This window comes from Caballeronia grimmiae, from assembly GCF_000698555.1.
Lineage (GTDB): Bacteria > Pseudomonadota > Gammaproteobacteria > Burkholderiales > Burkholderiaceae > Caballeronia > Caballeronia grimmiae.
In genome coordinates this window covers 57,260-114,224 of record NZ_JFHE01000013.1, presented here as the reverse complement: position 1 = coordinate 114,224, position 56,965 = coordinate 57,260, and the positions used below count along the sequence as shown (strand labels likewise).

52 protein-coding genes, 2 tRNA genes and 2 pseudogenes (2 of these 56 cut by a window edge) are annotated in these 56,965 nt (G+C 64.5%); 41 read left to right on the top strand and 15 right to left on the bottom strand.

All coding sequences use genetic code 11. From position 1 onward, the window contains the following. The 5 genes from BG57_RS15835 to BG57_RS15815 form a co-directional block, all read left to right on the top strand. A protein-coding gene (locus tag BG57_RS15835) for a BaiN/RdsA family NAD(P)/FAD-dependent oxidoreductase (RefSeq protein WP_035966114.1) crosses the window boundary here: on the top strand, nt 1-1,162 show its 3' portion. 65 nt of this gene lie to the left of the window's left edge; only the last 1,162 of its 1,227 coding nucleotides appear in the window; the start codon falls outside the window, past its left edge; it ends in the stop codon at nt 1,160-1,162. Between the two features lie 258 nt (nt 1,163-1,420). Next, a complete protein-coding gene (locus tag BG57_RS15830) occupies nt 1,421-1,867 on the top strand; it encodes a GatB/YqeY domain-containing protein (RefSeq protein WP_035966040.1) in 447 nt (148 codons plus the stop codon). A 21-nt stretch (nt 1,868-1,888) separates the two neighbouring features. Beyond that, nucleotides 1,889-3,769 carry a DNA primase gene (dnaG, locus tag BG57_RS15825; protein WP_035966038.1) on the top strand — a complete coding sequence of 627 codons (1,881 nt, stop codon included), beginning with the start codon at nt 1,889-1,891 and terminating at the stop codon, nt 3,767-3,769. A gap of 427 nt (nt 3,770-4,196) precedes the next feature. Further along, nucleotides 4,197-6,251 carry an RNA polymerase sigma factor RpoD gene (rpoD, locus tag BG57_RS15820; protein WP_075583150.1) on the top strand — a complete coding sequence of 685 codons (2,055 nt, stop codon included), beginning with the start codon at nt 4,197-4,199 and terminating at the stop codon, nt 6,249-6,251. A gap of 153 nt (nt 6,252-6,404) precedes the next feature. Further along, a tRNA-Ile gene (locus tag BG57_RS15815) sits at nt 6,405-6,481 on the top strand. A 231-nt stretch (nt 6,482-6,712) separates the two neighbouring features. On the opposite strand, the gene BG57_RS15810 is transcribed toward BG57_RS15815, so the two are convergent. The 5 genes from BG57_RS15810 to BG57_RS33795 all read right to left on the bottom strand — a co-directional run bounded on the left by BG57_RS15810 (nt 6,713) and on the right by BG57_RS33795 (nt 9,617). Beyond that, on the bottom strand, nt 6,713-7,849 hold the full coding sequence (locus tag BG57_RS15810; protein WP_052005840.1) for a site-specific integrase: 1,137 nt from the start codon (nt 7,847-7,849) through the stop codon (nt 6,713-6,715). Nucleotides 7,850-7,866: 17 nt separating this feature from the next. Then, nucleotides 7,867-8,085, bottom strand: a complete 219-nt coding sequence (locus BG57_RS15805; protein ID WP_035966034.1) for an excisionase — start codon at nt 8,083-8,085, stop codon at nt 7,867-7,869. A gap of 199 nt (nt 8,086-8,284) precedes the next feature. Continuing rightward, on the bottom strand, nt 8,285-8,518 hold the full coding sequence (locus tag BG57_RS15795) for a hypothetical protein (protein ID WP_035966031.1): 234 nt from the start codon (nt 8,516-8,518) through the stop codon (nt 8,285-8,287). A gap of 37 nt (nt 8,519-8,555) precedes the next feature. Then, nucleotides 8,556-8,852 carry a hypothetical protein gene (locus BG57_RS32600; protein ID WP_152562612.1) on the bottom strand — a complete coding sequence of 99 codons (297 nt, stop codon included), beginning with the start codon at nt 8,850-8,852 and terminating at the stop codon, nt 8,556-8,558. A gap of 309 nt (nt 8,853-9,161) precedes the next feature. Beyond that, entirely contained in the window at nt 9,162-9,617 is a 456-nt protein-coding gene (locus BG57_RS33795) for a hypothetical protein (protein ID WP_152562611.1), read from the bottom strand. Between BG57_RS33795 and BG57_RS15780 the strand changes: the two genes are divergently transcribed. Further along, nucleotides 9,606-10,067 (top strand): phage tail tip lysozyme, encoded by a 462-nt coding sequence (locus BG57_RS15780; protein ID WP_152562610.1) that lies wholly within the window; start codon nt 9,606-9,608, stop codon nt 10,065-10,067. The genes BG57_RS33795 and BG57_RS15780 overlap by 12 nt on opposite strands. Nucleotide 10,068: 1 nt before the next feature. Here the strand turns inward: BG57_RS15780 and BG57_RS15775 are convergent, their stop codons facing one another. Next, nucleotides 10,069-10,509, bottom strand: coding sequence for a hypothetical protein (locus tag BG57_RS15775; RefSeq protein ID WP_035966024.1), 441 nt, complete (start codon nt 10,507-10,509; stop codon nt 10,069-10,071). Nucleotides 10,510-11,062: 553 nt separating this feature from the next. Here BG57_RS15775 and BG57_RS15770 point away from each other — a divergent pair. Both BG57_RS15770 and BG57_RS15765 read left to right on the top strand, forming a co-directional pair. Further along, nucleotides 11,063-11,362 (top strand): hypothetical protein, encoded by a 300-nt coding sequence (locus BG57_RS15770; protein ID WP_152562609.1) that lies wholly within the window; start codon nt 11,063-11,065, stop codon nt 11,360-11,362. Continuing rightward, nucleotides 11,362-11,658, top strand: coding sequence for a phage baseplate plug family protein (locus BG57_RS15765; RefSeq protein ID WP_035966022.1), 297 nt, complete (start codon nt 11,362-11,364; stop codon nt 11,656-11,658). The genes BG57_RS15770 and BG57_RS15765 overlap by 1 nt, the downstream gene beginning before the upstream one ends. A gap of 14 nt (nt 11,659-11,672) precedes the next feature. On the opposite strand, the gene BG57_RS15760 is transcribed toward BG57_RS15765, so the two are convergent. Further along, nucleotides 11,673-12,044 (bottom strand): hypothetical protein, encoded by a 372-nt coding sequence (locus tag BG57_RS15760; protein ID WP_035966021.1) that lies wholly within the window; start codon nt 12,042-12,044, stop codon nt 11,673-11,675. Between the two features lie 141 nt (nt 12,045-12,185). Here BG57_RS15760 and BG57_RS15755 point away from each other — a divergent pair, with 141 nt between their 5' ends. The 4 genes from BG57_RS15755 to BG57_RS15735 all read left to right on the top strand — a co-directional run bounded on the left by BG57_RS15755 (nt 12,186) and on the right by BG57_RS15735 (nt 16,468). After that, the gene (locus BG57_RS15755; protein ID WP_035966019.1) at nt 12,186-12,758 is read left to right on the top strand and encodes a hypothetical protein; all 573 of its coding nucleotides are present in this window, start codon (nt 12,186-12,188) and stop codon (nt 12,756-12,758) included. A gap of 715 nt (nt 12,759-13,473) precedes the next feature. Beyond that, nucleotides 13,474-14,145 (top strand): hypothetical protein, encoded by a 672-nt coding sequence (locus BG57_RS15745; protein ID WP_152562608.1) that lies wholly within the window; start codon nt 13,474-13,476, stop codon nt 14,143-14,145. After that, on the top strand, nt 14,142-14,411 hold the full coding sequence (locus tag BG57_RS15740; RefSeq protein ID WP_035966016.1) for a hypothetical protein: 270 nt from the start codon (nt 14,142-14,144) through the stop codon (nt 14,409-14,411). Before BG57_RS15745 ends, BG57_RS15740 begins: the two co-directional genes overlap by 4 nt. A 257-nt stretch (nt 14,412-14,668) precedes the next feature. Then, nucleotides 14,669-16,468, top strand: coding sequence for a ShlB/FhaC/HecB family hemolysin secretion/activation protein (locus BG57_RS15735; RefSeq protein ID WP_035966015.1), 1,800 nt, complete (start codon nt 14,669-14,671; stop codon nt 16,466-16,468). 460 nt (nt 16,469-16,928) lie between these two features. Here the strand turns inward: BG57_RS15735 and BG57_RS15730 are convergent, their stop codons facing one another. Continuing rightward, nucleotides 16,929-18,485, bottom strand: a complete 1,557-nt coding sequence (locus BG57_RS15730; protein WP_229753850.1) for a 3'-5' exonuclease family protein — start codon at nt 18,483-18,485, stop codon at nt 16,929-16,931. A 181-nt stretch (nt 18,486-18,666) separates the two neighbouring features. Between BG57_RS15730 and BG57_RS15725 the strand changes: the two genes are divergently transcribed. Continuing rightward, nucleotides 18,667-19,539 carry a proteasome-type protease gene (locus BG57_RS15725; RefSeq protein ID WP_035966014.1) on the top strand — a complete coding sequence of 291 codons (873 nt, stop codon included), beginning with the start codon at nt 18,667-18,669 and terminating at the stop codon, nt 19,537-19,539. 6 nt (nt 19,540-19,545) lie between these two features. Here the strand turns inward: BG57_RS15725 and BG57_RS15720 are convergent. The 3 genes and pseudogenes from BG57_RS15720 to BG57_RS15710 form a co-directional block, all read right to left on the bottom strand. Beyond that, nucleotides 19,546-20,512, bottom strand: a pseudogene (locus tag BG57_RS15720) (glycerophosphodiester phosphodiesterase family protein). 207 nt (nt 20,513-20,719) lie between these two features. Further along, nucleotides 20,720-21,886 (bottom strand): porin, encoded by a 1,167-nt coding sequence (locus BG57_RS15715; protein ID WP_035966011.1) that lies wholly within the window; start codon nt 21,884-21,886, stop codon nt 20,720-20,722. Between the two features lie 291 nt (nt 21,887-22,177). After that, nucleotides 22,178-23,467, bottom strand: coding sequence for a YihY/virulence factor BrkB family protein (locus BG57_RS15710; protein ID WP_035966010.1), 1,290 nt, complete (start codon nt 23,465-23,467; stop codon nt 22,178-22,180). Nucleotides 23,468-23,769: 302 nt separating this feature from the next. Between BG57_RS15710 and fdnG the strand changes: the two genes are divergently transcribed. From fdnG to BG57_RS15660, 9 genes are all read left to right on the top strand, one after another. After that, complete coding sequence (gene fdnG / locus BG57_RS15700) at nt 23,770-26,838, top strand: formate dehydrogenase-N subunit alpha (RefSeq protein ID WP_081850918.1); 3,069 nt, start codon at nt 23,770-23,772, stop codon at nt 26,836-26,838. A gap of 9 nt (nt 26,839-26,847) precedes the next feature. Then, complete coding sequence (gene fdxH / locus BG57_RS15695) at nt 26,848-27,780, top strand: formate dehydrogenase subunit beta (protein ID WP_035966005.1); 933 nt, start codon at nt 26,848-26,850, stop codon at nt 27,778-27,780. Further along, entirely contained in the window at nt 27,767-28,417 is a 651-nt protein-coding gene (locus tag BG57_RS15690) for a formate dehydrogenase subunit gamma (protein WP_035966003.1), read from the top strand. Before fdxH ends, BG57_RS15690 begins: the two co-directional genes overlap by 14 nt. A 205-nt stretch (nt 28,418-28,622) precedes the next feature. Beyond that, nucleotides 28,623-29,633 carry a formate dehydrogenase accessory protein FdhE gene (gene fdhE / locus BG57_RS15685; RefSeq protein ID WP_035966001.1) on the top strand — a complete coding sequence of 337 codons (1,011 nt, stop codon included), beginning with the start codon at nt 28,623-28,625 and terminating at the stop codon, nt 29,631-29,633. Further along, nucleotides 29,630-31,069 carry an L-seryl-tRNA(Sec) selenium transferase gene (selA, locus tag BG57_RS15680; protein WP_035965999.1) on the top strand — a complete coding sequence of 480 codons (1,440 nt, stop codon included), beginning with the start codon at nt 29,630-29,632 and terminating at the stop codon, nt 31,067-31,069. The genes fdhE and selA overlap by 4 nt, the downstream gene beginning before the upstream one ends. Beyond that, nucleotides 31,066-32,994: a selenocysteine-specific translation elongation factor gene (gene selB, locus BG57_RS15675; RefSeq protein ID WP_035965998.1), complete on the top strand. Its 1,929-nt coding sequence runs from the start codon at nt 31,066-31,068 to the stop codon at nt 32,992-32,994. The genes selA and selB overlap by 4 nt, the downstream gene beginning before the upstream one ends. 39 nt (nt 32,995-33,033) lie before the next feature. Then, the gene (locus BG57_RS15670) at nt 33,034-35,037 is read left to right on the top strand and encodes a bifunctional DedA family/phosphatase PAP2 family protein (RefSeq protein WP_035965997.1); all 2,004 of its coding nucleotides are present in this window, start codon (nt 33,034-33,036) and stop codon (nt 35,035-35,037) included. Between the two features lie 28 nt (nt 35,038-35,065). Beyond that, a complete protein-coding gene (locus tag BG57_RS15665; RefSeq protein WP_035965996.1) occupies nt 35,066-35,689 on the top strand; it encodes a DedA family protein in 624 nt (207 codons plus the stop codon). A 72-nt stretch (nt 35,690-35,761) separates the two neighbouring features. Next, nucleotides 35,762-35,857: transfer RNA gene (locus BG57_RS15660), tRNA-Sec, on the top strand. Nucleotides 35,858-36,085: 228 nt separating this feature from the next. Here BG57_RS15660 and BG57_RS15655 read toward each other — a convergent pair. Next, nucleotides 36,086-36,941 (bottom strand): annotated as a pseudogene (locus tag BG57_RS15655) (polysaccharide deacetylase family protein). 479 nt (nt 36,942-37,420) lie between these two features. Here BG57_RS15655 and BG57_RS15650 point away from each other — a divergent pair. From BG57_RS15650 to BG57_RS15570, 17 genes are read left to right on the top strand one after another with little or no spacing between them, the layout of a single operon-like run. Next, nucleotides 37,421-38,140, top strand: a complete 720-nt coding sequence (locus BG57_RS15650) for a beta-ketoacyl synthase chain length factor (RefSeq protein WP_035965994.1) — start codon at nt 37,421-37,423, stop codon at nt 38,138-38,140. Further along, nucleotides 38,127-38,918 carry a lysophospholipid acyltransferase family protein gene (locus BG57_RS15645; RefSeq protein ID WP_035965993.1) on the top strand — a complete coding sequence of 264 codons (792 nt, stop codon included), beginning with the start codon at nt 38,127-38,129 and terminating at the stop codon, nt 38,916-38,918. The genes BG57_RS15650 and BG57_RS15645 overlap by 14 nt, the downstream gene beginning before the upstream one ends. Continuing rightward, nucleotides 38,899-39,198: a phosphopantetheine-binding protein gene (locus tag BG57_RS15640; RefSeq protein ID WP_035965992.1), complete on the top strand. Its 300-nt coding sequence runs from the start codon at nt 38,899-38,901 to the stop codon at nt 39,196-39,198. The genes BG57_RS15645 and BG57_RS15640 overlap by 20 nt, the downstream gene beginning before the upstream one ends. A gap of 2 nt (nt 39,199-39,200) precedes the next feature. Next, a complete protein-coding gene (locus tag BG57_RS15635; RefSeq protein ID WP_174447227.1) occupies nt 39,201-39,452 on the top strand; it encodes an acyl carrier protein in 252 nt (83 codons plus the stop codon). Next, nucleotides 39,452-40,084 carry a COG4648 family protein gene (locus BG57_RS15630; RefSeq protein WP_035965990.1) on the top strand — a complete coding sequence of 211 codons (633 nt, stop codon included), beginning with the start codon at nt 39,452-39,454 and terminating at the stop codon, nt 40,082-40,084. The genes BG57_RS15635 and BG57_RS15630 overlap by 1 nt, the downstream gene beginning before the upstream one ends. Next, nucleotides 40,081-41,778 (top strand): ApeI family dehydratase, encoded by a 1,698-nt coding sequence (locus BG57_RS15625; RefSeq protein WP_035965989.1) that lies wholly within the window; start codon nt 40,081-40,083, stop codon nt 41,776-41,778. The genes BG57_RS15630 and BG57_RS15625 overlap by 4 nt, the downstream gene beginning before the upstream one ends. Then, complete coding sequence (locus BG57_RS15620; protein WP_052005839.1) at nt 41,775-43,538, top strand: glycosyltransferase family 2 protein; 1,764 nt, start codon at nt 41,775-41,777, stop codon at nt 43,536-43,538. The genes BG57_RS15625 and BG57_RS15620 overlap by 4 nt, the downstream gene beginning before the upstream one ends. Beyond that, a complete protein-coding gene (locus tag BG57_RS15615; protein WP_035965988.1) occupies nt 43,531-43,971 on the top strand; it encodes an acyl-CoA thioesterase in 441 nt (146 codons plus the stop codon). Before BG57_RS15620 ends, BG57_RS15615 begins: the two co-directional genes overlap by 8 nt. Next, nucleotides 43,956-44,624 (top strand): LolA family protein, encoded by a 669-nt coding sequence (locus BG57_RS15610; RefSeq protein WP_035965984.1) that lies wholly within the window; start codon nt 43,956-43,958, stop codon nt 44,622-44,624. Before BG57_RS15615 ends, BG57_RS15610 begins: the two co-directional genes overlap by 16 nt. Further along, nucleotides 44,624-47,038: an MMPL family transporter gene (locus BG57_RS15605; protein ID WP_035965981.1), complete on the top strand. Its 2,415-nt coding sequence runs from the start codon at nt 44,624-44,626 to the stop codon at nt 47,036-47,038. The genes BG57_RS15610 and BG57_RS15605 overlap by 1 nt, the downstream gene beginning before the upstream one ends. Then, on the top strand, nt 47,035-48,219 hold the full coding sequence (locus tag BG57_RS15600) for a beta-ketoacyl-[acyl-carrier-protein] synthase family protein (protein ID WP_035965978.1): 1,185 nt from the start codon (nt 47,035-47,037) through the stop codon (nt 48,217-48,219). Before BG57_RS15605 ends, BG57_RS15600 begins: the two co-directional genes overlap by 4 nt. Nucleotides 48,220-48,223: 4 nt before the next feature. Next, nucleotides 48,224-48,715, top strand: a complete 492-nt coding sequence (locus tag BG57_RS15595; RefSeq protein ID WP_052005845.1) for a hotdog family protein — start codon at nt 48,224-48,226, stop codon at nt 48,713-48,715. Continuing rightward, nucleotides 48,712-49,437 (top strand): 3-ketoacyl-ACP reductase FabG2, encoded by a 726-nt coding sequence (locus tag BG57_RS15590; RefSeq protein ID WP_035965974.1) that lies wholly within the window; start codon nt 48,712-48,714, stop codon nt 49,435-49,437. The genes BG57_RS15595 and BG57_RS15590 overlap by 4 nt, the downstream gene beginning before the upstream one ends. Then, the gene (locus BG57_RS15585) at nt 49,437-50,663 is read left to right on the top strand and encodes a beta-ketoacyl-ACP synthase (protein ID WP_035965970.1); all 1,227 of its coding nucleotides are present in this window, start codon (nt 49,437-49,439) and stop codon (nt 50,661-50,663) included. The genes BG57_RS15590 and BG57_RS15585 overlap by 1 nt, the downstream gene beginning before the upstream one ends. After that, a complete protein-coding gene (locus tag BG57_RS15580; RefSeq protein ID WP_052005838.1) occupies nt 50,660-51,928 on the top strand; it encodes a beta-ketoacyl synthase N-terminal-like domain-containing protein in 1,269 nt (422 codons plus the stop codon). Before BG57_RS15585 ends, BG57_RS15580 begins: the two co-directional genes overlap by 4 nt. Before the next feature lie 19 nt (nt 51,929-51,947). Then, nucleotides 51,948-52,373 carry a hypothetical protein gene (locus tag BG57_RS15575; RefSeq protein ID WP_035965967.1) on the top strand — a complete coding sequence of 142 codons (426 nt, stop codon included), beginning with the start codon at nt 51,948-51,950 and terminating at the stop codon, nt 52,371-52,373. Nucleotides 52,374-52,398: 25 nt separating this feature from the next. Then, nucleotides 52,399-52,833 carry a YbjQ family protein gene (locus BG57_RS15570; protein WP_035966104.1) on the top strand — a complete coding sequence of 145 codons (435 nt, stop codon included), beginning with the start codon at nt 52,399-52,401 and terminating at the stop codon, nt 52,831-52,833. 59 nt (nt 52,834-52,892) lie between these two features. Here the strand turns inward: BG57_RS15570 and BG57_RS15565 are convergent, their stop codons facing one another. Continuing rightward, complete coding sequence (locus BG57_RS15565) at nt 52,893-53,633, bottom strand: class I SAM-dependent methyltransferase (RefSeq protein WP_035965964.1); 741 nt, start codon at nt 53,631-53,633, stop codon at nt 52,893-52,895. A gap of 125 nt (nt 53,634-53,758) precedes the next feature. Between BG57_RS15565 and BG57_RS15560 the strand changes: the two genes are divergently transcribed. Beyond that, complete coding sequence (locus tag BG57_RS15560) at nt 53,759-55,006, top strand: NAD(P)/FAD-dependent oxidoreductase (protein WP_035965960.1); 1,248 nt, start codon at nt 53,759-53,761, stop codon at nt 55,004-55,006. A gap of 84 nt (nt 55,007-55,090) precedes the next feature. On the opposite strand, the gene BG57_RS15555 is transcribed toward BG57_RS15560, so the two are convergent. Both BG57_RS15555 and BG57_RS15550 read right to left on the bottom strand, forming a co-directional pair. Next, nucleotides 55,091-55,885: an alpha/beta hydrolase gene (locus BG57_RS15555; RefSeq protein WP_035966102.1), complete on the bottom strand. Its 795-nt coding sequence runs from the start codon at nt 55,883-55,885 to the stop codon at nt 55,091-55,093. Nucleotides 55,886-55,955: 70 nt separating this feature from the next. Beyond that, nucleotides 55,956-56,288 (bottom strand): DUF4148 domain-containing protein, encoded by a 333-nt coding sequence (locus BG57_RS15550; RefSeq protein ID WP_035966101.1) that lies wholly within the window; start codon nt 56,286-56,288, stop codon nt 55,956-55,958. Nucleotides 56,289-56,721: 433 nt separating this feature from the next. Here BG57_RS15550 and BG57_RS15545 point away from each other — a divergent pair, with 433 nt between their 5' ends. Then, nucleotides 56,722-56,965 carry the 5' portion of a response regulator transcription factor gene (locus tag BG57_RS15545; RefSeq protein ID WP_229753851.1) on the top strand. It continues 143 nt past the right edge of the window, so only the first 244 of its 387 coding nucleotides appear in the window; it begins with the start codon at nt 56,722-56,724; its stop codon lies beyond the right edge, outside the window.

Here is a 56,965-nt window from a genome sequence, read left to right as displayed (position 1 = left end):
GGCTCAGGCGGGCCGGCGCGTCGTGCTCATCGACCACGCCGAGCGCCTCGCGGAAAAAATCCGCATCTCGGGCGGCGGCCGCTGCAACTTCACCAACATCAACGCGCAGCCGGCAAACTTCTTGTCGGCGAATCCGCGTTTCTGCCGCTCCGCGCTCGCCCGCTACACGCCGCGCGACTTTCTTGCGCTGCTCAAGCAATACCGCGTGAAGTGGCACGAGAAGCACAAGGGCCAGCTCTTCTGCGACGATTCGAGCGAGACGGTCATCGACGTCCTGCGCAGCGAATGCGATGCCGGCGGCGTCGCGTGGCGGCGTCCGGTGAGCGTCCAGGCGATCCGTCATGACGGCGCGCGCTTCACGCTCGATACGACTGCCGGCGCGATTCACGCGGCCGCGCTCGTAATCGCGACGGGCGGACTCTCGATTCCGAAGATCGGCGCGACGGATTTTGGTTATCGCGTCGCGAAGCAGTTCGGGCACAAGCTCGTCGATACGCATCCCGCGCTCGTGCCGCTCACGTTCACCTCCGCTGACTGGGCCCCGTTCGCCGCGTTGTCCGGGCTTTCGCTGCCGGTTCGCATCAGCGCGGGCAAGGGCAAGACGCGCGGCGAGTTCGAAGAGGACTTGCTGCTCACGCATCGCGGGCTGTCCGGGCCGGGCGTGCTGCAAATCTCCAGCTACTGGAACACGTCCGAACCGATCCACGTCGATCTGCTGCCCGAACTCGACGCGACCGAACTGCTGCTCGACGCGAAAGCGGGATCGAAGAAGCAGATCGGCAATTTCCTGACCGAGTATCTTCCGGCGCGGCTCGCGCATGCGTGGCTCGACGCGCAGCGCGTGCCCGTCGATGCGCGCCTCGCCGATCTGCCCGATCGCACGCTCAAGGCGCTCGGCGCGTCGCTGTCGGACTGGACGCTGACGCCGAGCGGCACCGAGGGTTATCGCAAGGCGGAAGTCACGCGCGGCGGCGTCGATACGCGCGAACTGTCGTCGGCCACGATGATGAGCGAGCGCGTCGCGGGACTGTACTTCGTCGGCGAGGCGGTGGACGTCACCGGCTGGCTCGGCGGCTACAACTTTCAGTGGGCGTGGGCATCGGGCGTCGCGGCGGGCAAGGCGGCAGCCGAGTACGCGCACGGCATCGCAAAAGTCGCCTGAGGGGCGCGCAGACGGGCGTTTTGCCGGTCTCGAAACGCGAACCCGTTTGCTATACTCGGACGGTCATCGGAGGATTCCTTGTGCGCTCTCGCGCCGCTCCTTCGCTCTGACTGGCGTTACGGCGGCGCGCATCGCTCGGAGCTTCCAACGACTCGCTACAGTCCCGCTTGAGGAGGCGCTCCCAAGCGGGTTTTTGCTTTCGCGGCGCGGTCGAACGTCGGTCGGGACTTTCCATTTCGCAATTGCACCGGGTGAACGATGAGCCTCAAAGACCAGATCAACGACGACATGAAGACCGCCATGCGCGCACGGGAAACCGAGCGCCTCGGCACGATTCGTCTGCTGCTCGCGGCGATCAAGCAGCGTGAAGTCGACGATCGCGTGACGCTCGACGACGCCGCCGTCACCGCGGTCATCGACAAGATGATCAAGCAGCGCAAGGACTCGATCAGCCAGTTCGAATCCGCCGGCCGCACCGATCTCGCCGACAAGGAAAAGGCCGAACTGGTCATTCTGTCCGCGTACATGCCCGAGCAGCTTTCCTCCGATGCCATCGCCGCCGAAGTGCAAGCCGCGATCGCCGCGACGGGCTCGGCAGGTCCGCAGGACATGGGCAAGGTGATGGGCGTCCTGAAGCCGAAGCTCGCGGGCAAGGCGGACATGACCGCCGTATCCGCGCAGGTCAAAGCCGCGCTCGCCAAGTAACGCACGCCGCGCTAACTACCGGTGATTCCGCACGCATTCCTGCAGGATTTGCTCAACCGCGTCGATATCGTCGACGTGGTGGGCCGCTACGTCCAGTTGAAGAAGGGCGGCGCGAATTTCATGGGCCTGTGCCCGTTCCATAACGAGAAGAGCCCGTCGTTCACGGTCAGCCCGACCAAGCAGTTCTATCACTGCTTCGGCTGCGGCGCGCACGGCACGGCAATCGGCTTCCTGATGGAACACACGGGGCTGACGTTTCCGGAGGCGGTCAAAGACCTTGCGCAGGGCGCGGGGCTGACGGTGCCGCAAGAGCCTTCGAATTCGTTTCGCGGCTCGGGCGCCGGCGAGAGCGCGCCCAGCAAGGCGGTCAGCACCGCATTGACCGACGTGATGCAGACCGCCTGCGATTTCTATCGCAAGCAGTTGCGCGCCGCGCCGAACGCCATCGCGTATTTGAAGAAGCGCGGCCTGACCGGCGAAATCGCCGCGCGCTTCGGCCTCGGCTATGCGCCCGACGGCTGGCAGAACCTCGAAACCGCGTTCCCGGATTATCGCAACGACAATCTCGTCGAAGCGGGCCTCGTGATCGTCAGCGAGAAGACGGACGCCCAAGGCCAGGCGCGCCGCTACGATCGCTTCCGCGAGCGCGTGATGTTCCCGATCCGCAATGTGAAGGGCAATGTCATCGGTTTCGGCGGACGCGTGCTCGACGGCGGCGAGCCGAAGTATCTGAATTCGCCGGAGACGCCCTTGTTCAGCAAGGGCAGCGAGCTGTACGGCCTGTTCGAAGCGCGTCTTGCGATCCGCGAACTGGGTTATGCGCTCGTCGTCGAAGGGTATATGGACGTCGTGGCGCTCGCGCAGCTGGGTTTCGCGAACGCCGTGGCGACGCTCGGCACCGCCTGCACGCCGGTCCACGTGCAAAAGCTCTTTCGCCAGACCGACACCGTGGTGTTCAGCTTCGACGGCGATTCCGCCGGCCGCCGCGCCGCGCGTCGCGCGCTCGAAGCGGCGCTGCCGCACGCCGCAGACAACCGCACCGTCAAGTTCCTGTTCCTGCCAAAGGAGCACGACCCGGACAGCTACGTCCGCGAGTTCGGCACGGACGGCTTTGGCGAGCAGGTCGACCGCGCAATGCCGTTGTCGCAATTTTTGCTCAACGAGGTGCTGAACGACAAGGAGCTGGAACAGCCGGAGGGCCGCGCAAAGGCGCTCTTCGACGCCAAGCCGCTCCTGCAGGCGCTTCCGGCAAACGCGTTGCGGGTGCAAATCCTGCATATGCTCGCTGACCGGCTCGATACGCCGTTCACGGAAATTGCGGCGCTGTGCGACATTGATTCGCGCGCCGCCGCCGTGGCCCGCGCGTCGGTGCCGAAGAGCGAACGCCGTCGCGTGACCGGCCAGGAACAGCGCGCGCTGCGCAATCTGGTGATGTATCCGGGCATCGCGGTATCGCTCGATGGAGAGAGCGAACGCACGCTCGTCACCATGACCGAGCACGGCGAACTGTTCAGCGAAGTGATCGGCCACGCACGTGAACTCGGCGGCGCGGCGGAGTTCCAGATGCTGTCGGATGTCTTGAGAAATGCTGCAAATGCGCCTACATACGAGGATATCTTCCAGGAAATTCTCGCCTATGATGAAAACGTGCGAGATCTGCTGCTCCGCGATCCATCGGATGAAGGTGCGGCCGATCGCGTGGAAGAGCAGAAGCGTCTGTTAGCGGAGGAATTGCAGGCGACGGTGGTGAAGCTGCGTCACGACACGTATCGGGCGCGGCTCGATCAACTGGCGCGGCAATCGAACCTGTCGGCGGAAGAGGTTGCGGAATTCTCGGACTTGTCGGCAAAAGTCGCGCAGATCAAGGCTGGCAGGGCCGCTAGCGCAGATGCCGAAAGGTGAACTGCTATAATAAAAAGTTCAAAAATCGTTGTTTTTAGTCACTTAGTTTGTCGGGTCCGCGTCAGCTCGACGCGGGCCAGCGAGCGACGCGTGACAGAGTAGATCGGGAAGGTCGGGTAGGGTGAAGCAAGGCGCTGGCTGATTCGGCTGTCGGGCGAACGCGGAAGCGGCGAGTGCGGTAATGCGCCGCGAAAGAGTGCCGAGACACGCGGGAACGGGCGGATAAGCACGCCGACGAACAGACGGGCGCAAGCGAAGCGGCTGCTATTGCGGGTAGAGCGATTCACGATCGGGCGCAGTGCGTTCGAACCGCGATAGGGCTCCGGGCAGGGGCACGCGGCAGGTCAGCAGGAAGCGGCGTGCGCATTGGGTATTCACGGTTCAATCGGTTGCCGTCCGGCAGCCGCGAGTCGAGACTAGAGCCTGTATGGCGAACTCCATGACGAAAAAGCTGAACGATGTACCCGTCGAAGACGACGCAACGCAAAACGCAGAGCCGGCCGCCGCACCTGCGGCGAAGGTCGAGAAGGCCAGGGCTCGCGATCGCCGCGCGAAGGAGAAGGCGCTGCTGAAGGACGCGTTCGCGTCGAGCGCGCCCGGCACGGTCGAAGAGCTGGAAGAGCGCCGCTCCAAGTTGCGCGCGCTCATCAAGCTGGGCAAGGAGCGCGGCTTTCTCACGTACGCCGAGATCAACGATCACCTTCCGGACAACTTCACGGAAACTGAGGCGATCGAAGGCATCATCAGCACGTTCAACGACATGGGCGTGGCGGTGTACGAGCAGGCGCCCGATGCCGAGACGCTGCTTCTAAACGACAACGCGCCGAACGCATCCTCGGACGATGAAGTCGAGGAAGAGGCCGAAGTCGCGCTGTCCACCGTCGATTCCGAATTCGGCCGCACGACTGATCCCGTGCGCATGTACATGCGCGAGATGGGCACGGTCGAGTTGCTGACGCGCGAGGGCGAAATCGAGATCGCGAAGCGCATCGAGGACGGCCTCAAGCACATGGTCATGGCGATTTCCGCCTGCCCGACCACCATCGCGGACATTCTCGCGATGGCCGAGCGCGTGCAGAACGAGGAAACGCGCGTGGACGAACTCGTCGACGGCCTGATCGATCCGAACGCGGAAGACACCGACGGCTTTTCCGAACAGGAAGCCGAGGCGATCGAATCCGAGGAAGAGGAAACGGACGAGGAAAGCGACGAAGAAGAGGAAGAGGACGACGGCGCAGCGCAAGCCAGCGCCAACGCCGCGCAACTCGAGGCGCTCAAGCGCCAGTCGCTGGAGAAGTTCTCGCTGATTAGCGAGTGGTTCGAGAAGATGCGCCGCGCGTACGAGAAGGAAGGCTACAAGTCGAAGGCCTATCTGAAGGCGCAGGAGGCCATCCAGACCGAGCTGATGTCGATTCGCTTCACGGCGCGCACCGTCGAGCGCCTGTGCGACACGCTGCGCGCGCAGGTCGATGAAGTGCGTCAGGTCGAGCGGCAGATTTTGCATACGGTCGTCGACAAGTGCGGCATGCCGCGCGCCGAGTTTATCTCGCGTTTTCCGGGCAACGAGACGGATCTCGACTGGGCGGACAAGGTCGTTGCCGAAGGTCACGGGTATAGCGCCGTGCTCGAGCGCAACATTCCGGCCATTCGCGAACAGCAGCAGCGTCTGCTGGATTTGCAAGCACGCGTGGTGCTGCCGCTGAAGGATTTGAAGGAAACGAATCGCCAGATGGCGGCGGGCGAATTGAAGGCGCGGCAGGCGAAGCGGGAGATGACCGAGGCGAACTTGCGTCTCGTGATTTCAATCGCGAAGAAGTACACGAATCGCGGCTTGCAGTTCCTGGATCTGATTCAGGAAGGCAATATCGGCCTGATGAAGGCGGTGGACAAGTTCGAATATCGTCGCGGCTACAAGTTCTCGACGTACGCGACGTGGTGGATTCGGCAGGCCATTACGCGGTCTATTGCGGATCAGGCGCGCACCATCCGCATTCCGGTTCATATGATCGAAACGATCAACAAGATGAACCGCATTTCCCGGCAGATTCTGCAGGAGACCGGTCTGGAGCCGGACCCGGCGACGCTTGCCGAGAAAATGGAAATGCCGGAAGACAAGATCCGCAAGATCATGAAGATCGCAAAGGAGCCGATTTCGATGGAGACGCCGATCGGCGACGACGACGACTCGCATCTCGGCGATTTCATCGAGGACAACAACACGGTCGCGCCGGCGGATGCAGCGCTGCATGCAAGCATGCGCGATGTGGTGAAGGACGTGCTGGACTCGCTGACGCCGCGTGAGGCGAAGGTGCTGCGGATGCGGTTCGGCATCGAGATGAGCACGGATCACACGCTCGAGGAAGTCGGCAAGCAGTTCGACGTGACGCGCGAGCGGATTCGGCAGATCGAGGCGAAGGCGTTGCGCAAGCTGCGTCATCCGAGCCGATCGGATAAGCTGAAATCGTTCCTCGAAGGCAGTTGATGCGTTCGGCGGGCTTGTATTGAGAGACGTTGTAAGGCAAACTCGCAGACCTTCGAGGGTCGCCTTGCGCATCGCTCTGAAGCATCAGAAAGCGCCGCTGCGGCGCTTTCTTTTTGTCTCTTTTTGCTTGCTGCGCTTGTTTGCGCTGTCTCAGGGCCGGAAGCTTAACTGGTATAAGCTGTCGACTCATAATCGACCGACAGTGGGTTCGAGTCCCACCCGGCCCACCAAAATTTCTTCGTAAAAGCAAAGACTTACGTAAATTCAGGGGCGTCCAGGGACATCCCAGGGACAATTTCGTTTTCGGCCTCCTGAATTGACGATCGGTTTGCCGCGGCTGGCGGCCGTTTTTCCGTGGCAATTGGCGGCTACCGGCAAGGCTCTATCGGGCGTTTCGGGGCGGTGGGTGCCGGGCTGTCCGCGTCGCCGGAGTCCTTCCTCCCCCTCCCGCTGCGCCCGGTTCAGCCGGAACTGACGCCGTTTGCTGCCCGCGTGCCCAGCGCCGACTCCAGTCGCGCCGTCTCCAGGTCGTTCTGGTTTCCGTCGATCCACTTCGCGTAGATGCGCAGGAACATCTCCACCGTGTGGCCGAGTTGCTTGGCGCAGAACGCGGGCGTCATGCCGGCCATCAGCATGCTGGTGGCATAGCTATGGCGCATGTTGTAGGGGCGCCGGTAGCGGATGCCCAGCCGCTTCAGGATGCGCGACCAGTACACCCGCAGGAACGCCTCCTCGCTGTGCCAGGGGCGGCTGTACCGCGGGTCTTGGAACACGCGCCCGCCCGCGAGCCCTGTGACCGCACGTTGGCGCTTTAACGCGGCGCGTGAGCGGCTATTGAGCCGCACCAGCCGCGCTTCGGCCGTCTTGGTGCGGTCCTTTTCCTCGCCGCCGACCAGCACGCGCTCGATCGAGACCGCGTCGCCGTAGAGATCCACGTAGCGCCAGTCGAGCCCGTTGAGCTCAGAGGTGCGCAGCCCCGTCCAGAACCAGAATTCGATGTAGTTGTGAATCTGCGGATCGACCTTCGCTGCTTCGGCGATGATCGCCTCGGACTCGGCGCGCGAGAACGGATCGGCAGGCTGGCGCTGGTGCTTGGCGCGCGGCACGGCTTCGGCGAGGTTGGTCGACAGCAGTTTGTCGGTGACGGCGAGTGTGAACGCCTGACGCAGCACGGAGACGTAGTTGTTGATGGTCTTGCCGCTCAAGTCAGGACGCGAAGCAATTGCCGTCAGAATGTGCGACAGCTTCAAGGCCCGCAGCGGTATCAATCCAAGCGTGCGCTGCTTGCCGTCGCATGGCGCACGACTCCAGAACTTGATGGCCGCGTCGTAGCCGCCGCGCGTCGAGTTCTCGATACGCAGGGTGGTGAGCCACTCGATCAGCCACGATTCGACGGTCAGCTCGGCCGGGCTCGTGGTCTCGTCGGAGTCCGGGAAGTACTCCCGCATGATGAAGGTGCCGGTGCGAATGCGCTCGCAGATCTCGATGATCAGCCGGTTCGCATACTTGATGTTCGCGGGCGTGGGCGCTAGGGCCTCGCCGTCGATCATGAGCGTGGGGCGGTAGCGCATGCCCTCGACGGTGAAGTGCATGCGCATGGAGGTGTCGCGGATTTCTACTCCGCCCGAGGTTCTATTCGTTCGACCCATTTCTCGTAAGCTCGTAAGTCAATAAAAATGCCGCCGTCCGGCGAGCGGCGATACTCGCGTCCAGCGAGCCACTTGCCGTCCTCGATCTTGCGGCGGATCGCTTTCTCGCTCAGTCCCGTCATCTCGGCCGCCCGTGCGATGGTCACGTAGTGAACGGGCGGCAGCGGGGCAGGGGGCGTGATCATCGTTAGTGATCCTCTGTGATGACTGGACCTCTGTGCGATGGATTCGCGTCACTGCGGCTGTTGGCGTTCTCTCTCTGGTTCAAACGCAGGTCGACGATACCGTTGCGTGCCGTGAACATCCACTCGTGGGTGTCGAATGGGTGCAGGTTCGGGCGTAGGTGTCGCTTTTGGGTCTGCGGGGCGAACATGCGGCTTGATTTCAGCGCCGGCGTGAGCGGGACCGCTGCAAGTAGCCCACGCCCGCCTCGAGCCGTTTCAGGTCCTGCTGGAACTTGCGCAAACTGCGCCAGTCTGAACTGGTGGACGAGACGATGACGAAGTCGCCGGTGCCCCGGTGACGCACGCGTACATGATGGTCAGTGCGGCTGACTTCGAGCGACGGATGACACGCGAGCAGCTTGCGTACGTTCTTGTCGGAGACAGGGCACTTCACGTCTGCTCCCGGTCGAAATCGCCTGCGGCCAGTGGACTCATTGCGGCTTGCCGGATATGGCGTGTACTTCGATAACATGAACCCCGACATCGTCGAACATCCGGGTGAGCAAGTGCTTCACTCCGAAATCCTGTACCTCGCGCCGCATGCTGTCGAACGCGGCTTGAACTTGGTCGGGCATCCGAGCGTCGGCGGCGGCCGTGTGAAGGCAGTCGATGACGCACGCGGCGCCGTAATAGAACAGGGTCCGCGCGAGGTCATGCTGCTCCGGCGGGATCGGTTGATGATGATCGTAGTGAGCGAACTCGTCGGCCAGTGTCGATAGGGGTTGCATTTCGTACTCCTTCGAATAACTGCGGTCATTGGGCGCTGACCACGACGCGCTTGCATTCCACGCCGGCTCAAGTCGCGTCGTCGTGCGACGCTCTGTGACGAGAGAGAAATCCCACAGCGTGCACGATCGATCTGGTCGGACAAGGGTTTTACCGATTGGGCAACATCTGGAGTCAACGCGAGTCGCCGCCTTCCCCGCCTTATTCCATTAGGTCGAAATTATTCTCTAAGGCGGCTTAGTCACATGATCCGCACAATCGATGAGTTAATCGACCGTATTGCTGGGGAACTGGTGTGGCGGCGAAGAGAACTAACGGACATGCGCGCCCTCGTGTGACGACGAATTCGATATCCCGTGCAAGGCAGGCGGCGCAGTGTCTCTTCGTTCACCGGACGGCCACGCGCGCCCGTCACCAGCGCGCAGATGTCCGGCGCCGAGGTGACAGCGCGATGCATCGAAGGCGCTGGTTGATGCCGCGAAGGGACTGGCCAATGCGGTGTCCTCGAGCGCGAGTGCGGCGGAAATGCCCGCGGCAGCCGTGACCACTGGACGGGTGCCAAAAGCCGTGACGTCAGGGAACGCGAAGTCGGCCGCCGCTGCGCTGGTGATGATGGGCTGGTCGCGCGAACAGGCAGCGGGTATCGCGGCCAATCTCGCCATCGAAGCGGGCTGCGACCGGACATCGTCGGCGACAACGGCGCGGCTCATGGCATCGGGCAGTGGCACGCCGACCGGTAGGCGGAGTTCAAGCGCGTGTTCGGTCACGACATTCGCGGCTTGACGGTGGCCGAGCAACTACACTTCGTGAACTACGAGCTCACGCGCGGGCGCGGGCGCGAACAGGCGGCAGGTCGGGCGCTGCGCCAGGCGAAAAGCGCGGGCGAGGCGGGCGCGATCGTGTCGGCGAAGTACGAACGCCCGTTGAAAGTGCAGGAGGAGATGGCCAAACGCCCGACGGCGGCCACGGCGTTGTACGGCTCCCCTGGACCGGACTACCCTGCATCGAGCGCCGCGCCGATTATGGCTGCCGCATATCAAGCAAACGCGGGCGGATCGTCATCGGTCAGCAATAGCCACAACCGCGTGGAGACCCACATCGGTACCGTGAATGTCTATGGTGCCGGCACAGGGGACGGACACGCAGTCGTGGCTGGCATGCGCGATGAACTGAGCAGCAACGGACTCATCGCGCGAGCCACGTGGGGGATGACTTAGCTTACTGACCGAAGCGCACGTTCGCGTCAAACATGCTGATCAGTGAAGGGTATCCGCCGCTGCCACAGACCTCAATGTCTATAAAGTAGCTTCGTCCAACGCGGATGAAGTTGCTCGCAGCAGATCGACCTGCGTTTGACATTCCGGCAAGTCCGGTCGGGATCGACCATTGATTTCCCCGGGAATCGGTGAATCGAAAACTCTCAAGGGTCGTGCCGCTTTGCGAGAATTGCACGCCCTCAACTCTTACCTGCCCGAAACGGCGCTCGCAACCCTCGGACGTAGTTTGATCAGGATTGATCAGGCCGGCCGTGATTTCGGCTGTCGGCTTGCCGGGAACAGTGATGTATCGATAGACGAGTTGCATCGACGGCTGAACAGCATTCGCCGTCATCTGAACTGCGGCCAGCATTGCCGCGAGCATAAGGACCTTGATTTTCATTTAATACCTCTGGAACGTGACGCCGCATCTTAACGCCGCGATCCGCTTCTTCATCTCAATAACGACGGCGCCAATGTGCCGCTGATTCCGTTTCCCAATGTGCCGCCCGTCGCGGGCGTGCCGGACCTCAACCGCCTGCCGATGGCCGTGGGCGTGCTCACCGGCGTGACGCAGGCGCTGCAGGGCATCGACTAGTTCGACTTCCTCGGTGACCGGCCGCAGTGGATCCTGTGCGATGACGAAGGCAATGCGATCGTCACGCCCGACACGGTGGTCGATATTGGTTATCGCGGTGAGCAACGCGTGGCGTCCTACCCGGTCGAGCAGGGCTCGTTCGCTTCATACAACAAGGTGGCCCAACCCCAGGAGCTGACCCTGCGCTTGGCGTGCGGCGGGTGCAACATGAGCCGCGACGCCTTCTTGCTGCGACTGCACGGTCTCCTGGGCTCGCTGACGCTCGTCAATGTCACGACGCCCGATGAGACCTATCGCGGGTATAACCTCTCGATCGCCTCGACTACCAGGGCGAAGTTCCGCAGGCTTGTCGCTGATCGTGGCGGAAATTTCCCTGTCCGAAATCCGCACGAGCGCGACGGCTTCATACTCGAACACCGCCCAACCGTCCGGCAGCGATCCGCAGAGCCAGGGATGGGTTTGCACGGTAGCGAACCTGCCGGCGCCCACCAACCAGTTGACGCCGTTGCAGGAAGCGATGAAGCGCGTCACCGACAGCTATGCGAACGCGCAGCAGTCTGTTGCGCAGATCCAGCGCACCATCACGACGCAGATCACGCAGGACCTGTCGGGTGTAGCGACGTCCTTGAAGACTGCCGTGCCTGGTGTGTTCGCCTGATGTTGACGATTCCGCTCGCGGCCACGCCGTCCCAGCGCCTGTCGGTGGCGCTGGCGCAGCAGTCCTGCGGCCTTGCTGTCTATCAGAAGCACACTGGCCTGTACCTCGACCTGTACGTCGCTGGCCATCTGGTCATGGCAGGCGCCCTGTGTCGCAACCTCGTCTATCTGGTGCGTGCGGCGTATCTAGACTTTGTCGGCGATCTGGCGTTCGTCGATACCGCCGGCGACGACGATCCCGAGTACAGCGGACTGGGCACCCGCTGCCAGTTGCTGTACTTCGAGCTAATTCGGTAGGCGGCCGATGCACGTCAACGATCGTTGAGGACTGTCTCCCAAAGATGTCGGGCGACGCGGTCAAAGTCGATCGCATTGAAGATGAGTTTGGCTTGCCGTGCACCTACCCCGTCGCACTTCGCCTGAAAGATCAGGCTTGCGGCATGCGCGTCGTCGCGCAGCGCCGTGCTTAAGCGTCTGAGTCTGTCTTCACGACTACCTGCGCCAATCATTATCGCCGCCGTGAAATGCCGCCATGTCCAGGTTTGATGATCGTTGCCGTTGCCGACCGGCACGACGCAATCGGGAATCGCCTCGCATACGGCTTCCGTTATCTGTTGGCGGAACCAATCGGCATGGCTGCCTTCCAGCAATTCATGAAGGCGGGCGTTTGCAGCGGCGAACATACCCGTTTGTTGATGAGCGGACTTGGTCGTTTTGCGGTGCCCCTGCTCGGTGATGATGACGAGTTGAACGGTTATTCACTCAGTCATCCAACGCGGCGTCATTGCGCCATCGCTAAGGCCTGCGATTCGTAAGGAGCACTCATGCCGTTCGCCCGGCGTCGGATCGATGTGACCTTCGCCCTGGCGAGGACGACCTTCCCCGATGGCTCGCAAATCCTTGATCTCACCGGCCATCGCGCGCAGGTCAGCCTCGCGAACAACGGCGGCGGATTGGCATTGCCGACGCTCTCGCTGCGCATCTATGGCATGAAGCTCGCGGATATGGGCGTGCTCGCGACGCGGGGCCTGACGGGCTTGGCCGTCAACGGCGATCAGGTGACGATCGCGGCAGGCGCTGCGGACACCGCGGGCAACGGGCTGATGAACACCATCTTTGTCGGCACAATCTATTCGGCGATCCCGGACTTCGGCGGCAGCCCCGAAGTGTCGTTCGTGGTCAATGCATCGAGCGGTTTCTTGCAGCGCATTCAGGCAGCGCCGCCTAACACGTATCCTGGCCCGCAGGGTGTCGCGAGCATCATAGGCGGGCTGGCCAAGCAGGCGGGTCATGCGTTCCAGAATCACGGTGTGACTGCGAAGATCTCACGAATCAATTTCTTGGAGGGTCTTCCGTCGGTGGAAACGGATGCCTTTATGGTATTTGTGGCGGCATGAATCACGCCATTGGCGGGCAGACTGCAATCGAGGTCGGGGTCGGGGTTGGTGGAGTGGCTAGAACACCGAGCCCTGACGGTAATGCGGGTGGTGGCTATAGCTTTCCTATTTTCACGATTCCTGGATTTGGGGCAAAGAATGCAAAGCATTAAGAAAGAACATCGGAAGAAGGTCTGGGGATGTTTCGTGTTTGTGTTTGGAGTGACGATAATAATCGTTGCTGGTTTGAAAAATCCGTCGAAGGCGGATAGCGAAGCCCGCTTGGCTGTGATGACTGCGGATATGCATAACGCACGGTAGCAGGGGGTAGTATTCAGTCCACATACTCCAATGCTAAATTCGGTGGGGCGCTACTGATTACGAACATACATGCTGCGTCGTGGAAGCAGAACCTAGCCGAAAACTATCGAGACATTTTGATAAGTCGTGGTTGGCGGCAACAGAAATCGTCCATAGATAAAAGCACGGTACTGTGTAAAGACGGAGTTCTTGCACGGATAGATGTCGCTCCAGAGATTGATGCGACGCGTGGTCCTGCCCAGTTGGTGTATGGCTTCTCGATGTCTTACAACTTGCGTACACGCAAGATCTGCTCAGGATAGTTGACCGGTTCAATCGGCAGTTGCATCCGGATGAGAAGAAGCTGGCGAAGCAACTCGCGCAGAAGAGTGGCGGCAAATATACCGAGGAGCAGATTGAGGATTAGATGAGGAACATGGGAGGTTTGATCGATGGTGACCGTGAATCGGGCGCACCTGCTACGCTGATTGGAGCGAGCCCAAGTGATTCGGGCGCCAAGTGGCAGTACGCGGGCGTAACGGACGACGGCAAGCCGATCCAGACGCAGATTACCGCGCAGACGAATCCTGAGTTGCACAATTACATTCTAGCCAACTCGGCATCTGCACAGGGCGGCGTTCCGAACATCGTGTATGACCAGACCGGAAAGAAGGGCTTCAGTATCGACGTGACAGGGCCGTTCACAAAGTTCGATAAGTCGGATGCGGATTACATGCGCAACACGGTTGCGGACGTAGCGTCGGCCACATTAACCAATGCGGGACGATTCAGCGCTGCCGCTGCCGCTATGGCGACAGTTCCTTCGCCATATTCAGCGGGATTCTCTGCGGCGGCGTATGTAGCCACCGTGGCAGGATTTGCGGCTGATGGCATCGCGCAAACGGTGAATCCAAACGTGGGTCAATACGCCGTATCGGGTGTTACCGGGCTGATCGCTGGCCACGTGTCGGATCGAGTTCCCGCTCTTGGACCCGCGATTAACGAGACTGCGAACGCGCTTAACAACAGCAGTGCAGCCCAGCAGGCGCAGAGCTCTTCGAATAGCTATTGGGCTAACTTCATTAATCATTGGAGCGGTAAGCGATGAGAATTCGGTTCATAGAAGATGGCAACTTTTCGCGGTGGGTGCGGACCGGTCTACTTGTTGTTGGAATCCTGGTTATGTACGTTGCTTACAAGTACATTCCGCCTGCACCTTTCGGAGGTTTCGTGCTGCTCGTAGGACTCGGCATCGCAGCCTTGGGCGGATATGCAAGCAGAGCCCATATGCTCAAGATTAGGCCTTTCGATAACAGCTACAAAAAGGCTCGCAAGAGCTACGAGATGAAAGACGAAGAACAGGACAAATCTTGAAGCAATACACCTAGCCATCGAGCTGGGTCGTCGTTTGTAGCATCGTTCAGACTGGCATCGCGATGAGCGTTCTCTCGACAACCTGGACGACACGCGGTCACAGGATCCTGCCCGGCGTCTTCGGGCCATCGCCCGGTGAGCCGGAGCTCGGACACGCACAGACCAGTGTGAGTTGCAACGCACGGGCGTTTGAGCAGGAGCGAGATTTAGTGAATGGCTCGACCACCGTATCGAGACCGTGATTCTTAGTAGGTAGCATGAGAAACAGGAAAAGGCTGGCGGCTTTGCCGCTCACAGCCGTGGTCACACTCGCCGTCCACGCGCAACAAGCGCCGACGCCCGCCGATCAAGCTGCTTCCGCACGCGCCAACGCCGAGCAGAATCAGCAGATTCAGCAGCAACGCGAAGCGCAGCAGCGAGAGGCAGCGGTCCAAGCGCCGACAGTACGTTCGACGGTTCCAACAGCCGGGGTCTATCCCGACCTGCCGAACGAATCGCCGTGCTTTCGGATCGGCACGTTCGCGCTCGATGCGCCGGCAACGTTACCCGAAGCGGTGCGCGACAAAGGCGCATCGTCACTGCCGATGGACCCGTTCGCCTTCGCGCGCGAATGGCTCGATCACTACAAGGGGCAATGCGTCGGCAAGGACGGCGTGAATCTGATCACAATGGGCCTTCAGCAAGCAATCCTCAGCCGCGGTCTAGTGACGACGCGCGTGCTGCTGCCCGAACAAGACCTGTCGAGCGGCACGCTCAAGGTTGCGCTGGTGCCCGGGCTCATCCGCGAAGTGCGGTTCGCCGATCCCGTCTCATGGGGCACATGGAAAACCGCCTTCCCCGCGAGCCCCGGGGACGTGCTGAACCTGCGCGACCTCGAGCAAGGCCTCGAACAGATGAAGCGCGTCGCCAGCCAGGACGTCGCGATGAAGATCGAGCCCACCAGCGTGCCCGGCGAAAGCGATGTCGTGCTCACGCTGAAGCGTGCAAAGCCGTGGAGCCTCGTCGCATCGGTCGACAACTCCGGCAGCCGCGCGACCGGCAAGCTGCAAGGCAACGTCAGTCTTGGCATCGACAACCTGCTCGGGTTGAACGACATCCTGACGCTTGGCGCCAGCCAAGACCTGTACTTCAAGGACAAGGCGCTCGGCTCGCACGGCTTCAACGGCTCATATTCGATGCCGTGGGGCTACTGGACGGCGACGCTGTTCGGCAATACGAACACGTACTACCAGCAGATCGCGGGCGTGAACCAGACCTTCGTGTCGAGCGGCAATTCGCAGTCGGCCGGGCTGAAGCTCGCCCGCGTACTGCGCCGTGACCAGAACGATGTGTTCGGCGGCTACGTACAATTGTCGAAGCGCTTCGGCGCGAGCTTCATCGACGACACCGAAATCACGCTGCAACACCGCAACAACACGTTCTTCGAAGCGGGCCTGACCGATCGACATTACTTCGGCGGTGCGCAGTTCGATGGGACGCTGGCGTATCGGCAAGGCATGGGCGGGCTTGGCGCGACGCTCGATCCGGCGTCGCCGCCCGACGATGGCGTCATCGCGCCCACGCCCGCAACTAAACCGAGCGGCCCGACGTATCGTTTCCGCATGGCCGTGTTCGACGCGAATCTGTCGGTGCCGTTCGCGGTCGCGTCGCAGGCGCTGCGCTACGTCACGACGTTCCACGGCCAATACACGAACGATACGTTGTTCTACGTCGACGACTTGACGATCGGCAGCCGCTACACGGTGCGGGGCTTCGATGGCGAGCAGATGCTGGCGGGCGAAAAAGGTTTCTACTGGCGCAACGAGTTGCAGGCGCCGATCGGCAAGACCGGGCAGTCGCTCTATGCCGGCATCGACTACGGCCGCGTGTTCGGGCCGAACACCGCGTTCCTGGCGGGCACGCAATTGGTCGGTGCGGTCGTCGGTGTACGCGGGGGCATCCCGGGCAAGTATGCCGGACTGAGCTACGACGTATTCGCGGGGACGCCGATCTACAAGCCATCGGCGTTTGCGACTTCCCGCGTGACCGTCGGTTTCCAGGTGACGGCGCAACTTTGAGGAAGGCCGCCTAGAAGGCGCGATGGAGCAGCGTCAACGCACAACGAAAAATGGCCGGCGATAGGCGTCGAGTGAAAACCGGGGCATATCCACGCGGGCATGGTTTGAAGCGCCATGCCGCGCCCGCAACCTTCAGGCGGTCTCCGCTAGTCGAACGTCCCTTGTTTCACCGCTAAAACCGCTTGTACGTCACCAGCGCAATTCAGTCGCACGCAAGCGCCGCCAGATGACGAGCCTCCGCTTTTGCGCCGCATCGACCGAGCGGGGCTGCTCGATATGAGCAATGACCGGCCGATGCGTCTCGCTCACACTTGTCCTGTTTCTTGGTGCAAAGCCTAAAACTACTCCGCAAATTCTGTTGTCTAGCCTCTGGCACATTCCAGCCATAGCTTTGCACCAGCGTGTGAAAGCCAGCCGCGCACTCCATGACGATCGCCCCCACCCCCGCAAAGCCCACGATCTACCCGAGCAACCCAAGCTGCCCCACATTCGTAACGGCCTTCACCGGCACACGCCGCCGCATCCCCACCCGCTTCTCCGAAACCACAACCGCTTCCTGCACCACGAGACTAAACGACGGCCGCGCATCACACGCGATCCACTCAAGCTGCCCCGACGCGATCCGCCTGGCAATCAATGCATAAACATCCGCATCGAAGGGCCGCAGCTCGGGCGCATCAGCGAGCACCGCAGCAATTCCATCACGCGCGCCGCACGTACCCAGGTAACACCATCGATCGATCACATGCCAGGCCTCGCCTCCCGTGCCCGCATCGTACTCGGCGATCGCAACCGGCCCCTCATGCGGCCACCGCACCACGCGCGCGTGTTCCAGCGCAACCAGCGCCCGCGCCGCGTGATCCGCAAGCGATTCCGCACCGGCACACGCGCCCAGACAACGCCTCACCTGATACCCGAAGCACCCGCGCAGTTTCCCCGGCGGCGCTTTCTCGATGCCCAGCGTCGCCGGACACAGCTTGTGTTCATCGGCGAGATGACGCATGAACGCATGCGCCTTCGCACGCGACGAAAACACGCCAAACAAATGCGGCTCGCGCGACAAATCCCGCTTGCTGGCACGCAACAGCGTCGGCGCGGGCGCACCCGGCAGCCATTGCCACGCGCACGTCGCCGCTGCGCGCTTCAGCAGCCGGTTGTGTACCGGCTGCAACTCCTTCACGAGCTTCGCTTCCAGCAACAACGCGCCAAGTTCCCCGACCGTCTCGCGATAATCGATCCGCCGTATCGCCTGCGATATCGACAAATCTTTCGCCAGCCGATGATCGCCGGAAAAATGCGCCCCCACACGCTGCTTCAGGTTGATGCTCTTGCCGACGTAAAGTGGCACGTCGTCATCGCCATGAAAGAGATACACGCCGGGCGATGACGGCAGCGCATCCAGCGCGCCTTCGGGCAGCGCGGCAGGCAGACTCGCGCGCCTGACGAGCGCCTTCACGGCGGCATCGACGAGTTCCTGCGAATAAAGCTCGTGGATCTTCTGCCAGAACTGCCAGAGCAAATCAGCATCCGCCAGCGCGCGGTGGCGTCCTTGCGGCGCGAGATCCAGCCGCGCGATCAGCGCGTCCAGCCCATGCCGCTCGACAGAGGGAAACAGCGCGCGCGACAGCCGCACCGTGCAAAGCGTATCCGCGCGAAACGCGATGCCCGCGCGGCGAAACTCGTTCTTCAGAAAGCCGTAATCGAAACGCGCGTTGTGCGCGACGAAAAGCTTGCCGTGCAGCCGCTCGGCAAGCGCGGGCGCGAGCGATTCGAAACTCGGCTGGCCGCGCAGCATCGCATCGTCGATGCCGGTCAGACGCGCGACGAACGGCGGCACCGGCAGGCCCGGATCGACGAGCACGCTCCAGCGCTCGATGCCGGCCGTGCTCGCTTCTACCACGCCGATCTCGGTGATGCGATCGGCGGTTGCGTCGCTGCCGGTCGTCTCCAGATCGACGAAAACGATCGGGCGCGCGAGACCGGCGAGCAGGGCATCGGCGAGGGAATCTTCTTGCATGAACGGCGACGGAGGCATAAAACGCGAATGAGCGCCGAGTCTAGCGCGAAATGCAAAAGCGCATGCGTCGCTCAAGCGCAGGTCCGTGCCTGCCGTTAATCCGATTTGAGCAAGCGCGCTGCGATGCGCCGGCGTGATCGCTACAATGGCGGCCTGGTTTCTGTTTTTTAGGTATATCGACATGACTTACTGCGTGGGCATGTGCGTGGACGAGGGCCTCGTGTTCCTGTCGGACACGCGCACCAACGCGGGCGTTGACCACGTCAGCGCCGCTCGCAAGATGGCCGTTTTCGAACAGCCCGGGGAACGCGTCATCGTGCTGCTCGCAGCCGGCAATCTCGCGCTGACGCAGGCCGTCACGCAACTGCTCGCCGAACCCGCCGGCCCCGACGCGCCGACGCTCTACAACTGCGCAACGATGGCCGAGGCCGCGCGCATCGTCGGCGACGCGGTGCGCGAGGTGCATCGGCGCGACGCGATGTCGCTCGCGGAATTCAGCGTCGACTTCAATTGCAGCTTCATTCTGGGCGGGCAGATCGAAGGGCAGGGCCCGCGCATGTTCATGGTCTACGCGGCGGGCAATTTCATCGAATCGACGCGCGTCTCGCCGTATTTCCAGATCGGCGAATCGAAGTACGGCAAGCCGATCATCGATCGCGTCATCACGCCTGCCTCCCCGCTCGACGAAGCCGCCAAATGCGCGCTCATCTCGATGGACTCGACGCTGCGCTCGAACCTCTCCGTCGGTTTGCCGCTCGATCTGCTGGTCTACGAAAAGGATTCGCTGCGGGTCACGCGCTTCGCCACGCTCGACAACAACAGCGCCTATTACCAGATGATCAACCGGAGCTGGGGCGAGCGTCTGCGGCAGCTTTTCGGGGAAATTCCGAACCCGTCGTGGACCGATCTCGCCGACGTGCCGCTGCGTCCGCGCGAGACGCGCGCAACGGTGCCGCGGCTCGTCATCGGCGATGTGCCGCCCGGCGGGTCGGACGCGCCCGCGCAGACGCTCGCGCAGGACGTCGAGGCAGCGGGCAACGCGCCGCAAGATTGAGTCGGTCTAGTGCGCCTCGTCCGCGCATTGCAGCGGCTGGCCGATGCGCTCCCTGATCGCCTGCATCGTGCGCGGCGAATCCACCAGCACGGCGTCGATGCCGAGACACGCGGCGGCGCGATAAGCCTCCGCATCGTCGACGCCGATTGCCATCACATGGGCATCGCCGCGCGCGCGGAAGCAGGTCATCGCTTGCGGCGTCCATAGCTTCGCGTTCACCGCTGAACGCGCTTCGCCCAGCGTGAACGTCTCGACCAGTTCCATCTTTCTCGACCACTCGAACGCTGCCCACGCACCGGGCGGCGGCGGGCTGCAATCATGCGCCAGCGCGACATTCGCAAGCCGGCCACGAGTCGCATCGCGCGATTCGAACAGGCGCGCGCGGATAGGCCGCGAACGCGGTCTGATACGCGGCATCGGTCGAATAGAGCAGCGTGCGATCCCAGGCGTTCGCCTCGTCGAGCACGCGGGCCACGGCTGCCGCCTGACGGTCGGCCGGCAGCGCTTTCATGTCGAGCATCACGGGAATCGACGGCGGAATGGCGTTGAGCGCCTCCGCGAGCGTCGGAACTCGCAGCGGATGCGCGCGATACGGAAACATCGTCGCGCCGTTGGCCTCGGTGCTCGCGAAGTTGAAGCCGGCGTTCAGCTGGGCGAGTGCCGCGAACTCCATGTTCGCGACCGTGCCTCGGCCGTCCGTGTTCGCCGATAAATCCGCCGGGCGATACAGCACCGGCACGCCATCGCGCGTCAGTTGGACGGACAGCCAGATTGCGTCCGCCTGGTGTTCCAGCGCGCCGCTGATCGCAAGCAAGGTGTTCTCGGGGAAATCGGCCGTGCCGCCGCGATGCGCGACGATCATCGGCAAGGACCGTGCAGCGTCGACATGACGCGGGAGCGCCTGGGACGCGCAGCCGGACATGAGTGCGGCAATGGCGCAAAGCCAGAGCGAAGCAAGCGCACGTGAGGTCATCCAAAGCACTCCGCAGGACGGTATCGAGCGAGCCATTTTGCATTCACTCGCGCGGCTGAACTCGCCTGATCGGTTGCAAGCGGCAATTCATCGCGGCTCAAACGGTAAACGCAAAAAAAACAGCCATCGGAAACCGATGGCTGTTCGAGATGCTGCTGTCCGCCGACGCGGCACTCGCGTGCCACGTCTGCCGGTTGTCAGTTCTTATTAGAACTTGTGGCGCAGGCCGATCAGGACGAGTTCCTGGTGGCTGCGGCCGCTGTCGAAGCCGAAGTCGCTGATCGAAGCCGTCGCGCCGACCGTCGACGACGTGCCGTCGGCGTTTGTCACGCGCTGCGTGCCGCTTGCGTGCTGGTACGCGCCGACAGCGTAGACGTCGGTGCGCTTCGACAGGGCGTAGTCGGCGCCCAGGCTGACCTGGTGGTAGTTCGCCGACGTGTCGCCGCTTGCGTGCGTGTACGTGTAGCCGAGGCCCAGCAGGGTAGCCGGCGTCAGCTGGAAGTTCACGAACGCGTTGCCGACGTTGAACTTCTCTTGCTCCTGGAACAGCGAGTTGCCGTCGTTCTTGTACTGCGCGAAGCTGTACGACGCGCCAACCGTGAACGGACCGAAGGCGTACTGGCCGGCGCCGCGTGCGATGCCGATTGCGTGTGCCGTCGAGTAGCCGCTGTTGATCACGCTGTTGAACAGCGAATCCGACGACGGGCTGTTCCAGCCGGTCGCGCGGTTTGCGCTCGGGTTGTTCACGTACAGGTAGCTGCCGGCCACGCCGAGGGGACCGTTGTTATACGTGACCGCGCCGCCCCAGGTCTGGCCCTGGCCGGTCGTGCCCGCCAGGTTGCTGAAACCGTAGATGCCTTCGAACTGGAAGCCCGAGAACACCGGCGAAACGTACTTGACAGCGTTGCTCACGCGCAGGCTGTTGTCGTAGTTGTCGACGTCGCCCGGGGTTGCGAACGCTGCGCCCCAGTAGTTGTCAGCCGTGAGGCCTTGAACCATGTCGACCGACGGGTCATATTGACGACCCAGCGTGACCGTACCCCACTGGTTGCCGCTCAAACCGACGAATGCCTGACGGCCGAATTCGCGGCCACCCTGGTTCAGACGGCCCGTGCCCGGATCGAAGCCGCTTTCCAACTGGAACAGCGCCTTCAGACCGCCGCCCAGATCTTCCTGACCCTTCAAGCCCCAGCGCGGACCGGACAGCGTGCCGTTGACCATACCGAACAGGTGGTCGCCAGCCGCATTGGCGTGGCTCACATAGGCCAGGCCGGTATCGATCACGCCATACAGCGTCACGCTCGTTTGTGCCTGTGCTGCGCCAGCTGCGCCGAGCAAGGCCAGCGAGAGGGACGTCAGTGCGAATCGTTTCATCGAATTCTCCACGCGAATGATTAATATCGTTGTTACCGGCGCAGAGAATAACGCAACGTTTCGTAACTTAAAAAACGAAAAAAATAGAGTGTCTCGAAAAACACACACAGTAGCCGAACGCCCGCCCACGCACGTTCTGCGGCAATTCGGCAGTTGTTTTCGCGACGACAGTGCTGCTCATTGAAAGTTCCGCAGGGAGTTTCCCCGAAGTTCGGGCGGTAGTTCTTCCCGACGGATTGGTTGCGATTTCGTTGATAAACGTCACGCGCACGATTCTCCTTAGGCGGCTCGTCAATCCCTGCGAGACGAATCGTGCTTCGAGAGCAACGCCACCGCCATGCCCGCGCTTGCCGCAACGAACACCGCGCGCCACGGATGCCGTTTCACGGCGGCGTTCGCGTGCGAAGCCTTGCGGCCCGCGCCGACCATCGCGACGGCGGTTGCACGCGTGGCCGTCGATTCCGCCCGAGCGATCGTGCGTGACAACGCGAGTGCCCGCGTCACCGCCGATGCCTTATCAGGGCGGGGCCCCAGCGCGCCGGTATCTGTGGCGGCGGCAGGAAGCGCGATGGGACGCGGGGCGGCATCGCCGGAAGTCGCTGAAGTAACCTGAGCCGCTGGCATGCCGACGCGCGTCGAGCCGGCGAGCATCGAGCCGATTTTCGCGCGGCTGCCGGGCGGAACGCGCCCGCCGCTCTGCACGCCGCCGGGGCCGCGCGGATCGTGCATCCGCGCGCGCGCCGCCGAGAACTCCGCGCCCAGCAGCAGAACGGCCGCCGAAAAGTAAAGCCACATGAGCAGCACCGCGAGCGATCCCGCCGCGCCGAACGCGCTGGCCGTGCCCGCGTGCGTCAGATAGAACGCGAACAGCTTCTTTCCCGCGGAAAACAGCAGCGCCGCGACGAGCCCGCCGACGAGCGCATCGCGCCAATGGACCGGCGCGTCGGGCAGAAACTTCAGCAGCGCGCCGAACGCGACCGTCAGAATCGCGAGCCCCACGACCAGTTGCACGATGTCGCCGATGATCACGAACGGCGAATCGCCCCACAGCCACATGCCGACCGCCTGAATCGCCGTATCGAGCACGAGCGAGACGATCAGCAGAAACGCGACGCCCAGCACGAGCCCGAACGACACGAGCCGCACGCGCACCATCGCCATGACGCTCGAGCGTTGCTCGCCCGTCAGCGGCCAGACGATGTTGAGCGCCGTGTTGAGCGATGAGAACGTCGCCGATGCGCCCACGGCCAGCAGCACGAACGAGATGATCGCGGCGATCCCCGTGCCGCCGCTGCGATGCGCGTTCTCGACGATGCTCTGCACGCCCGCCGCCGCCTGATCGCCGATCAGCCCGTTGACCTGATGAAACAACTGCCCGCGCGCCGCTTCAGGGCCGAAGACCCAGCCCGCGACGGCGATCACCATCACGAGCGTCGGTGCAAGCGAGAAGGCCGAATAAAACGCGATGCTCGCGGCCATCGCGGCGCAGCGGTTCTCGGAGAACTGCTTGAGCGCGTTCATCGCCCACGACGCGTCTTTCTTGACAGCTGCCTCTAATTTTTGCGTGGAAACGGAGCTCATCGTGGTCCTCTCGAGTGGATCGGATCGATCTCGGCGAGGGTTTGGCCTCGCGCGGGCGTCCGCTTGCGGTAATCGCACCCGATTGAGCAGGTTTCATTCCAATTCGAGCCGGCGCGGGCCTAAGCGTTTTCTTAAGTTCATTGTTATGATCCCGCCTTTGTCGCGCGACGCACGGCGATTGCTGTGTAGCGGCAAGAAACGATCGGCTTTCTTGGTGCAATTCCTATGCAAGGTCAAGCATCGGGGCCGTATCGCGTACCTATAATTCAAACCACCCACTTATACGACGCGCCGAGGCAATCATGCCGCAAATGTCACGGCGACAGTTCCTCAAGGTTTCCGCGAGCACGCTCGCCGGATCGAGCCTGGCTGCACTGGGCTTCTCTCCGGCACCCGCGCTCGCTGAAGTCCGCCAATACAAACTGTCGCGCACCACTGAAACCCGCAACACCTGCCCGTATTGCTCGGTCGGATGCGGCATCCTGATGTACGGCCTCGGCGACAACGCCAAAAACGCAAAGGCCAGCATCATCCATATCGAAGGCGATCCCGACCATCCGGTCAATCGCGGCACGCTGTGCCCGAAGGGCGCATCGCTCATCGACTTCATTCACAGCCCGAGCCGGCTGCTGCATCCCGAGTATCGCGCGCCGGGCTCGAACGAGTGGAAGCGCATGTCGTGGGACGAGGCGCTCGACCGCATCGCGAAGCTGATGAAAGCTGACCGCGACGCGAACTTCATCGAGAAGACGCCGGACGGCAAGACGGTCAACCGCTGGCTCAGCACGGGATTTCTCGCGGCGTCGGCGGGCAGCAATGAAGTCGGTTATCTGACGCACAAGACTGTCCGCAGTCTTGGGATGCTCGCATTCGACAATCAGGCGCGTGTCTGACATGGCCCGACGGTGGCAGGTCTTGCCCCGACGTTTGGCCGTGGAGCGATGACGAACCATTGGGTCGACATCAAGAACGCGGACGTGATTCTGGTAATGGGCGGCAATGCGGCCGAGGCGCACCCGTGCGGTTTCAAATGGGTGACCGAGGCGAAGGCGCATCGCAAGGCGCGGCTGATCGTCGTCGATCCGCGCTTTACGCGCACGGCATCGGTTGCGGATTTCTACGCGCCGATCCGTACCGGCACGGACATCACCTTCCTTGGCGGCGTCATCAACTATCTGCTGACGCACGACAAGATCCAGCATGAGTACGTGAAGAACTACACGGACATGTCGTTCATCGTGCGCGAGGACTTCGCGTTCAAGGACGGCGTGTTCTCCGGCTACGACGCCGAAAAGCGCCGGTACGACAAGACGAGCTGGGACTACGAGCGCGGCGACGACGGCTTCGTGAAGGTCGATCCGACCTTGCAGCATCCGCGCTGCGTCTACAACCTGATGAAGCAGCACTACGCCGCCTACACGCCTGAAATGGTGACGAAGGTGTGCGGCACGCCGACCGACAAGTTCCTGAAGGTCTGCGAGATGCTCGCGTCGACCGCCGCGACCAACCGCGCCGGCACGATCCTGTACGCGCTCGGCTGGACGCATCACTCGGTCGGCGCGCAGATGATCCGCACGGGCGCGATGGTGCAGCTTCTGCTCGGCAACATCGGCATTGCGGGCGGCGGCATGAACGCGCTGCGCGGGCACTCGAACATTCAGGGCTTGACCGATCTCGGCCTGATGTCGAACCTGCTGCCCGGCTACATGACGCTGCCGATGGAAGCGGAGCAGGACTACGAGGAGTACATCACCAAGCGCGCGACCCAGCCGCTGCGGCCTAACCAGCTCAGCTACTGGAAGAACTATCGCGCGTTCCACGTGAGCTTCATGAAGTCCTGGTGGGGCGACAACGCGACCGCCGAGAACAACTTCGGCTTCGATTTCCTGCCGAAGCTCGACAAGGCGTACGACCTGCTGCAAGCCTTCGAACTGATGGCCGCGGGCAAGATCAACGGCTACTTCTGTCAGGGCTTCAACCCGCTCGCCGCCGCGCCGAACAAGGCGAAGATCGGGCTCGGGCTGTCGAAGCTGAAGTATCTCGTCATCATGGACCCGCTCGCGACCGAGACGTCGGAGTTCTGGAAGAACCACGGCGAATTCAACGACGTCGATGCGTCGCAGATTCAGACCGAAGTGTTCCGCCTGCCGACGACGTGCTTCGCGGAAGAGCGCGGCTCGCTCGTGTCCTCGTCGCGTGTGCTCCAGTGGCACTGGCAGGGCGCGCAGCCGCCGGGCGAAGCGCGCAGCGACATCGAGATCATGTCGGCCCTCTGGCTGCGCTTGCGCCGTGCGTATCAGGAAAACGGCGGCGCGTATGCCGATCCGATCCTCAAGATGACGTGGCCGTATGCGGACCCGGAAAGCCCGACGCCGGAAGAACTCGCGATGGAGTTCAACGGCCGCGCGCTCGCCGACGTCACCGACGTTGCCGACAAGACCAAGGTGCTCGCGAAGAAGGGCGAGCAGCTTTCGAGCTTCGCGCAACTGCGTGACGACGGGTCGACCGCGAGCGGATGCTGGATCTATTGCGGCGCGTGGACTCAGGCGGGCAATCAGATGGGCCGCCGCGACAACTCGGACCCGACGGGCATCGGCCAGACGCTCAACTGGGCGTGGGCGTGGCCGGTGAATCGCCGCGTGCTGTACAACCGCGCATCGTGCGATGTGAACGGCAAGCCGTTCGATCCGTCGCGCAAGCTGATCGGCTGGAACGGCAAGACGTGGTCCGGCCCGGACATACCGGACTTCAAGGTCGACGAGCCGCCCGAGAACGGGATGAATCCGTTCATCATGAATCCGGAAGGCGTGGCGCGTTTCTTCGCCCGCGACGGCATGAACGAAGGACCGTTCCCGGCGCACTACGAGCCGTTCGAGACGCCGCTCGGCTATAACCCGTTCTTCCCGGACAACGAGGCCGCCACGAGCAATCCGGCTGCCCGCGTGTTCCCGGACGATCGCGCGCAGCTGGGCACCGCGGACAAGTTCCCGCATACGGCCACGACGTATCGCCTGACCGAGCATTTCCACTACTGGACCAAGCACGTGAAGCTCAACGCGATCGTGCAGCCTGAGCAGTTCGTGGAAATCAGCGAGGACCTGGCGAAGGAAGTCGGCGTCGTCGCGGGCGACCGCGTGAAGGTGTCGAGCAATCGCGGACATATCGTCGCCGTGGCGCTCGTTACGAAACGCATCAAACCACTGACCGTGGAGGGGAAGAAGGTGCAAACCGTCGGCCTGCCGCTGCACTGGGGCTTCAAGGGCCTGACGCAGCCGGGTTATCTCGTCAACACGCTGACGCCTTCCGTGGGCGACGGGAACTCGCAGACGCCGGAGTTCAAGTCGTTCCTGGTCAAGGTCGAGAAGGCATAAGGGGGAGACATGGCTCTGCAATCACTCGATGTGAAGCGCGTCTCCGCCACCACCACGCCGCCGCCGCAAATCCGCGAGCCGGCCACAGGCACCGTCGCGAAGCTGATCGACGTGTCGAAGTGCATCGGCTGCAAGGCTTGCCAGACGGCGTGCATGGAGTGGAACGACCTGCGCGACGACGTCGGCCATACGACCGGCGTCTACGACAACCCGCGGGATCTCACCGAGCATTCGTGGACGGTGATGCGTTTCACGGAGTACGAGAACCCGAAGGGCGACCTCGAATGGCTGATCCGCAAGGACGGCTGCATGCACTGCGAGGACCCGGGTTGTCTGAAGGCGTGCCCGTCGCCGGGCGCGATCGTTCAGTACACGAACGGCATCGTGGATTTTCACGAGGAAAACTGCATCGGCTGCGGCTATTGCGTGACCGGCTGCCCGTTCAACATTCCGCGCATCTCGAAGGAAGACAACCGCGCCTACAAGTGCACGTTGTGTTCGGATCGCGTGGCCGTCGGACAGGAGCCCGCGTGCGTCAAGACGTGCCCGACCGGCGCGATCATGTTCGGCACCAAGGCGGACATGATCGAGCAGGCGGCGGATCGCGTGGAAGACCTGAAAGAACGCGGTTTCGAGAACGCGGGCCTGTACAACCCGGCCGGCGTCGGCGGCACGCATGTGATGTACGTGCTGCATCACGCCGATCAGCCGGGGCTGTATCACGGGCTCGCGCAGGACCCGAAGATCAGCCCGCTGGTGTCGGTCTGGAAGGGTGTGACGAAGCCGCTCGCGGTCGCCGGCATGGCGCTCGCGGCGCTCGCCGGATTCTTCCACTACACGCGTGTCGGTCCGAACGAAGTGACGGCGGAAGAGGAAGCAGAAGCGCAGCGCGAAGCCGACGATGCACGCACGGGAAGGGAGCGTTCGAATGAAACACGATAGCGATTTGCGCGACGTGCGGGGCAACCGCCTGATCGTGCGTTACACGCCGAACGAGCGCACGAACCACTGGATCACCGCGATCAGCTTCGTGCTGCTCGCGCTGTCCGGGCTCGCGATGTTTCATCCGTCGATGTCCTGGCTCTACGCCGTGCTCGGCGGCGGGCAGTGGACGCGCATCCTGCATCCGTTCATCGGCTGCGTGATGTTCCTGTCGTTCCTCGTGCTGGCGCTGCGCGTGTGGCATCACAACCGCATGGACAAGAGCGACGTCCAGTGGATGAAGCAGATCGACGACGTGCTTGCCAATCGCGAAGACCGCCTGCCCGAGATCGGCAAGTACAACGCCGGTCAGAAGCTCGTGTTCTACGTGATGGTCATCAGTCTGCTGCTGCTGCTGGCGTCCGGTGTCGTGATCTGGCGCGCGTATTTCGCGTTCTATTTCCCGATCACGGTCATCCGTCTGGCGGCGGTGGTGCACGCGGCGACGGCCTTCGTGCTGATCATGTCGATCATCATCCACATCTATGCGGGACTGTGGATCAAAGGCTCGATCAGCGCGATGGTGCGCGGCACGGTCACCTATGGATGGGCGCGCAAGCACCATCCGCGGTGGTTCAAGGAGATCATCGGGAAGTAGGCGTCCTGATCCGGCGCCGAGGAAGTCAACTGAACCGCTCGTGCTTCATCTCATGCGAGCGGTTCTTTTTTTAACGGATCGACCTTATCCGCGATCGGTTCGGCCGCATTTTCGTGGTCTGATCGCGTTCGATTTAGCTGATATGCTTGGCTGACGAGCGCGCGGCTGCTGCCCGTCGCGCCAGGCACCCTGAGGACTTACCCAAGTGGTTCAACGCATACTCGAAGCCGGCACGATCGAATCGCTCGATCCGTCGGCCATTCCCCGGCTGCGCATGCCGGAACGCGCGACGGTGTTCAGTGCGCGCGCCGCGCGTCTGCGCCAGCTCGCCGATGCGAGCAACCCCATCGCGGGCTATCTGCGCCTGATGGCCGTGCTCGCCGATGCTCAACAGCACGTTCTCGCCGATTTCACCGCGCCGACGCCGTCGCGTGAATCCATCGAGTTGAATCAGCGTCATTCGATGCCTATCGTTCCCGCGCTCACCGACGCCCGCGACCCCGCGTGGCGCGACGTGCTGTTCATGCTGCTCGACCGCATCGAGACGGCGGGCGCGCTGACGCCGGCGCTCGCGCAACTCGTCGCGCGTCTGCGCACGACCGAAGCCGCCGCGCTCGACGCCCAGGCCGACGCCATCCTTGCGCTGCGTTTCGCGGACATCGAGCCCGCCGGCGCGCCGTTCATCATGGCGGCGCTGCAAGTGCTGTGGACCGATGTCGCGAGCCGCATCGCAATGAGCGACGTCCCCTATGTGGACGCGCCCGGCGTCTGCCCCGTCTGCGGCACGATGCCGGTGGCCAGCGTGGTGCGTATCGGCGGCACGCACGACGGATATCGCTACGTGCAGTGCGGCCTGTGCTCGACCGAATGGCACATCGTCCGCGCGAAGTGCTCCAATTGCGATTCGACCAAGGGCATCGCCTATCACGCGATGGACGCCGCCGAGCAATCCGCCGAGGACGAACAGGCGAAAGCCGAACGTGCGCGAAACGCGCCGCTGAAAGCCGAGTCGTGCGATGAATGCGGCACGTATCGCAAGATCGGCTATCAGGACAAGGCCTACGATTTCGAGCCCTTCGCCGATGACCTCGCGAGCCTCACGCTCGATCTGCTGATGAGCGATGCGGGTTTCCTGCGCGCGTCGCCGCATCCGTGGCTGTGGCCGGAGCAATCGCGCGAGGCCGACGAACCGGATCAGGCGGACCAGCCGCGATGAACGACGTCACCGGCGGCGACGGAAGCGAACTCCGCGCGCTGATGGCGCGGGTGCCATCGGTGGAGCGCGTGCTGGCGTCGGCGGTGTTCGAGCCGCTCATCGCCGATTACGGGCGCACGCAGACGCTCGCGATGCTGCGCGCGACGCTCGACGCATGGCGTGCCGGCGCGCAGGCGGGCCACGCATCGGTCGATGCACTCACCGACACCATGCTCGGCCACGCGGTCAGTCTGCGGCTCGCGAAGCACGCGCAAAGCCGCGTGAGAAGCGTGTTCAACCTGACCGGCACCGTGCTGCACACGAATCTCGGCCGCGCACTCTTGCCCGATGAAGCGGTGCGCGCGGTGGCCGATGCCCTCACGCGCCCGGCGAACCTCGAGTTCGATCTCGATACCGGCGCACGCGGCGACCGCGACGACCTCATCAACGATCTGATCTGCGAGCTGACCGGCGCGGAGGCCGCGACCGTCGTCAACAACAACGCGGCTGCGGTGCTGCTGACGCTGTCGGCGCTCGCGCCGCGCAAGGAAGTCGTCGTGTCGCGCGGCGAGCTGGTGGAGATCGGCGGCGCGTTCCGCATTCCCGACATCATGAACCGCGCCGGTGCGAAGCTGCGCGAAGTCGGCACGACGAATCGCACGCATCTGAAGGATTACGAAGAAGCGATCAACGCGAGAACCGCGCTGCTGATGAAGGTCCATTGCAGCAACTATGCAATGAGCGGCTTCACCAAGGAAGTCACGACCGCCGAACTCGCGCCGCTCGCGCGGGAGCGCGGCGTGTCCGTCGCGGTCGATCTCGGCAGCGGCACGCTCGTCGATCTCACGCAATGGGGCTTGCCGCGCGAGGCGACCGTGCGCGAAACCATCGAGGCGGGCGCGGATCTCGTCACCTTCAGCGGCGACAAGCTGCTCGGCGGTCCGCAGGCGGGTCTGATCGTCGGGCGCAAGGAGCTGATTGCGAAGATCAAGAAGCATCCGCTCAAGCGCGCGCTGCGCGTCGGCAAGCTGACGCTCGCGGCGCTCGAAGCGGTGCTGCGGCTGTACCGGTCGCCGGAAACGCTGCAAACGCGCCTCACCACCCTGCGCCTGCTCACGCGCCCCGCCGACTGCATGCGCCTCGCCGCCGAACGCATCCGGCCCGCGCTGCAACGCATGACGGGCGATGCCTTCGTCGTCGCGACCGAGCCGATGTTCAGCCAGATCGGCAGCGGCGCGCTGCCCGTCGACGTGCTGCCGAGCTACGGCCTGACGGTCAGGCTCGCGAGCGGCAAGCGTGCGGGCGGGCAGTTGAACCGCATCGAGAAGAAGCTGCGCGGGCTGCCGCGGCCGGTGATCGGGCGTATCGCGGATGGCGCGTTGTGGCTCGATCTGCGTTGCCTCGAAGAAGCCGACGAAGCCGCGTTTATCGCGCAGTTGCAAGGCGAGGACGCATGATCGTCGGGACCGCGGGACACATCGATCACGGCAAGACCACGCTCGTGCGCGCGCTGTCGGGCGTCGACACCGACCGGCTGAAGGAAGAGAAGGCGCGCGGCATTTCCATCGAACTCGGCTATGCGTATGTGCCGCTTGCAGGCGGCGGCATGCTCGGTTTCATCGACGTGCCCGGCCACGAAAAGCTCGTGCATACGATGGCGGCGGGCGCGTGCGGCATCGACTTCGCGCTGCTCGTGATCGCCGCCGACGACGGCGTGATGCCGCAGACGCGCGAACATCTCGCGATCCTGCAACTGCTCGGCGTGACGCGGGGCGCGGTCGCGGTGACGAAGACCGATCGCGCCGACGAGGCCCGCGTGCGCGACGTGCACGCGCAAATCCGCGCGTTGCTCGCCGATACGCCGCTTCACGACGCACCGTTTTTCGATACCCGCGCCACCGCCCCGAACGATGCGGGCGTCGCCGCGCTCGATGCATATCTGCGCGACGCCGCCGCTCACGGGGCGATGCGCCGCGACGACGGCTTTTTCCGGCTCGCGGTGGATCGCGTGTTCACGCTGTCGGGGCAGGGCACCATCGCGACGGGCACGGTGTTCGCCGGCCGCGCGAACGTCGGCGACGTGCTCGCGCTCGCGCCGCGCGAGAACGGCAGCGAGCCTGTGCGCGTGCGCAGCATCCACGCGCAGAACCGCGCGGCGCAAGCGGGCCGGGCGGGCGAGCGCTGCGCGCTCAATCTCGCGGGCATCGACAAGGACGCGCTCGCGCGCGGCGACTGGATCGTCGATGCGCGGATCGCGCGGGCGTCGGAGCGGCTCGATGTCGACCTGACGCTGCTCGCCGACGCCGGCATCACGCTCACGCATTGGGCGCCGCTGCACGTGCATCTCGGCACGACGCACCGGGTAGCGCACGTCGCGCTGCTCGAAGGCGATTCGCTCGCCGCGGGCCGGGCGGCGCGCGTGCAACTGGTCTTCGAGCAGGCGGTGTGTGCGCTGCCGGGCGATCGCTTCATCGTGCGCAACGCGCAGGCGACGCGGACCGTTGGCGGCGGGCGCGTGCTCGATCCGTTCGCGCCCGCGCGCAAGCGCCGCACGCCGCAGCGCCGTGCGTGGCTCGATGGGCTCGCCGCATGGCTCGACACCGGCCGCGCCGATGCGCTCTTTCACGAGTCGCCGTATGGCATTCCGCGCTCGCTCGTCGAGCATCTCTGCGGGATGCCGGCCGAAGCGATTGCGTTGCCGGATGGCTTGCGCCGCGTGCCCCTGCACGACGAGGCGATATTCATCTCCGCATCGCACTGGAACGCGCTTGCCGCGCGTCTCACCGATGCGCTCGCCGCGTTCCACGAACGCTTCCCCGACGAGCAGGGCCCCGACGCCGCGCGTCTTCGCCGTATGGCCGCGCCGCTCGCGCCCGACGCGCTGTGGCGCGCGATCATCGACGATGCCGTGGCGAGCGGCGCGATCGCACGCAGCGGGCCGTGGCTGCATGTGCCGTCGCATACGGTGGCGCTCGACGCCGCCGAGGAGGCGCTGGCGGGCGCGGTGCTGGCGTCGATCGAGCGCGGGCGTTTCGATCCGCCGTGGATGCGCGATCTCGCCCGCGAGCACGGCGCGGCCGAAGACGCGATGCGCCGCCTGTTGCGCAAGCTCGCGCGGCGCGGCGACCTGTTCCAGGTCGTGCGCGATCTGTTTTATTCGCGCGCAGCCATCGCGGAACTCGCGCGGCTCGCGGCGCAAAACGCATGCTCGCGCGACGGCGTGGCGCACGCCATCGGCGCGGCCGAGTTCCGCGATGCGACCGGGCTCGGCCGCAAGCGCGCGATACAGGTTTTGGAGTTCTTCGACAGGGTTGGTTACACTCGCTTTCACCGCGACCTTCACCTGTTGCGCGCCGATAGCCGCTGGCACGAGCCGGTCTGAATCGGCTGCACGGGTCCGTTCAATCGGGCGAGGCGAACGATGGAGCATGCTTACTACCAGTTGCTGCATCTGATGTCGGCGCATCCCGAGTGGTCGCTCGGCGTGGTCCTGCTCGCGTCGTTTCTCGAATCCCTTGCTTTCGTCGGCACCTTCGTCCCCGGCAGCACCGCCATGTTCGTCGCCGGTGCGCTGGTCGGCGCGGGCGCGCTGAATCTCGGCTGGGTAATGGTCTGCGCGATACTCGGCGCGATTGCCGGCGATGCCGTGAGTTTCTGGTTCGGCGCGCGCTACGCCGATACCCTTGCGCAGATGTGGCCGTTCCGCCGGCATCCGGGCGCGCTTGCCGCAGGCAAGCGGTATTTCGAAGCCCACGGCGCGAAGAGCGTCGTGCTCGCGCGCTTCGTCGGACCGATGCGCGCGGTCGTGCCGGTCGTCGCCGGCATCTCCGGCATGCCGCCCGCGCGCTTCTTCGTGGTCAACGTCGTGAGCGCGTTGATCTGGGCGCCGCTGCATGTGCTGCCGGGCGTCGTGTTCGGCGCGTCGATCGAACTGGCGGGCGCGGTATCGGTGCGGCTCGTCGTCATTCTGGTGATCGCAACGGCTGCCGCGTGGCTCGTGTTCAATCTCGCTCGCGTCGTCGTCTCTCATGCGAGAGGATGGACGGTCGCTTCGCGCGAACGCCTGCTGACGTGGTCGCAGCGAAAGCGCGGGCTGGCGGCGCGGCTCGTCTCGCGCGCGCTCGATCCGGGCAATCCGGCGAGCGGGCTGATTGCCGCCATCTCCGTGTTGCTCCTCGCGTCGGCGGTGCTGTTCTTCTATGTGCTCACGAACGTGACGCGCGGATCGTCGCTCGTGCAGATCGATGCGTCGATTTACCGGCTGCTGCAATCGTTCCGGTCGACGTGGGCCGATACCATCCTCGATGCCGCCGCCGCCCTCGGCAGCATGCCGACGCTGCTCGCGCTCGCGGCGATGGTCATCGTGTGGATGGTTCTCGAGCGGCGCTGGCGCACCGTGGCGTACTGGCTTGTCGCGGTCGTGTTTTCGCAGGCGCTCGTGACCGTGATCCGCTTCACCACGCATCAGCCGTTGCCGATGTCCTTCGCGCCTGCGGGCCGTACGTTCCCGAGCAGTCATCTTGCCGCGACGGTCGTCATCTATGGCTTTCTCGCGTTTCTGCTGCTGCGGCGCGTCGGCATGCTGACGGGCGTGTTCGTCGCGACGGCGACATCGGGGATCGTCACCGCCGTGGCGCTCGCGGGGCTGTACTTCGGCCGCTTCACCATCTCGGATGCGCTCGGCAGCACCGCGCTCGCCGCGATCTGGGTGTTTCTGATCGCGCTGACCGCCGTCTGGCGCAATCCGGGCAAGCCGAAGCCGCGTCCGCTGATGCCGCTTGCGGTGCTCACGGTGGTGTGCGCGAGCGTGGCCCTGCAAATGAGCGATGAGACGGAAGCGCATAGCGTGCCGCCCGCGACGGTCGTCATTACGCCGATCGAATGGACGGATACGGTCTGGCGCAGGTTTTCCTGTTACCGGTCGAGTCTGGATGGCGACCGGCGCGAACCGATCACCGTTCAGTGGGCCGCCACGCCCGCGCAGATTCGCGCGCAGCTTGCGAGCCGCGGCTGGCAGGAAGTCACGGGCGTGACGATGCAAAGCGTGATGTCGGTGGTGTCGCCGAATGCGCCGGCGACCGCGCTGCCCGCGCTGCCACGCCTGAACAACGGCGAGCCGTCGAAGCTGGTTTTTACGCGCTCGCCGCGCGGACCCGATCAACGCGACGTGCTGCGCTTCTGGCCGACGACCTATGCGGTGCGCGAACATCCGGGCGCCGCGCCGACGCCCATCTGGCTCGGCTCCGTCGTGCACGAACGGCTGCGGCGGCCGTCGTGGCCGTTCAACGTGCTGCGCCCGGACCGGCGCATCGATCCGATGGCGTTCGATCATGGCGACGGGTCGCCGTGGCGCGGCATCGAAATTGCATCGAGTGCGGGGTGCGGCAGCGTGCCGGTGATGCTGGTCGAGTCGGGGCCGAAATGAAGGCAAGCATGGAAGGCGGAGGCGCCGTTTGATCCAGATTCCGCCATCGGCGATTACGCAGTGGGGCGCGGCTGCGGTGTTCGGCAACGTGCTGCTGACGCGGCTTGGCGTGCCGTTGCCGTCCGCGCCGCTGCTCGTGCTGGCGGGATCGGCGATCGCCAGCGGGCGGCTGTCGTTCTGGCACGTGCTGCTGGCGGCGGCGAGCGGCGCTTTGTCCGGCGATGCCGTGTGGTTTTCGGCAGGGCGTCTGTATGGACGGCGGCTGATTGCGGCGTTGTCGCGCCGGTCGTATGCGTTCGACACGGGCATGCGCTCGGCGAGCGATCTGTTCGAGCGGTATGGCGCGCCGATCGTCGCGGTATCGAAGTTCGTGCCGGGGCTCGGGCTCGTCACGCCGCCGCTGATGGGCACGACGCACATCGCCGCGTCCGTGTTCTTTATGTGGGACGCGGCGGGCATCGTCGCGTGGGCGGGGTTCTGGCTGCTGGGCGGTGCGCTGTTTCAGCGGGAATTGCATGTCGCGCTGGTGGAGTTGCAGACGCATGGCGCGACGATGATCGACCTGCTGGTCGTGCTGGCGTTGCTGTTCTTCGCGTACCGGCTGCTTCGCCGCCGGCAGCCGCCAGACCGCACAGGGGAGGATGCCAGTTGACGCCGGTGCGTGCGATAGGCGTTACGCCGTTATAATCGGGCGCTCGCGCTGTTCATCTCAACTTGCGATCGAGGAAGGCATTCGTATCCGGTGGTGCGGCTGGGCTTCAAACCCAGTTGGGGGTGTCAGACACTCCCAGGTAGGTTCGACTCCTGCTGCCTTCCGCCAGGCATCTCTCAGGTGCTCTCGGTCACACACAAGAGGCGCGACATTCTACGGTTGCGCCGAAGGCGATTACGCGTTCGAGCCGATGCGGCGCGTGTCAGGCGTTTGCATCTCGTGTATCCCACACGCCTTCCAGTCCTCCTTCAACACCCCGTTCGCCGCGCAGTAAAAATCTGCGCATCTTCGCGATGTCGTGCGACGGCGAATCGCCAATTCGCATCGAGCTTCCCGTCAACGCGAAAGCGATGCCCGCGCATCACGCAACGTGACGAATCGCAATCCCGACGACCGAACGATATCGATCAGCCGCGGCAATACCGCCAGCACGACCGGATCGCCCGTCGATGTCAACGCCGCGCCCGCGTCGTGGACAAGAAGAATATCCCGCGCGGCGAGTCCGTCCGTGAGCCGCTCGAGAACGCGATCCGCGTCACCCTCGCGCGTGTCGAAACCGCGCCGCGTCCACGCCGCGAGCCGAAGGTCCAGCCGGTGCAGAACCGGTTCTAAAAAGAGATTGCGCAAACCGGCGGGGCGCACGAAAGAACATGGGCCGTTCGCCTGTCAGCGTTTCGAGTGCGTGTTGAGCGGCGTCGATTTCCTTCGCGAGCCGGAGCGGCAAGGTCACCGAGAACGTGTGCACGTGACGATGCGTGTGATTCTCGACGGCGTGACCGCGCGCGACGATCTCGCGGACCAGCGCCGGATGTTCGGCGGCGCGGGTTCCGATGCAAAAGAACGTCGCGCGCACGCGATGGCGATCCAGAATGTCCAGGACTTTCGGCGTGACGATTGGATCGGGGCCGTCGTCGATCGTGAGCGCGACGGCATCGGCGTTGGACGGCGTGTCGGGCAGGCGGGTCCAGTTCGGCCCCAGCAGCTTGGAGCGCGGCCACAGCCCGATCGACACCACGACGATGTGACTGACCATGATGCTCGCCAGCCACGCTATCCACGCTGAAGGTTGCCGCAGCCATCCGGATAGAGCGACGCCGTGCCAGGCGAAGGTCGCGATGACCATCGGCGGCCAGCCTGTGCGCGGCCAGCGTCTCGGTGCTTCGGCGCCCGGCCGAGAAATGATTTGCCTCATCTTGCATGCAGTCTGCGCCACTTCGGTCAAGGCCCGAATGGCAGACGTTTTAACTTTAGTCAAGCGGCGAACGATATCACGCGCGCCGGACGTTGATGACCCGGCCCGTGTGGGAATGTTGCACAAACCGCCGGATGGGCGTCGGTCCGGCGTCTCGAAAGACATACCTCGCGCACGCGCTGCAAGTCCTACTGCGTGTGCGTCGCGTCGATGAGACGGAGCTGCAAAAAGTGCTCAATTTTTGCTACTGCAATCGGCCGTAACGTCGGTATCATTCGCACCCCGTTCTAACCGAATCGTGCGCATCTCCGTCGAATTTTTCCGTCAACAGGCTAAATAGTCGCTACGCCGTGCCGTTAATTCGACGGGTCAATCACCTGTTAAGGAGCTAATGGGGTGGGCCACCGCCGAACCAGGCAACGCGCTGTCGCCGGTTGTTCTTCCCAGATGCTGATCGTTTTCCGAGCGCGAACACCGATATGCCCGATCTGCACTGGACCATTCCGGTTGCGCGCTGGTCCTCGTGGCCTGCCGCCGCATCCGTCGCCCCTGACGTCAGCTTCGTCGAGCCGATGGCGCGGCGCCGGCTCAGCGCGCTATCGCGGGCCGCGCTCAAGGTCGCGTACGACTGCGCGGCGACGCTGCCCGCCGTGCGTGTCGTGTTCGCGTCGCGTCATGGCGAACTGCGGCGCACCACCGGCATCCTGTGCGACATCAGCGCAGGCGAACCCGTCTCGCCGACGTCCTTCAGCCTGTCCGTGCTCAACGCGATGACCGGTGTTTTCGGCATCGCGCGAGGCGACCGTGCGCCGGCGAGCGCCGTGTCGGCGGGAGCGCAGACGCTCGGCTACGCGCTGCTCGAAGCGCACGCGCAGTATGCGACGGATGCCTCGTCGCCCGTTCTGCTCGTCTACGCCGACGAGCCCGCCGATCCCGCATATGGAACGATAGAGGACGAAGTGGAGGGGGGCGCACTTGCCATCCTGCTCGACGCATCCGCGCAAACGGGACGCCTCGAATGCGCGCGCACGGCGTTCGGCGACGACGCAGCCAGCGCCCCGTTCGAAGCCCGCGACGCCACGCGCGCCCGGTTCGCCACACAGAGCGAAGCAGTCCGCCGATGCCTCGACGCAAAAGCGCCGGTTCAATGGCGCGGCCCGAATTCGACATGGCAATGGAAGTGGCATGAAGGCGCTTGACCATTATTGGCGCCTCGTCGCGACGGCCCTTGCGTTCTCCGCCTTCGGCGTCTGCGGACTCGGCTTTTCGCTGATCGTCTTTCCGCTTGCCTGTGTGTGGCCGCATCGCGCGTCGAAGCAGCGCATCATCGCCGCGATCATTCACGCGTTCTTTCGCGCGCTCGTCGCCGTGCTGATCGGCGTGCGCGTGATGAAGCTCGACGTGCGCGGAGCGGATGCGCTCAATCGCAAGGCGCAGCGCGCCGCCATCGTGGTCGCCAATCACCCGACCTGGCTCGACGTCATGGTGCTGCTGTCGCTCACGCCGCGCGCATGCTGCGTCGTGAAAAGCGCGCACTGGAGCAATCCGTTCTTCTGGGGCGTCATGCGGGCGGCGGACTACGTGAGCAACGCCGATCCCGTCGAACTCGTGGAAGCGGGCGCGCGGCAACTCGCTCGCGGCTACACGATGATCATCTTTCCCGAAGGCACGCGCAGTCCGGCGCGCAATCGCCTGCATGCGTTTTCGCGTGGTTTCGCGCATATGGCGCTGCAATCCGGCGCGCCGATTCTGCCCGTCCTGATGGACTGCGACCCGCCCGCCTTCACGAAAAACATGCGCTGGCACGACGTGCCCGAGCGCCCTTTCCATATGCGCGTGAACGTGCTCGACGCGGTCGGAGCCGACGCGCTCGCCAATCGCGACGAACCGCCCGCGCTCGCCGCGCGCACCGTGACCAACGCGCTGCAAGCCCATATCACCGAGCATCTGATCGACCATGGATTCTTTAAAGCTTGAAATCAAACAGCTTCTGATCGAAGCACTCGATCTCGAAGACCTGACGCCCGCCGACATCGACGACGATGCGCCGCTCTTTTCCACCGACGGCGTCGGGCTCGACTCCATCGACGCGCTCGAAATCGGCATCGTGCTGCGCAAACACTATCAACTGACGATCGCCGCCAACGACGAGCGCACGCGCGAGCACTTCCGCTCGATCAACACGCTCGCCGAACTGGTCGCGGCCCAGCGCGAGGGCGCGCGGGCATCGGGCGACACTGCAAAGAAGGGGGAATGACCGTGACCGACATCGAAATCCTTGAGCGCATCCGCGCGATTTTCAAAGAGAACTTCGGCATCGCGCCCGAGCGCGTGACGCCGCAGGCGCATCTGTTCGAAGAACTCGATCTGGACAGCATCGATGCCGTCGATCTCGCGATCAAGCTGCAGGAAATGACGGGCCGCCGTATCAAGCCCGAGGAATTCAAATCGGTGCGCACGGTCGGCGACGTGATCGCCGCTGTCGAGTCGCTGCTGGCAGCACAGGGCTGATGCAGCCGCAGACCGCCCAGGCCCGCGACAAGGCGCATCGAAGCTGGATCGGCTTCGCGCTCAACGTCGCGTTCAAGCTCGCGTATCCGGCCGTCATTCTGTGCGGCTGGTTCTGGAACGCGCCGCGCTATATCGGCTGCCTGCTGTTCGCGCTGATCTGGCTGCAGCGCTGCGCGGGCACGGGCGTCGTCGGTGCGTCGCTGCGCACGCTCACGCTCGTCGACTGGGCGGTCGGGTTCATGTTGAGCGCGGCATCGGCTGCGATCGTGTGGACCGACAGCGAGCGCCTGCTCCATCTCTATCCGTCGCTCGTGAATCTCGGCTTGCTGATTGCATTTGGTTCGACGTTGGTCCGCGGTCCGTCGATGATCGAGAAATTCGCGCGCATCCGAACGCCCGATCTGAGCGAGCCGGCCGTGCGCCACACGCGCCGCGTCACGCAGATCTGGTGCGCGTTCTTCGCCGCGAACGGTCTGTTCTCGCTTTATACCGCGCTCTACTGGTCGCGCGAGGCGTGGTCGCTCTATAACGGCGCGATCGCGTATGGTCTGATCGGCCTGCTGCTCGCGGGTGAAATCGCGTGGCGCTATCTCGTGATTCTGCCGCGCGCACGGCGGCTGGGGGCGTCATGATCGCGCTGCACGAACTGCTTTGCGCGCGGCGCGATCCGCACACGCCCGTCTGCCGCGATGGAGCGACGGACGGCGCGGACACGGTCATCACGCATGCCGCGTTTCGCGCACGCGTGGCGTCGCTCGCGTTGCAATTGCACGAAGGCACGGCGCGCCGCTATGCGCTGTGCATCGACGATTCCTTCGATTTCGCCTGCGCGCTTTTCGCGCTCTTTGCGTGCGGCAAGACGCCGGTGATTCCCGCGAGTTCCGCGCCCGGCTATCTGGCCGACCTCGCCGACGCCTACGATGCCGTCCTCACCGATGCCGAAGTCGCCGCGGCAGCCGGCGCCCACGGGCCCGGCGCGCTCTCGCTGAATATCGACCCGCACGCGCCGCTCACGCTCTACACATCGGGCAGCAGCGGCGTGCCGAAGCCGATTCACAAGACGCTCGCCCAGTTCGACGCCGAAGTGCGCACGCTCGAACGCGACTGGGGCGCGCTGATCGGCGACGCGACGATGCTCGCGAGCGTGCCGCATCGCCATATCTACGGCCTGCTGTTTCGCGTGCTGTGGCCGCTCGCGGCGGGACGCGCATTCGACCGCGCCGTCTGCGTGGAACCGCAGCAGGTTCAGGCGCGCATCGCACGTTGCGGCGCGACCGCGATGGTGTCGTCGCCCGCGCAACTGATGCGCTGGACCGCGCTGGCGGGTTTTGCTTCGCTCACGCCCGCGCCGCGTGCATTCTTTTCGTCGGGCGGACCGCTTGCAGAGGACACGGCCCGCGACTACGCGGCGGTCTTCGGCGACGCACCCGTCGAGATTTTCGGCAGCACCGAGACGGGCGGCATTGCCTGGCGCAGGCAGAACGAAACGGCCGCGTGGCGTCCGGTCAGCGGTGTGGACGTGCGGCGTGCCGGCGACGGCGCGCTCGAAGTGCGCTCGCCACATCTGGACCACGACGGCTGGCATCGCACGGACGATGCAATCGTCTTCGACGACGACGGCCGCTTCCGGCTGCAAGGCCGCCTCGACCGCGTCGTCAAACTCGACGGCAAGCGCGTGTCGTTGCCGGAACTCGAAGCTCGTCTCGCGCTGCATCCGTACGTGGCGCAAGCGAGCGTCGTGCCGCTCGCGGGCGCGACGCGCGAACGTGTCGGCGCGGTCGTCGCGCTCTCCGACGAAGGCCGCGCCGCACTCGATGACATCGGCCGCGTGGCGCTCGCAAAGCACTTGCGCCGTCATCTCGCCGCCTATTTCGACATCGTGCTGTTGCCGCGTCACTGGCGCTTTCGCATCGCGCTGCCGTTCGATGCGCGCGGCAAGCTGCCGGTTGCGGCCGTCGCGGCGGCGTTCGGTCCGCGAGCCGAAGGCTTCGAATTGCTGTCGGAATCGCGGGACGGCGAGAATCTCCGCTACGAGTTGCGCGTGCCGCCCGCGCTCGATCATTTCGCCGGCCACTTTCCGGGCTTGCCCATTCTGCCCGGCGTCGTGCAGGTCGACTGGGCGATCCGGCTCGCGTCGGAACACGTCGCGGCGGCGCGTGCAATCGAAAGCGTCGATCGACTCAAGTTCATGGCGCCCGTCCCGCCCGGCGCGGTGCTCGAACTGCGGCTCGCGCACGATGCCGCGCGGCGCCGCGTGCAATTCGCTTATCGGTTCAACGGACGCGACTGCGCGTCGGGCGCGATCGTTTATCGGGAGCGCGCATGAGCGGTGCGGACATCGCGGCGTGCATCGTCATTCCGATCTACAACCACAAGGACGCGATCGGCGGCACCGTGGCGCGCCTGAGCGTTCATCAGTTGCCGATCTTCGTCGTCGACGATGGCAGCGACACCGCGACGCAAGCCGTACTCGCCGAGCTAGCCTGCCGCTATCACGGGCAGATGACCCTCTTGCGTCTGCCGGTGAACGGCGGCAAGGGCGCCGCGGTGATGGCGGGCCTGCGCGCGGCACGACGCGCGGGCTTCACGCACGCGTTGCAGATCGACGCCGACGGACAGCACGACGCCAACGACGTGCCGCTCTTTCTCGACGCGGCGCGCGCCGAGCCGGGCGCGGTCATCCTCGGTCGCCCTGTCTACGACGAAAGCGTGCCGAAGTCGCGTCTTTATGGCCGCTATCTGACGCACGTTTGGGTGTGGGTCGAAACGCTGTCGTTGACGATCCGCGATTCGATGTGCGGCTTCCGCCTTTATCCGCTCGATGCCGCCTGCGCGCTGATCGACAGCGTGCCACTCGGCACGCGCATGGACTTCGACATCGAGATCCTCGTGCGGCTGCACTGGCGGCGCCTTGCGTTCCGCTCGATCCCGACGCGCGTCGTCTACGCGACGGACGGCGTGTCGCACTTCGACGTGCTATGGGACAACGTTCGCATCAGCGCGAGCCATACACGGCTCGTGTGCGGCATGGTGCTGCGCTCGCCGATGCTCATCGCGCACAAGCTGATGCCGCGCAGAACGGCGGCCTCCGAACAGGCCACGCATGGCGGCCCCGGCTGGTGGCGCGTCGCGGAGCGTGGCAGCCGCCTCGGCATGGGCCTGCTCGCGCTCAGTTGCCGCCTGTTCGGCATGCGTTTCACGGGGCTTTGGCTGCATCCCGTCGTCGGCTATTTCCTGCTGACGGGACGCACGGCGCGTGCGGCTTCGCACCGGTATTTCGCGCAACTCGCGCAGGCCGCGCCCGGCGAGCGCACTCCGCAGCCGGGCTGGCGTTCGGCGTATCGCCAGATGCTCGCTTTCGCGCAGTCCGGGCTCGACAAGCTCGCGGCGTGGTCGGGGCGGATCGGCGATCACGAAGCCGTGTTCGACGACCCTGCGCCGTTCGAAGCGCTTGTCGCGAGCGGCCGTGGCGCGCTCGTGATCGGCGCGCATCTCGGCAACCTGGAAATGACGCGGGCGCTTGCCGCGCGCAACGGCCGCGCGAAGGTCACGGCGATCGTCTACACGGAGCACGCGAAGCGCTTCAACAGCGTGCTGTCGTCCGCGAATGGCGACTTCGCGAAGCATTTGATTCACGTGAGCGACTTCGGCCCGGACACGTCGATGATGATGCAGGCGCGCATCGACGCGGGCGAACTGCTCGTGATCGTCGGCGACCGCGTGCCGGCGCACGAATCCGGACGCACGACCGATGCGCGCTTTCTCGGCGCGACCGCGCCGTTTGCGCAAGGCCCGTACGTGCTCGCCCACGCGCTCGGTTGCCCGGTGTATCTGTTCTTCTGCCTCAGGGAGCGCGGAGGTTCGTATCGTTTGTACTTCGAACAATTCGCCGAACGCATCGCGCTGCCGCGCCGGGAACGCGCGCAACACATCGCGGCGTGGGCGCAGCGCTATGCGTCGCGGCTCGAACACTACTGCCGCAAGGCGCCGTATCAATGGTTCAACTTCTTCGATTTCTGGGCGCGTGCGGGCAGCGCCGCGCCGGTGTCCGTATCCGATCTCACGGAAAACTCGCGTCATGGCTGAACTGAAGCACGACAAGACGCTGACGGCGAGCGCGATCGTCGAAGTGCCGTTTCACGACGTCGATGCGATGAACGTGTGCTGGCATGGCAACTACCTGAAATATTTCGAGGCGGGGCGCGCGGCGCTGCTGCGCGCATTCGATTACGACTACGGCGAGATGCGCGCGTCGGGTTATGTGTGGCCGATCGTCGAGGCGCATCTGAAATATGTGCGTCCCGCGCGGTACGGGCAACGTATCGACGTCCGCGCGGAACTGCTCGAATACGAAAACCGCCTGAAGATCGGCTATCAACTCGTCGATTGCGCAAGCGGGGATCGTCTGACCAAGGGCTATACGATCCAGGTTGCCGTCGACGCAGCCACCGAGGAACTGCAATTCGTGTCGCCGCCCGTCGTGTTCGAAAAACTGGAGCGCGTATGGTCGCAACGATAAAACTTCGCTGCGCGAGCACGGCGCTCGTCGCGCTGCTGCTGACGGCGAACGCCGGCTGGCTTCATGCGGCCACACCCGCGCAGAACGCTGGCGGCGACGCGGCGCTCGTCTCGCAAGTGACGTCGCGGCTCGGGCAGGTCAAGGGCGTGCGCGCGCAGTTCACGCAGACGCAGACGCTTGCGGCCATGAAGCAACCGCTGGTCAGCACGGGCGCTTTCGTGTTCTATCGCGAGCGCGGCGTGATCTGGCGCGTGCTGACGCCGTACAAGGCGACGTTCGTCATCACCGACGCAGGCGTCGCGGAAGTCGATGCCAACGGCAAGCGCGTCGGCACGAAAAGCGCGCAAGGCGTGCGCGGCGTCGCGCAGGTATCGAAGATGATGCGCGCGATGCTCGGCGGCGACCTGTCGGCGCTTTACTCGCAATTCGATGTCGACGCGCAAGGCTCGCCATCGCAATGGACGCTTGGCCTGAAACCCAATCAGCCGCAGCTCGCGCAGTCCATCAAGGGGCTGCGGATGAAAGGCGGCGCGTTCTTGCAGAGCTTGCGCATCGAGCTTGCGAACGGCGATGTCACGCAGATCGACTTCACGCAGAGCGAAGCGCTCGACGACGTGCCGGCCGCCGAGCGCGGCTTGCTGGGAGCGCCGTAATGCTGAAGGAACGGCAGCGCAGCCGCGCGGCGCTTCTCGCGATACGCGCCGCGTGGCTCGTGCTCGCGCTCGTCGCCGCGCTGTATTGCGTTTATCGCTTCAAAGGGCCGTCGCCGCTGGAGACGAATCTGCTCGCGCTGCTTCCCGCGACGGAAGCCGATCCGGTCGCCGAAAAAGCCGTCGACCGGCTGGCGAATGCGCTCGGCGACCGCACGGTGTTCCTCGTGTCGAGCCGCGACGCGAGCCACGCGAAGGCGGCCGCGAAACGCTTCGGCGCGGCGCTGCGAACCAGCGGCGCGTTCGCAGCGGTGACGGCGGAACTGCCGCCATTCGACCTCGCGCAGATCGGCGCGCTGTATGCGTCTTATCGCTTCGAACTGCTGTCTCGCGATGACCGCGACGCCGTCGCCCACGCGGCGAACGGTGCGCCGGCGCTCGGCGACGCGCTGATGCAGCGCATCTATAACCCGGTGCGCGGGCCGCTCGCGACGCAACTCGCCGACGATCCCTTCGGCTGGCTCGAACACTGGTTGTCGGACTTGCCGCTCGGCACGTCGGGACTCGATCTCGAAGACAACTTGCTTGTCGCGCATCGTGGCGACACGACCAGCGTGCTCGTCGTCACTACGCTAAATGGCTCCGCGTACGAGTCGCGGACGCAGCGGGCGGTGCTGTCGGCGGCGGCGCAGGCGGAAGCGTCGGTGAAAGCCGAGTGGCCCGATGCCACAGTCGCACGCGCCGGCGCGGTGTTCTATGCGCAGGCGGCGCGCAGCGCGTCGGAGCGCGAGGTGCATCTGATCGGCGTCGTGTCGGCGTGCGGCATCGCGCTGCTGATGCTCTGGGTGTTCCGTTCGCCGCGGCTTCTGCTGCTCGGCTTCTTGTCGACGACGCTCGGCATCGTGTGCGCGCTGGCCTTCACGATGCTCGTCTTCGGCAAGCTGCATCTGCTGACGCTCGTGTTCGGCGCGAGTCTGATCGGCGAAGCGGTCGATTATTCGATTCAATATTTCGTCGTCTATCTCGGCGCACAGCGCGGCTGGAATGCGCAAAGCGGCGCGCGTTCGGTGCGGCCCGCGTTGAGCGTGGCCCTTGCCACGAGCCTGCTCGGATACGCCATTCTCGCGTGGGTGCCGTTTCCCGCGCTCAAGCAGATTGCGTGTTTCGCGATGGCGGGCATCGGCGTCGCGTTCGCGTCCGTGATGTCGCTGCTGCCCGCGCTGCTCGTGAAGCCGCCGAAAGCCGGGCGCCGGCGTCTTTTTGCATCTGCTGCGACGCTGCTCGCACGCTGGCGCGGCGTGATCGGCGGAAAGCGCGCGTGGTTCGTCGCGGCGGCGCTCGTCGTGATCGCGCTGCCGGGCTGGCTGCGTCTCACGAGCGACGACGACATCCATCTGCTGATCCAGCGCGATCCCGTGCTCGTCGCGCAGGAAAGCGAGGTTCGCGCGGCCGTCGGCGTCGACGACACCGCGCAGTTCTTCGTGGTGCGGGGCGCGTCCGAGGAAGCCGTGCTCCAGTGCGCCGAAGCGCTCGGCGCAAGCCTCGATGCATTGACGGGCGATCGGTCGGTCGATGGCTGGCGCTCGGTCGTGCAATTCGTGCCCTCGGCGCAGCGTCAGGCGCAAGCTCGCGCATTGCTCGCGCAACACGTGTTCGCCGACCCGGCCGCCTTGCGTGCAACGCTCTCGCGTGCGGGTTTCCGCGACGAAATCGCCGATGCCTGGATAACCTCGTTCGGCAAGGACAGTGCGCAGCCGCTGACGGTCGAGCGCTGGCTCGCCGCGCCGTGGTCGCAGCCGTACCGGCATCTGTGGCTCGGCGCGTTCGATGCGGCCGGCCAACGCGGTTACGCGACCATCGTCATGCCGCGCCGCGTGACGCCGCAGAACCAATCCACGCTCGTCGAAACGGCGCGCTCGATCGACGGCGTCGTTTTCGTCGACAAGGCCGCGAGCGTGTCGAAGCTCTTTGGCGCGTATCGCGTCGATAGCGGCCTCTGGCTCGGCGTCGCGCTGCTGCTCGTGCTCGTCTTGCTGATGGGGCGCTACCGGCTGCGCGGCGGCATCGCGACGACGCTGCCCGTGCTGCTCGCCGTCGGCGTGACGATCGCGGCATTCGGCTATGCGCGCGTGCCGTTTAATTTGTTCAACTGCCTTGCCCTGATGCTCGTGCTGGGCGTCGGCGCGAACTACGCGGTGTTCCTGCGCGAAGGATGCCTGCGCAGCGACGCCGACCTCGGCGCGGTGTGGGCGGGCGTGCTGTTGTCCGCGGCGACGACGCTGCTGTCCTTCGGCTTGCTCGGCATGAGCGCAATGCCCGCCTTGAGGAGCTTCGGCGCGACGCTCGCGCTCGGCATCCTGGTCGCGGTGCTGCTCGCGCCGATGAGCATGCCGCCCGATAGGAGAAATGAAGCGTGACGCTGCCATCCGTTTATCTGCATGCGCTCGGCATGGTCAATGCGCTCGGCGGCGACGTCGATTCGATTGCATCCGCGCTCGCGGCGGCGCAATCGCCCGGCATGGGACCGATGCGCACGCGCCGTGGCGATGCGTTCGTCGGCCGCGTGCTCGCGCCGCTCGACATTGCGCCGCCCGCATCCGTTGCGCGCTTCGATTGCCGCAACAACCGGCTGCTGCTCGCTGCGCTCGAACAGATTCGCCCCGACATCGAAGCGGCGCGCGAGCGTTTCGGCTCGGCGCGCATCGGCGTGGTGCTGGGCACGAGCACGTCGGGTATCGGCGCAGCGGAAGAGGCGTTTCTGCACCGCGCGGAGGCGGGCTGCCTGCCGGAGCGTTTCGACTATCGCCAGATGGAAATCGGCACGGCCGCGCCGTTCGCGGCCGCCGCGCTGAACCTGCAAGGTCCGGCGTTCACCATCTCGACGGCGTGCACATCGAGCGCGAAGGCGTTCGTCGCGGCCCGGCGGCTGCTGCAACTCGGGCTGTGCGATGCGATCGTCGTCGGCGGCGTCGATACCTTATGCGAACTCACGTTGCAGGGCTTCGCATCGCTCGAATCGACGAGTCCGTCGCGCACCAATCCGATGAGCCGCAATCGCAACGGCATCAACATCGGCGAAGGCGCGGCAGTGTTCCTGATGACACGCGACGAAGGCGCAGTGCGTCTCGCGGGCGCGGGCGAATCGAGCGACGCGCATCACGTGTCCGCGCCGGACCCGCAAGGCATCGGCGGCGAACTGGCGCTGCGCGCCGCGCTCGCGGATGCAGGCGTCACGCCCGCCGGCATCGGCTACGTGAACCTGCACGCGACGGCCACGCGCAAGAACGACGAGATGGAATCGCATCTGATGGCGCGGGTCTTTCCGCAAGGCGTGCCGGCGAGCGGCACGAAGCCGTTGACGGGGCATCTGCTCGGCGCGGCCGGTGCGACGGAGGTCGGCTTCGCATGGCTGACGCTCACGCGATCGCGCTTACCTTTGCCGCTGCATCGATGGGACGGCGCAGCCGACGCCGGCCTGCCCGCGCTCGATCTCGTTCAGGAAGAACGTCATCTCTCGCAGGAAGCGTCACAGCGCTACGTCATGAGCAATTCTTTCGCGTTCGGCGGCAGCAATGTCAGCCTCATCCTTGCGGGTTGATGCGATGACCGGACACACCTACATCGACGAACACGGCGGCGCGTTTGCGCCGATCGAAACGATCATTCCTCATCGCGGCACGATGCTGCTCGTGGACGAAGTGGCCGCGTGCAGCGACGCTGCGCTCACCGCGCTTGCGACCGTGCGCGCCGACGCGTGGTACGCCGACGAACACGGCGCGATGCCCGCGTGGATCGGCATCGAGCTGATGGCGCAGGCCGTGGCCGCGCACGTCGCGCTGATCGCGATGCGTGCCGGCGGCCGTGCGCGTCCCGGCGTGCTGCTCGGCACGCGCAGCTATACGGCCGATGTCAGCACGTTTGCGCGCGATGCGCGGCTCACCATCCGTGTGGAAGAAGTGCTGCGCAGCGAAGAGGGGCACGGCGCGTACGAATGCGCGATCGAGCACGACGGCGAGCGTTACGCGCAGGCCGTCATCAAGGTCTTTCAGCCACGCGATTTTCAGACATTCATCGAAGGGAGCATCAGTTCATGAGCCGGCGAGTCCTCGTAACTGGCGCAAGCCGCGGCATTGGCCGGGCGATTGCGTATCAACTGGCCGCCGACGGCTTCGCGGTCACCGTGCATTGCCGCACCGGACGCGCCGAAGCTGAAGCGGTGACGGCGGGCATCGCCGCGCAGGGCGGCTCGGCGCGCGTCGTGCAATTCGACGTGCGCGACCGCGCCGCGTGCCGTGAGGCGCTCGAAGCCGATGTCGCCGCGCACGGCGCGTATTACGGCATCGTGTGCAGCGCGGGCGTGACGCGCGATGCCGCGTTTCCCGCATTGACCGACGACGACTGGGACGTCGTGATCGAAACGGGTCTCGACGCGTTCTACAACGTGATCCATCCGCTGACCATGCCGATGGTGCGCGCGAAGCAGGGCGGCCGCATCGTGACGATCGCGTCGGTGTCGGGCGTGATCGGCAATCGCGGACAGGTGAACTACAGCGCGGCGAAAGCCGGCTTGATCGGCGCGACCAAGGCGCTCGCCGTTGAACTCGCATCGCGCAACATCACGGCGAACTGCGTGGCGCCGGGGCTGATCGAAACGGGCATGCTCGACGACGTTTCCGTCGATCATGCGCTGAAGACGGTGCCGATGAATCGCGTCGGCCAGCCGGGCGAAGTGGCCGCCGTCGTCAGCTTCCTGATGTCGGATGCGGCTTCCTATGTGACGCGCCAGGTGATCGGCGTGAACGGCGGGATGATCTGATGAAGCGCGTCGTCGTTACGGGGATGGGCGGCGTCACGGCGCTCGGCAATTGCTGGGATGAAATCGAAGCCGCGCTCAAGAGCGGCCGCAACGCGGTGCGCCGCATGCCGGAATGGGACTTCTTCGCAGGGCTTCATACGCGCCTCGCGTGTCCGCTGCCCGCCTTCGAGCAGCCCTCCGAGTGGCCGCGCAAGAAGACACGGTCGATGGGCATCGTGTCGATGTACGCGGTGCGCGCGAGCGAACTGGCGCTGGCGGACGCGGGCTTGACGGGCGACACGTCCATCAGCGACGGACGCATGGGTGTCGCGTATGGATCGTCGTCCGGCTCGGTCGAGCCGATCCGCGCGTTCGGCACGATGCTCCGAACCGGTTCGATGACCGATGTCACATCGAACAGCTACGTGCAGATGATGCCGCACACGACTGCCGTGAACGTCGGCCTCTTCTGGGACCTGAAGGGCCGCATTCTGCCGACCTCGTCCGCGTGCGCGTCGGGCAGTCAGGCGATCGGCTTCGCGTATGAAGCCATCGCGTCGGGCAAGCAGACGATGATGCTCGCGGGCGGCGCCGAAGAGTTGTCGGGTCCGGCCGTCGCCGTGTTCGACACGCTCTATGCGACGAGCACGCGCAACGACGAGCCGGGTCTCACGCCGCGTCCGTTCGATGCCAGGCGCGACGGTCTCGTCGTCGGTGAAGGCGCGGCGACGCTGGTCCTCGAAGAGTACGAGCACGCCGTGGCGCGCGGCGCGACGATCCACGCGGAGATCGCCGGATTCGGCTGCAACTCGGACGGCGCGCACATGACGCAGCCGACCGCGAGCACGATGGCGCGCGCCATGCAGCTCGCGTTGCAAGACGCGCGGCTCGATCCGCGAGCCATTGCCTATGTGAACGCGCACGGCACGTCGACGGATCGCGGCGACGTCGCGGAGAGTCACGCAACCGCGCAGACGTTCGGCGAGCGCGTGCCGATCAGCTCGCTCAAAAGCTACGTCGGACACACGCTCGGCGCATGCGGCGCGCTCGAAGCGTGGTGGACCATCGAGATGATGAAGCGCAACTGGTACGCGCCGACACTCAATCTCACCGAAGTCGACGCCGCGTGTGCGCCGCTCGATTACATCACGGGCGAGGCACGCGCGATCGACGCCGAATACGTGATGAGCAACAACTTCGCGTTCGGCGGCATCAATACGTCGCTCATCTTCCGGCGCGTCCGATGATTAAGGCGCAAGGCATGCAGCGCGTCGTCGTCACGGGCATGGGCATCGTTTCGTGTCTCGGCAATACGCTCGATACAGTGAGCGCCGCGTTGAAGGCGGGGCGCTCGGGCCTAACGCGCATCGACGCGTGGCGCGAGCGCGGATTCGGTTCGCAGGTGGCGGCGGTGGCGTCGGTGGCGAATGAGCCGCCCTTCGATCGCAAGCTGGAACGCTTCATGGGCGAGACCGCGCGCTTCGCGTGTCACGCTGCACGCAAGGCCATCGACGATGCGCGGCTCGGCGACGACATGCTGCGCTGGCCGAAAGCCGGTGCGGTGATCGGCTCGGGCGTCGGCGCGATGGCCGAATACGACGCGGCGATGGGCATCGCAGTGACGCGCGGCATCGAAAGAACGCCGCCGTACACGGTTCCCAAGGCGATGAGCAGCACCGCGTCCGCGAATGTCGCGCAGGCGTTCGGCATCGAGGGCGTCGCGTATTCGCCATCGTCGGCATGCACGACATCCGCGCTCGCCATCGGGCAGGCGATGCAACTGGTTCAGACGGGACGCCAGCAGATCGTGCTCGCGGGCGGCAGCGAAGCGCTGCACGACAACATGACGCTGATGTTCGACGCGATGCACGCGTTGTCGCGCGGCTTCAACGATACGCCGCGGCAAGCCTCGCGTCCTTACGACACCGCCCGCGACGGTTTTGTGATCGGTTCGGGTGCGGGCGTGCTGGTGCTTGAAGCGCTCGATCATGCGCTCGCACGCGGCGCGCGCATCTACGCGGAACTCACGGGTTTCGGGCAAAGCACGGATGGCGCGGGCATGGTGTCGCCGCATGCGGACGGCATCGCGCGTGCAATGCGCATGGCGCTCGACGAAGCGGGCGCGTTGCCCGGCTACATCAACACGCACGCCCCTTCGACGCCGCTCGGCGACGCGGAAGAACTGCGCGCGTTGCAGTCGGTGTTCGGCGCGGACGTACCGCCGTTTTCGTCGACGAAAGGACTGACCGGGCATCCGCTCGGCGCGAGCGGCGTGCACGAGGCGATCTACACGTTGCTGATGATGCGCGACGGGTTCATCGCGGCAACGGGAGAGCGTAGCGCGTTCGAACCGCTTGCCGAGCGCATGCCGCTCGTGCGCGAGACACGCGAGGCGCAAATCGGGCGCGCGATGTCGGTGTCGTTCGGCTTCGGCGGCAGTTCCGCGAGCCTCGTGTTCGAAAAGTTTCAGCCGTTGCCCGTCGGAGAATCACGGGCGCATCCCTTGCAATAACCAGAAGCGAAACCGCACTATGAAAACAAGAATCGTCCTCGCGATGATGGCCGGCGTGCTGATCACGCAAGCCGGCTGCACAACGAAAATCCGCTCGCTGCCGATGCCTGCCGCGCTGCAGACGCAAAAGCCGAACGACGTCGCGGTGTATTTCGGCGATCAGAAGCACGCGAACGTCAAGACGATGTTCGGCAGCAAGGAAGCAGCGGTGCGCGTGGCCCGCACGATGGACGGTCAGGAAGCGACCTGCAATATCGCGCTCGGCAAGGCGCTCGACCAGTTGCGCGACTATGCACGCGAGCAGCATGCCGATGCGGTCATCAATGTCACGACGCGCTTTCAGCACACGCAGACCACGTCAGCGAACGAGTTCGTCTGTGGCGCGAGCAACAACGGATCGACGCTTGCCGTGCGCGGTCATGTCGTGAAGCTGGACGTCGAATAATCAAATCACCGGGAACATGACCACCATGAAGCGTCTTTTCATTTGTGCGGCAGCCGTTGCAGCGCTCTTCTCGTCGCAAGCGTTCGCGCGCAATACGATCAGGACCTATCCTGTCGCGCCCGCTCTGGTTAGCGAACCCGACAAGGTCGGCAAGGACATTCCGCTGTATTTCGCGGGGCAAGCGCATCCGCGGGTCGTGAAATCGCTCGGCGAATTCGCGACCAACAAGAAGACCAACGCGTTCGGCAAGAGCGACGAGGACGCGTGCCAGCACGTATTCCTCTCGGCTGTAAGGGAATTGCAGGAGCGCGCACGCAAGGAAGGCGGCAACGCGGTCATCAATATCAAGAGCAACTACGAGAACGTGGAGCGCGAGAGCGCGACCCAGTTCACGTGCGGCGCGGGCGCTGTGGTTGCAGGCGTCGCGTTGAAAGGTGAAGTGGTGAAGCTGAAAGACTGAGGTTGAAGCGCGAAGCGGCGCGTGCCTCGATGCACGCGCCGCCTTAACCCGTGCGCTGCTCAGGCGGTTTTTCGCGCGACGACGTTGACGAGCGTTTCACGCCGCTTGCCGGGCTTCGGCACGTAGAGGCCGATGCGCTCCAGCAGCCCGAAGTCTTTCGCGCGGCTCCACCACAGATACGGCAGGGAGACGTTGTGCGGCCCGAAGTCGAAGCCGCCCTTGCGGATCATGTCGAGATAGCCGTCGGCACTCTTTTGCACTTGCATCGGATGACGAAACAGCAGCCGGATGACCCACGACTTGATGTACGCATCCGTCGATTCCGCGAACATCAGCACGCCGCCCGGCTTGAGCACGCGGCGGAACTCGGCGAGCGCGCGTTCCTGTTCGACGAGGTGATGAAACGTCTGGTGACAGAAGACGACGTCGGCGCTTGCGTCCGGCAGCGGCAGGTTCGCGCAGTCGCCGTGAAGCAGTTCGATCTTCGTCGCCGCGGTTTCCGGACGATGCGCGCAGGCCTGCGCAGATTTGGCCGCAAGCGCGAGCGATGGCTCGTGGAAGTCGATGCCCACGATGCGCTGCGGCTTGAACGCTTGCGCAAGCAGACGGAACGAAATGCCCTGACCGCAGCCGACATCGACGATCACGGGCGCGGCGGGCAACGGAGCGTCGATGAGGCGTTTGAGGTCGTCGATCGCGACACGCAGAACATGATGTTCCCACGTGTGCGTGCGTAAGAACCAGACGCCGAAAGAAGTCTCGGGCACGAACGGCACATTGGATGATTCGGTGAACTGCACGATTGGATTCGGTATAGAAGTGTCTTGAAGTTTTGATGCATGGTCCGCGTGTGATTGTAATCGCTGGTGCGTGAATCATGTGTCTTGTTCGCAATACGTTGCCGTGTGCAGCGAGGAAATTTGAAATGAGTCAAGAAAGTTCGGTGAAGACAAACGTCGATGTAGCCATCATCGGCGCGGGGCCATCGGGTGCGGTGGCTGCCGCGCTGTTGCGAAAAGCGGGTCGCTCGGTGCTCGTGCTCGAACGCCAGCTTTTCCCGCGTTTTTCGATCGGCGAGAGCCTGTTGCCGCAAAGCATGGCGTATCTGGAAGAAGCGGGGATGCTGCGCGCAGTCGTGGAAGCGGGCTTTCAGTACAAGAATGGCGCGCAATTCGTGTATCGGGATAAGGCGTCGGCCTACGACTTCCGAGACAAGCACTCGGAAGGATGGGGCACGACGTATCAGGTCGAGCGCGCGGTGTTCGACGATCTGCTGATTCGCTGCGCGGCCGAACAGGGCGCGGACGTCCGCTTCGGGCATACCGTGCTCGCCATGAAAACGGGCGATGCGCCCGTGCTCGATGTCGTCGACGAGGCCGGTGCGCAGTATCAGGTTCACGCGCGCTTCGTACTCGACGCGAGCGGTTTCGGCCGCGTGCTGCCGCGCCTCCTGAACCTCGAAGCGCCGACGCGCATGCCGACGCGCGCCGCCATCTTCACGCATGTGCGCGACGGCATTCCGGTCGAAGCTCACGATCGCAACAAGATCACGGTGGCGGTGCATCCCGAGCATCGCGACGTGTGGTACTGGATGATTCCGCTGGCGAACGGGCGGTCGTCCGTGGGATGCGTGGCGCAAGCGGCGTTTCTGGACGTGGACGAAGCCGAGCGCGAGCAGAAGCTCCGCTCGCTGATCCAGAGTGAGCCCAACCTGAACCGGTTGATCGGCAATGCGCCTTTCCTGATGCCGGTTCGGCATATCGGCGGTTACTCGGCGAACGTCGAGAAACTGCATGGCGCGGGCTATGCGCTGCTCGGCAATGCGGGCGAGTTTCTCGATCCGGTGTTCTCGTCGGGCGTGACGATCGCTTTGCGGTCCGCGCATCTGGCGGTTCAGGCGCTCAAGCGTCAACTGAATGGCGATGTCATCGACTGGAACAAGGAATACGACGCGCCTTTGCGCAAAGGCATCGATACGTTCCGTGCGTTCGTGGAGCGCTGGTATTCGGGCAAGCTGCCGGACATCATCTTTGCGCCGGATCAGACGCCGGTCATCCGACGCATGGTCAGCTCCGTGCTGGCCGGTTATGCGTGGGACGAAACGAATCCCTACGTCGCCGATGCCGCGCGTCGGCTCGACACCCTGCATGAAGCGTGCATGCAGCGAGGCTGACGACGCTCGTCCGCCGCTCGCATCATTCGATGCGGCGCGGACGATTGCCGCTGCATGAGTCCGCTGCTTTAGCGGATGTCATGTTCAAGGCTGCGCGTGCCGCGCCGCGTCCTCGATGACTGCTGCTACCTGCCGCGGACGCGACTCGTACACGGAATGACTCGCGCCCGGAATCACGGTCGTGTGGCTATGCGCCCGCTCGTAATACCAGCGTTCGAGATCGGGATTGATGATCTTGTCGCCACCCGCGACGATGCCCCAGCTCGGCTTCGACGTCCACGCCGCAGCGGTCAACGGCGTCGAGAACACATCCGCGGCCGTCGGCATCTGCGCATGTGCTTCGAACCTGGCTTTGGCCGGTGCAAGATCGGCCGCGAAGTCTTTCGGGAATACAGCGGGATTGAGGTACGTGTAGCCATCGGCGGTTTTCTCGATGGCGCCGGATTGCATCGACGTATAACTCGGCATGCGTTTGCCGAGCGCGCTTTCGTCCTCACCGACGGCGGGCGCGTGCGCCGCGACATAAACCAGCCCGACGACGTTCGGATGCACGCCGGCTTCGGTAATCACCGAGCCGCCATAACTATGACCGACGAGTATCGTCGGGCCGTCCTGCGCGTCGAGCACGCGGCGGGCGGCCGCCACATCGCCGGCAAGGGACGTCAACGGTTCCTGCACCACGCTGACGTGATACCCGTCCTTCACGAGGATGTCGTAGACCGGCTTCCAGCCGGAGCCATCGACCCACGCGCCGTGGACGAGAACGATATTCCTGACCGGCGCAGATGAAGGCGCGGAAACCGGCGCGGCGGCGAGCGCGGATGAAGCAAAACCAGCGGCAACCGCGAGCGCGATGGCGGCATGCGAGAGAGATTTCACGAGACACTCCGTCAACGGATACAAGCGCTTGAAAAAGCGGCGGGCGGGCCAGGCCGCCCGGCCGCGACGATCAACTGCCGAAGTAGGGCGTGCAGAAGTCAGCCGGTCCGACGCAGGTCGATTGCATCGACGTGCGCGCCGGCGCACCCGACGACGTGCGCTGCTGCACGCCGCCGAAACCGCCGTTCGTTTGTTCGGCGGCGATTTTCGCTTCGGCGGCCTGGATGTCGTCGGGATAGTGCGGATCGCTCGCAACCGCCGGGTTGTAACCCGCTTGCTCGACGCGCACCAGATCCGCGCGGACCTCGGCGCGGGTGAGGGGACCATTCGACTGTGCGAAGCTCAAAGCGGGCGCGGCGAGGGCGCTGACGGCAACAGCGAGGGAAACGAGGATCTTCTTCATGATTGACACTCCTTGGATGGATTGAATGACCGGGATGCGGCTCTGAAGCGCCTGTATGCAGTGCATCAGGCGGTGCTTCGTGCGGCTGACCGTGTCATCGATGCAGCCGTGAGTGAAATGTAGTCGGGCGTGGCTGGCCGGCCCATCGTACGAAGGCGCGCGAGCAGGCACGCTGGCGTTGGTTTCGCGTGTACTTTCGGATGACCGGGCATGCATTCGACAGGCGCGCGGATGACGCTCATCGAACGCAAGGCCAGCCGCCATAGGCCGGCCGCATGACGCCGTCATACCAAGGTATGAACCGCGCTCGGGGCGGCGCACGACCTATACGCACATATGATTTTCGGCGCTCGCCACCCTCGCTAAGATGGCATCACACGAGCGGACCCGCATGACCGGACCGCGCCGACAGCCTATGATCGAGGACACGCGCTTGACCTTCCCTTTCCTGGTCTCAGTCATCGACGACGACGAATCCGTTCGCGCCGCCACGTCGAGCCTGCTGCGCTCGCTCGGCTGGGAAGTGCATCTGTACCCGTCTGCGGAATCATTTCTGGAATCCGGGCATTTCGACCAAGTTGCGTGCATCATCAGCGACGTGCAGATGCCCGGCATGACCGGCTTGCAGTTGCAGCAGAGGCTGCGCGAGCTGGGTCTCGCGTTGCCGATCATCTTCA

What these genes read in the sequence shown, in the direction of transcription:
- BG57_RS15625 (WP_035965989.1), top strand. Translation starts at nt 40,081, where the DNA reads ATGATCGCGCTGCACGAACTGCTTTGCGCGCGGCGCGATCCGCACACG.
- BG57_RS15645 (WP_035965993.1), top strand. Translation starts at nt 38,127, where the DNA reads ATGAAGGCGCTTGACCATTATTGGCGCCTCGTCGCGACGGCCCTTGCG.
- BG57_RS15805 (WP_035966034.1), bottom strand. Translation starts at nt 8,085, where the DNA reads ATGATCACGCCCCCTGCCCCGCTGCCGCCCGTTCACTACGTGACCATC.
- BG57_RS15570 (WP_035966104.1), top strand. Translation starts at nt 52,399, where the DNA reads ATGAAGCGTCTTTTCATTTGTGCGGCAGCCGTTGCAGCGCTCTTCTCG.
- BG57_RS15760 (WP_035966021.1), bottom strand. Translation starts at nt 12,044, where the DNA reads ATGTTCGCCGCTGCAAACGCCCGCCTTCATGAATTGCTGGAAGGCAGC.
- BG57_RS15715 (WP_035966011.1), bottom strand. Translation starts at nt 21,886, where the DNA reads ATGAAACGATTCGCACTGACGTCCCTCTCGCTGGCCTTGCTCGGCGCA.
- BG57_RS15580 (WP_052005838.1), top strand. Translation starts at nt 50,660, where the DNA reads ATGATTAAGGCGCAAGGCATGCAGCGCGTCGTCGTCACGGGCATGGGC.
- BG57_RS15590 (WP_035965974.1), top strand. Translation starts at nt 48,712, where the DNA reads ATGAGCCGGCGAGTCCTCGTAACTGGCGCAAGCCGCGGCATTGGCCGG.
- selB (WP_035965998.1), top strand. Translation starts at nt 31,066, where the DNA reads ATGATCGTCGGGACCGCGGGACACATCGATCACGGCAAGACCACGCTC.
- BG57_RS15615 (WP_035965988.1), top strand. Translation starts at nt 43,531, where the DNA reads ATGGCTGAACTGAAGCACGACAAGACGCTGACGGCGAGCGCGATCGTC.
- BG57_RS15595 (WP_052005845.1), top strand. Translation starts at nt 48,224, where the DNA reads ATGACCGGACACACCTACATCGACGAACACGGCGGCGCGTTTGCGCCG.
- BG57_RS15765 (WP_035966022.1), top strand. Translation starts at nt 11,362, where the DNA reads ATGTTGACGATTCCGCTCGCGGCCACGCCGTCCCAGCGCCTGTCGGTG.
- BG57_RS15630 (WP_035965990.1), top strand. Translation starts at nt 39,452, where the DNA reads ATGCAGCCGCAGACCGCCCAGGCCCGCGACAAGGCGCATCGAAGCTGG.
- BG57_RS15730 (WP_229753850.1), bottom strand. Translation starts at nt 18,485, where the DNA reads ATGCAAGAAGATTCCCTCGCCGATGCCCTGCTCGCCGGTCTCGCGCGC.
- BG57_RS15725 (WP_035966014.1), top strand. Translation starts at nt 18,667, where the DNA reads ATGACTTACTGCGTGGGCATGTGCGTGGACGAGGGCCTCGTGTTCCTG.
- BG57_RS15620 (WP_052005839.1), top strand. Translation starts at nt 41,775, where the DNA reads ATGAGCGGTGCGGACATCGCGGCGTGCATCGTCATTCCGATCTACAAC.
- fdxH (WP_035966005.1), top strand. Translation starts at nt 26,848, where the DNA reads ATGGCTCTGCAATCACTCGATGTGAAGCGCGTCTCCGCCACCACCACG.
- BG57_RS32600 (WP_152562612.1), bottom strand. Translation starts at nt 8,852, where the DNA reads ATGCAACCCCTATCGACACTGGCCGACGAGTTCGCTCACTACGATCAT.
- BG57_RS15640 (WP_035965992.1), top strand. Translation starts at nt 38,899, where the DNA reads ATGGATTCTTTAAAGCTTGAAATCAAACAGCTTCTGATCGAAGCACTC.
- BG57_RS15735 (WP_035966015.1), top strand. Translation starts at nt 14,669, where the DNA reads ATGAGAAACAGGAAAAGGCTGGCGGCTTTGCCGCTCACAGCCGTGGTC.
- BG57_RS15745 (WP_152562608.1), top strand. Translation starts at nt 13,474, where the DNA reads ATGGGAGGTTTGATCGATGGTGACCGTGAATCGGGCGCACCTGCTACG.
- BG57_RS15755 (WP_035966019.1), top strand. Translation starts at nt 12,186, where the DNA reads ATGCCGTTCGCCCGGCGTCGGATCGATGTGACCTTCGCCCTGGCGAGG.
- BG57_RS15670 (WP_035965997.1), top strand. Translation starts at nt 33,034, where the DNA reads ATGGAGCATGCTTACTACCAGTTGCTGCATCTGATGTCGGCGCATCCC.
- rpoD (WP_075583150.1), top strand. Translation starts at nt 4,197, where the DNA reads ATGGCGAACTCCATGACGAAAAAGCTGAACGATGTACCCGTCGAAGAC.
- BG57_RS15610 (WP_035965984.1), top strand. Translation starts at nt 43,956, where the DNA reads ATGGTCGCAACGATAAAACTTCGCTGCGCGAGCACGGCGCTCGTCGCG.
- BG57_RS15550 (WP_035966101.1), bottom strand. Translation starts at nt 56,288, where the DNA reads ATGAAGAAGATCCTCGTTTCCCTCGCTGTTGCCGTCAGCGCCCTCGCC.
- BG57_RS15740 (WP_035966016.1), top strand. Translation starts at nt 14,142, where the DNA reads ATGAGAATTCGGTTCATAGAAGATGGCAACTTTTCGCGGTGGGTGCGG.
- BG57_RS15690 (WP_035966003.1), top strand. Translation starts at nt 27,767, where the DNA reads ATGAAACACGATAGCGATTTGCGCGACGTGCGGGGCAACCGCCTGATC.
- selA (WP_035965999.1), top strand. Translation starts at nt 29,630, where the DNA reads ATGAACGACGTCACCGGCGGCGACGGAAGCGAACTCCGCGCGCTGATG.
- BG57_RS15605 (WP_035965981.1), top strand. Translation starts at nt 44,624, where the DNA reads ATGCTGAAGGAACGGCAGCGCAGCCGCGCGGCGCTTCTCGCGATACGC.
- BG57_RS15560 (WP_035965960.1), top strand. Translation starts at nt 53,759, where the DNA reads ATGAGTCAAGAAAGTTCGGTGAAGACAAACGTCGATGTAGCCATCATC.
- BG57_RS15650 (WP_035965994.1), top strand. Translation starts at nt 37,421, where the DNA reads ATGCCCGATCTGCACTGGACCATTCCGGTTGCGCGCTGGTCCTCGTGG.
- BG57_RS15585 (WP_035965970.1), top strand. Translation starts at nt 49,437, where the DNA reads ATGAAGCGCGTCGTCGTTACGGGGATGGGCGGCGTCACGGCGCTCGGC.
- BG57_RS15775 (WP_035966024.1), bottom strand. Translation starts at nt 10,509, where the DNA reads ATGAAAATCAAGGTCCTTATGCTCGCGGCAATGCTGGCCGCAGTTCAG.
- BG57_RS15830 (WP_035966040.1), top strand. Translation starts at nt 1,421, where the DNA reads ATGAGCCTCAAAGACCAGATCAACGACGACATGAAGACCGCCATGCGC.
- BG57_RS15810 (WP_052005840.1), bottom strand. Translation starts at nt 7,849, where the DNA reads ATGCGCATGCACTTCACCGTCGAGGGCATGCGCTACCGCCCCACGCTC.
- BG57_RS15710 (WP_035966010.1), bottom strand. Translation starts at nt 23,467, where the DNA reads ATGAGCTCCGTTTCCACGCAAAAATTAGAGGCAGCTGTCAAGAAAGAC.
- BG57_RS15575 (WP_035965967.1), top strand. Translation starts at nt 51,948, where the DNA reads ATGAAAACAAGAATCGTCCTCGCGATGATGGCCGGCGTGCTGATCACG.